The sequence below is a fragment of the Arcobacter acticola genome, assembly GCF_013177675.1.
In the GTDB taxonomy this organism is placed as follows: Bacteria; Campylobacterota; Campylobacteria; order Campylobacterales; family Arcobacteraceae; genus Aliarcobacter; species Aliarcobacter acticola.
Window position 1 is genome coordinate 1614428 of sequence record NZ_CP042652.1, and the last position, 57671, is coordinate 1672098.

Below are 57671 nucleotides of genomic sequence, written 5' to 3' on the forward strand. Positions count from 1 at the left end.
TATTTAACACCATTATCAAGTAAGTTTTTAAGAGCAAGTGCAAATAAATCTAAATCTACTTTTATTAAAATATTTGAAATATTTTCAATTTCTATTTTCTTTTGTGGATTCTCTAACATCATCATATCAATTGATTTTTCTAAGATTTTATCTATTGAAATAGGAAATTTATTTATTTTATAGTTTTTAGAAACGATTTGTTCTATATTTGAAAAATCATTTATTAAAAAATTCAATTTATCAAATATACTTATCATTCTATCTTTTTGTTTATTATCATCTATTAATTCACTTACAATTCTTCCTTTTGCAATAGGCGTTTTCAGCTCGTGCATTACAGTTCTTAAAAAAAGTTGTCTTGAATTTAGTAACAAAGCTATTTTTTTAACAGCCGTATCAAACTCATTTGCTACATCTGCTATTTCATCTTTTTTATCACTCTTACAATCAATTTCTAAATTTCCATTGGAAAAACTTTGAATCTGATCTTTTAAATTTTTCAAAGGTCTAAGTGATTGAATAATCCATAAAAAACTTAATGTAAATATAATAAAAACTATTACTAAAATCCAAAATCCTAGATATTCAAAAGAATAAATTCTTGAGTCCTTAAATAATATTTTAAAATTTGGAGCAAGTATAAGTAAGTAGAAATTATCTTGATTTTTAACAATATTAAATCCAGGTCCAGCTCCTATATTAACAGCATTATCAATTATTTTTTTAGGGTTCATCTCTAATTCAAAATTTAGTTTATTTAAATAAGATTCTATTTCTTCTGGAGGTAATCTATTATCATGAATATATCTTGTAATTTCAATATAATTATCAATTACTTGTTTATTTAAAAAGTTCTTTTGATAAGAAAAATAAGAAAAAAAAAGTGCTAAAAACAAGGCTATTGATATTGTAAATACAAAAATTATTTTAGTGAATAATGAGTTGAAATTCATTGTGATATTTTATATCCTAAACCTCTAACAGAGTGAATATACTTTGGTTTCTTTGAATCATCCTCTAACTTAGCACGAAGTCGTCCTATAATAACATCTAAGCTTTTACTATAACTATCTGTTAAACTTTCGCACTCATTTACTATTTGATCCCTTGAAACAATTGTATTTTTGTTTTTTAATAAACAAATCATAACTTCATATTCAGCATGGGTTAAATTTAATTCATTTTTTTTAAAATAAATAGTTAATGAAGATTTATCATATTCAAATACGCTTTCTTCGTCTATTTTATTGGTTTTTTTTGATCTTCTTAAAAGACTTTGAATAACTGCATACATTTCTTTTGGATCATAAGGTTTTGGAAGATAATAATCAGCACCAATTTGAAGTCCCATAATTTTATCAGTTACATCACTTCTAGCACTTGAAATTATAATTGGAATATCATAACTTTTTGAAATCTTTTCACAAACTTCAAGTCCATCAATTCCTGGTAGAGTTAAATCTAAAATAAGTAAATCGTAATTTGAAATTCCAGCAGTCAATCCTAAATAAGGATCTTCATAATTAGTAATTTTAATATTATATTTATCCAGAAATTCACCCAAAAAGAGTGAAAATTCTGGATCATCTTCTATCATTAAGATATTTATCATAGGAGTGTTATAGATTAACCATAAAATGAAACTGATTTATAGTTACTATTATCACTTAATATTTCACTTAATGATGCTTTTAATAGTGCATTTGTTTCTGATTGAGAATATGTACTATCTTCACTTGAGTATTTATCTAATAAATTCATAACTTCTTCTTTACTACTATCATTTAAACTTAAAATTCTACTTGTATAATCCATAATATCTGAAGTTGAACTTGAAGTTGATGTTTCATCTTCTTCATCAGTACTTAATAAAGAATCTAACAATGAAGAAATAGAACTAACTTCTTCTTCACTTGGCGGTGGCGGTGGCATTCCGCTTTGAGCATCTGATCTACCTAAATCACCAACTTCTTTTGCATCAAAACCTAAATCTGACATGGCACTTTCTAACTCAGAAGATGGTTCAATCCTTGCTTCTTCGAAAGATGCAATAATACTTTGAGCATCAATAGCACTTAAATTACTTGAATCATAACTATTTAAAATAGAAGATATAGTTTCTAACTGAGCAGCAGTTAATGAACTTGAAGAACTAGTGCTACTTGTACTTTTTGCCAAATCAGCCATTATAGTTGAATTTGAAGAGATACTATTAATCATAAATAAATCCTTTTTCTTAATTTATCATTATCTTATATAAACAATTTAAATATAATTTAAATGTTAAGTAAATGAAAGTAAATCATAAATAATATTTCTTTTATTCTACTATATTAATGACCACAGTTGATTTCTCTGATTCTATCCAACTTATCAAATACAATCTCAATATTTTTTTCTACATTTTGAGTTATTGCAAATATTTGTTCATTATCAGAACTTTGCGCATATAAATCTATTGTATCTTGAATCATAGAATGAACTTTTTGGTGTGCATCTTTTAATATAATCCAATCATTTGATTTTGCAAAATCTTTATGTTCATTTTCATCAATCCATTTTCCTAAATTACACTCATGATGATTTGTCACTTTAAATGTATGATTTGCTTTACATTTAGAAAAATTTACATCTTTGAAGTTAATATGATCTGATTTTAATTTATTTATATCAATCATCAAACTTGGATCACAAACTCTTTTTTCTGCATCTTTATCAAAACTTGTTTGACTAACAGTTTTTTGTAATTGAGTAACTAAAGATGATGTACTTATAGCCATTTCACTAATTGTTGAAGCTAATGAAGCATTTTGTTGGGTGGCTCTATCTAAAGAATTAACAGTATCACTTATTTGTGACATTGCCATTTGTTGTTCTCTTGATGCACTTGCAACATCGTCAATTAAGCTAGCAGTTACAACGATATTTTCACTTAATTCATTAAAACCTTCAATCATTTTTGAAGTAATATCTTTTCCAGCTTTTGCTTTATTTGTAGCATTATGAACTAACTCTTTAATCTCTTTAGCAGCTTCAGAACTTCTTGAAGCAAGGTTTCTCACTTCTGCTGCTACAACTGCAAATCCACGTCCAGCTTCACCTGCTGTTGCTGCTTCTACCGCTGCATTTAAAGAAAGAATATTTGTTTGGAATGCAATTTGATCAATCACTGTGATTGCTTCATTAATAGCAATTACTTGACTATTAATTTCATCCATTGAAAGTGATGTTTCTTCTGCTAAGTTTTTACCAACTTCACTTGATTTAGTTAAAGTTTGAGCATATTTTGCCATTTTTAAGGCATTTTCACTACTTCTTGATACTGTTGCTGTTATTTCTTCAATAGCTGCTGCTGTTTCTTCAAGTGAAGCTGCTTGTGAATTAGATGAGTTACTTAATTCTTTTGATGCATTTTCTAACTCATTTGCGCTACTAAATAACTCTACATTTGATTTATCAATTAAACAAACTACTTCATTAATTGAAGATTGAGTTACTTTTACACCACTTAATAATGAAGCAAGTAATCCAGTTAAATTATCAATATGTGGAATTTTATAATCATATTTAGCATTTGATAAAGCTACTAAAGATTCACTTAATATTGAAAGATTATTTTCCATTCTTCCTATCATATTATTCACTTCAATAACTAAAGAGGCTACTCCTTTAGAGTGAGCTTTACCTTTTACTCTATCATTTAATAATCCGGCATTTACTTTTTCAATAATTTGTCTTGATTCATCAATTACTATTTGATCTTGAATAATACCTTTTTCAATAGAATCTAAGTAGTTATTAAAGCTATTTACAACATCCCCTATTTCATCATTTGAAGTTACTTTTATTTTTGTATTATCTGAAGAATCATTATTAGTAATAGTATCTATAGAATTTTTTAATTCAAGAATTGGAGTTAAAATATTTCTTTTCATATTAATTAATGAAAGAATCATACTAATAACTAAAGCAGCAATTAAAATAATCAAAGCAACCCAAATAATAGAAGATGTATGTTCAATAGTAATTTGAACTGCTTGTATAGGTTGAGCACTAAGTGCAATTCCTAGTTTTTTATTATTGAAGTCAAGTACATCAATATATGTATAAAAATACTTATCTGAGATATAGTAATCTTTTGCAAATAATTCTTTAAAATCTAAACTCTTCGTATCTTCTAAGAAATCTTTATTTATAAATTTTTGAGAAATAGTATAATTATTTAGTTTTAAAGTTTCATCAATTGCTTCAACGGCAACTGAATTATCCATTAATAATAAAAAAGCATCCCCATGTTTATCAAATTCTTTTGCAACTGAATTTACACCTTGCATAAATTCTAATGAACCTAGATGATTATTTTGATTATCAAAAATAGGTACTACTGATCTTATGCTAAGTCCAGCTTTACCTACTTCAAATGTATTTACAGCTTCTTTTGTACTATTTACTTTTACAACACTATCTCTAAATGCACTTAAATCATCGCCAAACTTATCTGTTTTCCAAGATCTTAAAAAAGAGTGTGAATTTTTTGTATGAATATGAACTTCAACATTACTAAATGGTGTTGATTTTTTCATATTTTCAGACAAAGTTGCCAAAGCATTTATAGCTAACTGTCTATTATTTGAAGATAGTGCTTCTTTTATTGAAGAATCATTTGAAATTGAAACTGCATTTGAAATACCAACATCTAGTTTTGCATTAATATTCAAAGTAGAAATTCGTTTTAATTCAGTCTTAACATCTGAATAAACCTCTTGCGTAAGTTTATTTTTGTAGTTATTTAAAATAAAATAACCGATTATCAACATAACAACTGCTACTAAGACTGTAACCGTTGTAAATTTCCTTGAGATACTCATACTTTTCATTATTTCCCCCAATAATTTAAATATATCACTTATTATATCTACTTATTAATAAAAGATTATTATTTTTGATATTTGATTTATATATCTTATAAATCTTCTTTATTAAATATTATTTTAAAACATGCACCATAGTAAGTAGAATTATTACATTCAAATTTTTTATTAAAAACACTTATCTTGGCATGATATTTATCTCTTAAAATTTTATTTACTATAGATAAACCTAATCCCGTACCAAGAGATTGTTGTTTCGTTGTAAAGTAAGGCTCAAATATTCTATCCATAATCTCATCAGCTATTCCTCCTGCACTATCTTTTATAGTTATCTGTAAAGTATCTTTTATTAGTTTTGTTGTAATAACTATAAATCTATTTTCTTCTTCGATATTTGTTATTAAAGCATCTTTCGCATTATTCAAAAGATTTATAAAAGATTGTACTAATTCATTTTTAATAGCATGTATAGTTATATCTCCTTCATAATTAACAATTAAATTAATATAATTGTTTTTTAAAGAAGCTTCTGTGAGATTTATAGCAAAATCAAGTGCATCTGTAATACTTGTAAGCTCTTCAGTTTTATCATTTTTAATAAAATTTCTAAAATCATCTATAGTTTTTGATAAATATTGTGCACTATTATTAATACTGTTCATACTATCAACTAATACTTTATCAGTCAATACTCCAAACTCTTTTTGAAATAAAACTCCTGTGGATGCTGTTGAGATTATACTTAAAGGTTGTCTCCATTGATGTGCAATATTTCCTATCATCTCACCCATAGAAACCAATTTAGATTGCTCTTCAATAAATTTAACATCTGATATATTTTTTGTAACAATTAAAAGTCTTTTTTTATCTGGTAATAAACTAACAGACATATTTACATAAATTATATTATTATTTTTAGTTAAACATCTTTTTTCAAAATTAGTAATAAATCCTTTTTCTAGTAATCTTTCTAAACCTTCTATTGATTTTTCTTTATCTTCTGGAATAGTTAATTCTATACAAGATTTTTCTAATAATTCTTCTTTTGTAAACCCTAACATTTCACAATAAGACTCATTACAATTTAAGAAATTTGATTCTAAATCTATAATTGCAATTCCATCTTTTGAAAAGTTAAAAATGGTTTCAAATTCTTCTTTTTGTTCTAATATTTTATCTTGGTATTTTTTAATCTCAGATATATCCCTTGAAATACCAAGCACACCATATATGCTTCCATCATTTAACATTACTTTTGTTTTAATTGTGTGAGAATATTCTGTATGACCATCTTTTGCAAAAGTCAATTCTTCATAATTTGAAAGGGGTACATCACTATGCATAGCTTTTATATCATGTTTTCTAAAAAAATCTGCAAGTTTTTCATCTACAAAATCTTTATCAAATTTCCCAATTATTTCACTTTGTTTTGCACCATATAAATCTTCAAACCTTTTATTACATGTCAAATATTTACCATCAGCATCTTTTATCCATAAAGCATCTAGCAATGAGCTAACAATAGTAGATAGTTTTGTTTTTTCTAGTTCTAATTGCTCATATTGTAATTTCATTTTTTCTTCAACAATAAATTTATTAGTTATATCCATAGCATAACCAATGGTTCCAAGAAGTTTTTTTTCTTTATTATAAACAGGTGCTTTAAAAGTCTCAAACCATTTTATTTGATCTTTATCTAAAATCTTTTCTTTTACAAGTTTTGCTTTCCCACTTTTTAAAACCAATTTATCATCATGTACATATTTTTTTGCTAATTTTTCATCTGACCAAACATCAAAATCATTTTTACCAATGGTTAAAGAAGGCTCATTTATAGTTGTTGCATTGGCAAAAGATTGATTTACAGCTAAAAAATTACTATTTTTATCTTTTAACCAAACTAACATAGGAAGATTATCTATTAGTGTTTGATAATAAATAAGATCTTTTTCTTTTTCAATTAAAATCTCTTTTTCTAAAGTACAATCAGAAATATATCCAATAAAATGACTTACTTCACCTTTATTATAAATAATCCTTATGTCCATTTTAATCCATTTGTAAATACCCTTATTGTTCCTTATTCGATAAGGTTCAGGCGTAAATTCAAGTTTTTTTTCAGATACATTATTTTTTATTTCAGAAATAATTTTTTTTAAATCGTCAGGGTGAATTAAATCAGAATAAATAGTTTTTCTATTTATAAAGTTTTCTTGACTAAATCCTAAAATTTTTGAGATATTTTTTGAGATTGCATGGATAGTATAGTTTTCATCATTTTTCCAAATAACAGCAGACACAGTTAATGTGTTAAAAAATTCATTTTCAATTAATTCTAAGCTTGCGGTTAATAATTTAATATTTGTCATAATAAAACCCTAGAACACTTTTATATTCTTATTTTATCTTTTTACAAATAATTTTACAAATGAAATAATTAATTTTCTTTAATTATTTCATTTTTTCTTTTGAATAATTTTTAATTTATCCCATAGGATAAAGAATATCTTTTTGAATCTCTTCTATTTTTTTCATTAATTCATCGTCAATTTTAAATTTAAATGCTGCTAATGATTCATCTAATTGCTCAACTTTTCTAGCTCCAATTATTGTAGAAGCCACAAAATCAAAATGTTTTGAATAAGCAACAGCTAGAGTTACTGGTGAAATTCCATACTCTTTGGCTAATTCAAGATATTTTATAGTTGCTGCTTTTGTTTTATCATTTACAAATCTTGTAGCTTGTGCTTGAACTCTTGGATTTTCATGTTTCATATAAGCGCTAAATCTTGCATCATCTGGATAAAAAGCATTATTGTATTTTCCAGATAAAACACCTCCACCTATTGGAGAATATGGTAAAAGTGAAATTTTTTCATTTTTACATACTGTAGATAATTCATCTAAAAATCTTGGATTTAAAAGTGAAAAGTTATTTTGAATTGATTCAAATCTTGTGATGTTTCTGTTTTTTGAAGTTTCATTTGCTTTTGTAAGACCATAAGCTGTGTCGTTTGATGTTCCTATATATCTTACTTTCCCTTCACGAACTAGCTCATCAAAAGCTTTAAGTGACTCTTCAATAGGCACTATAGTATCAGGCCAATGCATTTGATAAAGGTCAATATAATCAGTATCAAGTCTTTTTAAACTTCCTTCAACTGCTCTTTTTATATGAAAAGAATCAATTGCAGTAAGACCATGCCTTGTTGGTGGAACAAACCAACCTGATGCTGCTCCACTTACTTTAGTTGCAAGTATTATAGAATCTCTTGCTTTTGTTTTTAACCATTCACCAACTATTATTTCAGTAGTTCCTTCATATGATTTTTTGGGAGGAACAGGATAAAGCTCAGCTGTATCATAAAAATTTATTCCATTTTCATAAGCTTTATCGAGTATTTTAAATGCTTCTTGTCTTGATGAGCTTGAACCAAAAGTCATAGTTCCCATACAAATAGATGAAACTCTTAATCCACTTTTTCCTATATATCTAAAATCCATAATATTTCCTTCAAATTTTTAATAAAAAATATTATAACGATTTAAAAAAAACAGATGGATTAAATTTTACTCCATTATACAAATTTCTTTTTTATTCATATGAATAATTGTTTGTCTAGCAACTAAAACTATAATTACACTTGTAATAACCATTAAAATATAAGATAATATTGCATAAAAACCTTTATGTGTTAATTCATACATTAAAACAGTTGCAAGTGTAATAGCAGCCATTGGGAAAGTAAATGCCCACCAAGATATAAAAAACTTAATGTTTATAAAATTTTTATACATCACAAATACTAAAATAGTAAAAAATAGCCCTAAATTAAATAAAATCTGTGCAAAAAAATCCAAGTTTCCAGTTAATTTAACATAAGAAATAAATCCAATAGCAGGAGGTGCTATAAGTATAAAAAGTGTTGGCATAAATTTTGGTGCAAATTGATTGTGAAAAATAATTCTATTTAAAATAATAGAAAATAAAATAATCCAAAAGAAAATACCAATTGAAAAATAAAAATATAAAACCGAATCATCAATAAAACCTTTTCCAGCAATAGGAACAATTAAGTTTCCGACAATTGGTATGAACCAAGCAGGATTTGAGTGTTGCATTTCAAGGTTATTATTTATCCAAAATTTAATAGTATAAAAAGTGAAAAAAATATGAAAAACCGCACCAACAATAAAAAATATTTGAGCTAAAGGGTCAATTGTATTTCTATAAATCATTGATAAAATAAGTATTGATATAGAAGAAGCTGCAAAAAAATTAATTCTAATTGGATGAGAAAACTCTTTTTTTACTTCATTTTTGTGTTTCATAATCTTTAATAAATAAAAATACAAAATTATAAAAAATATAATTGTAGTACAAATCATCATAACTAAGTAAATAATAGAAGGAAGAAATAAAGCTTCACTTACTTTTTTATATACTAAAGTTAAACCTGCTAATCCCATAACAATGGCAAACATCATTATGGGAAAGAACTGTAATCTATCTGAGGGGATTGATTTTATCATCTCTTCTTGTTGCATTATTAAATCCTATTAAGAATAATTTATTATAATTAGAAAAAAAATTCAAAGGCAAGTTTTGGCAAAAATCAAAAAATCAACAATAGACTTAAGTAAAGAAAATCTAACTTTTGAAGAGAGAAATCAAACTATAAAACTACTAAATTTTAAAACTGATACTATGAGTTTGGACATTGCAATCTTTGAAAAAGATAAATTTATCAAAAATAGTACTATGGTCTTTGCTCATTTACCAAAAAAACTAAAAGCTAAGCTAAATCCAACTTGCAAATAAGGTTTTTTCTAAATATTTTTATAATTATAACTTATAAAAATTAAAATTTGTTTATATTTTAATAAGTAAAAGTTATAATTTCTCAATAATTTACAATATATATAAATAACTCATAAAAATGTCAATAAATTGTAAATAAAACACTTGTAAAAAAGTTTACACTTAAAAAGTATAATTGACAATTATAATTATTTTAAAAATTTATAAACTTCAATTTAGAGGAATTAAAATGAAACTATATGCTCCTTGGGAAAAAGCTTTCAAAAAAGTATCAACTCCATTTGAAGAGTTTTTACATGCACAAACTACAACAGGTTTAATATTAATTGTGATGACAATTATTGCATTGATATTAGCAAATACATCTTTATATGAGACATATTCACACTTTTTTCATATGAATATTGATTTTAATGTTGGTTCATGGGCTCTTTCACATTCACTACATCATTGGATAAATGATGGTCTTATGGCAATATTTTTCTTTCTTATTGGACTTGAAATAAAAAGAGAAATAACAGCAGGTGAACTTTCTAATTTAAAAGTTGCAATATTACCTATTTTAGCAGCAATTGGTGGAATGGTATTTCCAGCACTTATTTATACAAGTTTAAATTATGAAACAGTTGGAAGTGCTGGTTGGGGAATCCCAATGGCAACAGATATTGCCTTTGCAATTAGTGCTTTAGTGTTATTAGGGAAAAGAGTACCAACCGCCTTAGTTACATTTTTAGTTGCCCTTGCTATTGTAGATGATTTAGGTGCAGTGATTGTAATCGCACTATTTTATACAGATACAATTAATATGATGGCTTTAAGTTTAGCTGGATTAATGTTTGTACTTATGCTTGCATTTAACAGGTTTGGTATTCATATGCTTTTACCTTATTTTATTGTTGGCTTATTAATGTGGTTTTTTATGCTTGAATCTGGCGTTCATGCTACAATTGCTGGAGTTTTAGCAGCACTTGCAATTCCTTCAACTCCAAAAAGAGTTCCATCGACTTTAACAAAAGAAGCTAAAGTTCTACTAGATGAGTACGATAAATATCCAGTTGATGAGAACTATCAAATAAATGAAGAACAAAAAAGAATATTAACTAATATTAGAAATAAAATAAATGAGGTAGAAACTCCAGCAGCAAGACTAGAACACAATTTACATCTACCTGTTGCACTTATTATCATCCCAATTTTTGCATTGGCAAATGCAGGTATAAAAATAGATTTTAGTTCTATTAGTACAACAATTGTAGAACCTGTATCATTAGGAATTATATTAGGTTTAATCTTTGGAAAAGTGATTGGTATTTTTGGAGTTTCTTATGTGGCTGTGAAATTAAAAATTGCTCAACTACCAAAAGACAGCACTTTAAGTCAAGTATTTGGAGTAGCATTTTTAGGTGGAATTGGATTTACTATGTCTATATTTGTAGCTGATCTTGCATTTATAAATAATCCCGAATTAATTTTACAAGCAAAAATTGGAATCCTAAGTGCTTCTTTATTTTCAGCTTTATTTGGGTATCTTTGGCTAAGAACAATAAGTAAAAAATAAAGGTATTTAATGAATAAAAATGTTCTTTTAATTGAAGATAATCTTGAGTTACAAAATTTAATTAGTAGTTTTTTAAAATCTTATGATTATGATTGTGTTGTTTTTTCTAAGCCTTTAGAAGCACTAAAAGATTTTGAAGAAAATCACCATCTATACTCTATTGTAATTTTGGATTTAGGACTTCCAGGGATGGATGGTTTTGATTTATTCAAAAAATTAAAAGAGATAAAAAATATACCAATCATCATCTCAACAGCAAGAGATGATATAGGAAATAAAATTCATGGTTTTGAACTAGGTGCTGATGATTACTTAGCAAAACCTTATGAGCCAAGGGAATTAGTTCTTAGAATTGATGCTACACTAAAAAGATATATAAATGATGACAAAATCAAAATAAATGATTTAACTATTGATTTAGATAAAAAAAGAGTTTCTTTAGAAAATCAAGAAATTGAATTTACAAAAATAGAATCGGAAATCTTTTTTATGTTTATAGAAAATATGAATAAAGTAGTCTCAAGAGAAGATATAGTTAATCAAACTTCCCTAAAAAAGGATACAAAAAATAGAACTATTGATATGCATGTAAGTAATATTCGGTTTAAAATAAATGATGATTCTAAAGAGGCTAAATATATAAAATCTGTTTGGGGAATAGGATATAAATTTACAAATGACAATTAAACAAAGACTTTATATATCTTTTTCTTTAATCCTATTTATATTAATGTTTATAATAGGTGTGTTTTTTTATACCCTATTTAATTTAAATGAAGTTCATAATTCTCAAAAACACAGATATGACCAAATAAGAAGAGTTGAAAAATTAAAAGAGTACAACAACTCTTTTTCCTGGATTGCACTTGATATTATCACTGATTATGAAAAAATGAATATTGTAAAAAAAAGATTGGAAAAAGCAAATGAGCTTTTTCTAAATCTAAAGTCTCAAAAAACTGACACTATAAATAATTCAGAATCAATAAAAGAAAAAGAGAATTTAGAGTTAATATTTCTAGAATTTGAAAATATAGAAAAATTAATCAAACAAGAACTTTATGAGCTTGTTTTAAAAAAAGAAGAAAAAAACTTCAATTTATTTAATAAAAAGTATGAGCAAATAAGTACTCTTATTCAAAAACTTTTGATTGAAGAGATAGATTATTTACAAGATGAGTTAAATAAAACAGAAAAAAACACAGAAGATTTCATCGAAACTATAAAACTAGAATTAGTAATTTTACTTCTTGTTGCAATTATCATCTCATTTATAATTTCAGGAAAAATCATTAAAGAGATTAAAGACAAACTATATAAACTAAATGTAGGTGTGCTACAACTTTTTAAAGATGATGAGAATAGTATTAAAGTAGATATTGGAGAAAATAACGAGCTAAGTGAAATAACAAACAATCTAAACTCATATCTTGAAAAACAACATGAAATTATTCATTCAAGAGAAGAGCTTTTAAGAAATATTAGCCACGAACTAAAAACTCCCATTGCAAAAGGTAAGTTTTTACTTGAAAATCTAAAAAGTAAAAATGCAAGTAGTGAAATTTCAAGTATAAATCGAGTATTTTCGGATATTGAAGAGCTAACAAGTAAACTATTACAAAGGGAAAAACTAAATTTTGCTACATTAAAATCTTCTGAATTTAAAGTAAGTAGTTTGATTTTGGAAGCCTTATCAAAACTATCTATTGATGATGAATCAAAAATAAAACTAGAGATAAAAAATGATTTTTATATTCTTGCAGATAAATATTATTTAACAATTGCTTTAAAAAATTTAATTGATAATGCCTTGAAATATGCCGAAGATTTTCCCATTGAAATTGAAGCAAAAAACAATAGATTAAATGTAAAAAATATTGCTCAGAAATTGTCAAATGACCTTATTTATTATATAAAACCATTTACTAGAGACACAAATCAACAATCAGGTCATGGATTAGGATTAAATATTGTAAATAAAATTATTCAAAAGCATAATTTTAAATTGGAATATGATTATAAAAACTCTCAAAATATCTTTTCAATAATTTTTAAAAACATCTAAAAACGTCAAGAAAGTGTAAATAATTTGCACATTTTAAAATTGACACTAATTCTATATAATTATTTATATCGATAGTTGAAATCAATTAAAAGGAATTATAATGGAAGTAGTTAGAAATTTAGTAATCTTAGTGGCAGTTTCTTTTACTGTTATTGGTTTTATAAGCGCAAGTTTTTAATTCCAAATTTTCTTTCTCACTATGAAAAATAGTGAGTAGAATAACTTAAAAATTTAGTAATATTCTTTGTGTAATACCTTCTTTATCGAAAATCTAATATAATACGGAAATTTTAAAAATATAAATAAGGTAAATAATGGGAAGAGCAAATACTTCAAGTGTAGATACAACAAAAGGCGAAAAACTAGCAAAAAGAATGACTCAACAAACTAACACAGTAAAAGCATCTTTTTCTCCTGAAGAAGCAGCAAAACAACAACAAATAATAAATGCTAGAAAAGCTGCAAATGTTGAAGCAAAAAAAGAAAAAAGAAAAAAGAACGCAAAACTAGCTAAAGCTGCAAAGAAAAAGAATAAAAAGTAATAAATGAATTGGTTAGCACACGTTTTCTTATCTGAGCAAAAAATAGATTTCCAAATTGGAAATTTTCTTGCTGATCCACTTAAAGGTAAAACTTGGGAAGATGCAAGTATAGATATGAAAAATGGAATGGCTACACATAAAATAATTGATTCATATACAGATTCACATGAAATAGTCAGTTGCAGTAAAAGAAGGTTAAGAGAAAAAGGTTTATTAAAACCAGTTATTATTGATTTAACTTATGATTATTTTTTGACAAAAAACTGGGATGAATTTTGTAAAACTTCAATAAATGAATTTTCAAAAGTTTTTTATCATCAAGCAAACAAAAGAACACCCTATTTCCCAAATCATGTAAATATTCCTATTTATAATATGATTGATAGGGATTTACTAAACAAATATCACAACTTAAATCAATTAAAAGCTTCTTTTGAAAGAATGGATACAAGACTCTCACCAAGATTAAAACAGAGAGAAACAGCCGTAAGTTACTTTGATAATGTGGTTGAAAATATAGATTTATTGGAAGATGATTTTTTGAATTTCTTTCCTCAACTTTGTCAAACTGTAAAAAAAGACTTAGATCATAACAAATTAAAACATTGGAATTTATAATAAAAAAGCTATATATAATAAGACATGCGAAATCCGATTGGAGTGATGACACTTTAAAAGATTTTGATAGACCTTTAAATAAAAGAGGTTTAAAAAATGCACCATTTATGGGAAGTTTATTAAAAAATAAGAATATTAATCCAGATTTGATTTTAAGCTCACCTGCTCTTCGAGCTATAACAACTGCCGAGATCATTGCAAATAGAGTTGAATACAAAAATAACATAGAAACAAATAAAAGTATCTATGAAACTCCTTATTCTACTTTAGAAAAAATTATCTATGAAATAGATGATAAAAATAATTCAGTTTTTTTCATAGGACATAATCCTGGACTTTCTGCCTTAATAAATCATTTATGCCAAACTAATTTAGATATTCCAACATGTGCAGTTGTGGAAATCTCTTTTGATACTGATTCTTGGGAAAAAATATCAAAAAAGAATACTGCTTTGATTTCATATGAATATCCTAAGAAATACACATAAAAATTAATTTACTTCTATTTGTACTCTTTTCAAATCAGGATAAAAAAATACACTAAAAGGCAGAATAAAAATCAAGAAAAGCCATAATTGTTTATTTTCTCTTTTTTTAAATGTATTTCTTATAATTGAGATAAAAGAATAAGCCCAAATTAAAAACTAATTTAGAACAATCAAACCTACAATTAATACCATTAAAAATATTAAATTCATTAAAAATAAATAGCAGCCAGCGCCTAATAGTAATAAATTTAAAATAATTTGGATAAATAATATTTTTGGCTTATATTTTATCTTTTCATTTTCTTTTAAATTAAGTATTCAAAAAACATATATTCTGAATTTATCATATTATCATATGCAATATGAGCTTCTCGTTTTCTTAAAGTACTTTTTAGATAACCTTTAATTTTATTCATCTTTATTCTAGTATGATGTATTTTATAATTATTTGTATCTAATTGCATTTTTACCTCATAATAAATTTTACTATATTTTATTTCTTCTTCTTACTAATAAATAAACAAAAAATGGTGCTCCAATAAATGCAGTTACAACTCCAATAGGAAGGGATGAATCAGTATTTAAATTTCTAGATATTAAATCAGAAAATACTAGAAATATTCCCCCAAAGAAAAATACTGGGAAAAACAATTTATCAGCGCTTTGCTTATAAATAAGTTTAATAATATGAGGAATTACAAGGCCAATAAAACCTATGGGTCCCACAAAACTAATACAAACTCCAACACTTAAAGATACTACAACTAAAAGTAAAAGATTTATTTTATGAACATTTAAACCTTTTAAAAATGCTGTATCATTAGAGAGTAAAAGAAGCTTTATTTTTTGTTTATTTAAATAAATTATTGCATAAAATATCGCACTAACAAGCATAATAATAAGCACAGAATTAAAGCCAACTGTATCTAAACTTCCTAAAGTAAATCGGACAATCGAATAGTTTTCTTGTAAATTACTCATATAAAAAACTAACATCAAAGCAGAACTGTAAAAATATGATAAAGCGATACCAACTAGAAGAATTGAATTAGTAGAAACAGCAATTGAATTTTTATTTATCTGTTTTGAAATAAAATATAAAATCAAAATAGTAACAATAGAGCCAAATACAGATGAAATTGTCATATACATAAATGGAAAAAATACTATAGAAATAGCTGTAAAAAGTGTTGTTCCACTAGCAATTCCCAAAGTATAAGGAGTGATTAATTCATTTTTAAAAATAATTTGAAAAATCAAACCACCTAAAGCTAATATCCCACCAACAAAAAAAGCCAAGACAACCCTTGAAACTCTTAAATCCCAAAATATAGTAAAGCTAGTGCTTGAACTATCAAAAATATCTTCTAAAGATAAGGCTATCTCTCCTAAAAAAGGTGAGCTTACTAGAATGATAAAACTAATTAAATATAAAAAGAACTTCATAGATTTACCACCAAATGATTATCTAACTTTCTAATAGTATCTTTGTAAAACCTTTTTAAATTTTTATTATCAAAAAACTCATCATGTGAACCAAAGAACTCTATGATTCCATCTTTTAAAAATAAAACTTTATATTTTAAAGCATAGGCTAAATCAAGATTATGTGTAATAACTATTTTTTGATTTAATAAATCGCCATTAAAAATATCAAAAACTTCTTTTAAGCGACTAATATCAAGATTTGCAGTTAACTCATCAAAAATAGTAATCTCAGCATCATGTATCATACTTGAAGCTAAAAGTAAAAGCTGTTTTTCTCCTGAACTAAATGATTTACAAAACTTATTCTCTAATTTTCTCAAATTCAAAAGTTTTATTACATTATCTATTTTTTCATTATCAACAGATGAGATAAAAGATAATTCTAAAAACTCTCTTAAAGTTATATATTCATCAAAAATAGAAAGCTTTGGTGGTATGTAATTTACTAAAAAAGCTCTTTTTAAATAATCCATTTTATTAATATTTTCATTAAATATTTTAACTTTATCATTTTCTATTAAATTTGATAATACCTTTGCAAGGGTTGATTTTCCAGCACCATTTTCACCTAAGATAATCAAATTTTCATTATCTTCCAATCTAAATGAAATCTCATGCAAGATTGAACTATTATAATTATTTATTTCTAACATTTTCTAATATCTTTTTAAAATCATTTATGAAAAACTCAACTCTTTGACTTGGAATTCCAGCATATAGTTTGTCAACAGTATAAATATTGTCAGTTTTTGAAGCATTTACAGGCAAGTCTTTCCAAGCTTTTATAATCTCTTCTTGCTCTTTTATATCACCTTCTAAAAAAGGAGTTAATAAAACTATAACATCAGGATTCATTCCTATTATTTTTTCAGTATTTACAACAGGTTGTGCAGGATTTGTAGAATAATATGCATTTTCGTTTCCACTTGCTTTTATAATATCTTCAAAATATAGATAATTTCCTGTAATATAAATTTGGTTTGATAAACTTTTTTTAGGACTAATTACTATTAAAATCTTTTTATCTTTTGTTATTGAATCTAAAGATAATAAGGCATTATCTATATTTGAAATAAGCTGTTTAGCTTTTTCTTCTTTTTTAAAAAATATTCCTAAGTCATTTATGGTATTTTTAATTGATGAGATTGTATTTGTTTTATAAATCAAAGTTTTAATATTTAAAGAATTAAGATTAGAATTTAGTTTATTATCATAATCTTGACCTATTACAACAGTAGGTTTTACTTCAAGTATTTTTTCAAGTGAGATATTGTTATATCCACCTATTTTTTCTATATCTTTTGACTCTTCTGGGAAATCACAAAATCTAGTATTTGCAACTACACTTTTGCCCTCACCTAAAGCAAATACAATCTCATTTATTGAAGGGGAAAGAGTTACTACTCTTTCCCCTGCAAATAAATTTACACCTAAAATTAGTATAAATAAGAATCTTTTCATCTTAGAAAGTAGCCTTTAAGCCAACATAAGCACTTCTTTCAGCAGTTGCATAACCATCAACTGTTTGATAGTATTTATCAAATAAATTATTTACTTTTAAATATGTAGAAAAAGTTTTATTAATTTCATAGTTTACGACTGTATTCCAAAGTGTGTAGTTTCCCGTTTCTGCAGATACATCATATGTTCCAAAATCATATTGAACTCTATCTCCTACATATTCTCCATTTACATTAAAATGAAACTTACTAATTCCATAATAATCAAGTCCAAATTTCAAACTATCTTTCGCTCTTCTTTGTAATCCTTTATCATTATCATCTTTTGCAGAAGTGTATGTATAACTCAAATTAGCCAATAAATCATCATTAATTTTCGGTTTATAAGCTAATTCCATTCCTTGTAAAGTTACATCACCATCCATATTATAATAACTATATGATGAACTATTATATTCAATCATATCTTTTATAGTATTATAAAAATACGTTAAAGATATGTCTTTATATGCTAATGTAATATCATTGCTCTTAGTTGATTCAGGTTGTAAATCAGAATATCCAGCATAAGAATCATAAAGTTTATAAAAAGTTGGGACATTATATGAAGTACCGTAATTTGTTGATAATGATAAGTCTTCTAGGAAATAATGTTTTATTCCAATTTTTCCAGTTGTTTTATTATTAAATAAATCATAATTATCGTATCTTAAAGATTGAGTAAAAATAGTGTCATTAAATTTTGTACTATTTGTAATAAACAATCCTTTATTATTTAATTCTTTATTAACATCATTTTTATGGTTTGTAATTTTATAATCTGTACCAATTTGAACAAAAGAATTATTATTAAAATATGGAATTGTTGCATTTGTACCATACTCTTGTAATGTCCCATCAAACTCTTTTGTATATCCAGTTGGATCATCTCTATTAATTTTTGAATAATTTGTATAAAATTTTAAATCTGAATATTCATTTTTATTTAGATAATTTAAAGAACTATATGTATTCTTAGTTTTTAATTCGTCACCTGTACTATTTGCTGATTTAATTAAATTTTTTGAATAATCAGAATTATAGACAGTATTATCATATTCACTTTTTGTATTAATTATATTATGATTTAATTCTAATCTATTATTTTCATTAATATTAAATCCAGATTTTAAATTTACAGTTGTATTATCATAAGCATCATCTTCATAATTATCAATATCCGTCCCACTTGGTGCTTGCGTTGTAAAACCATTTGTATCTAATCTTGTTATATTTAATTTTATATCAAAATCTTTATTTTTATGAGAAACTCCAGCATTTACTTTTTTTGTATTATATGAACCGTATTCCGTAGAAACATTAGTATGAGTACCTTCTTTTGCTGAAGATGTGATTATATTTATAACACCTGCATTTGCATCAGCACCCCAAATACCACTTTGAGCACCTTTTACAACTTCTATTTGTTCAATATCATCTATCATTAAATGTTCAAATGCTGCTCCACTTATTCCTGTAAAATCGTTATAATTAATACCATCTATTAATACTAATATTCTTTGAGAATCAAAACCTCTCATAAAAACAGAAGTACTTTTTCCTAATCCACCAGTAGAAGTAACATTAATACCAGCAAGTGTATTTAAAGCTTCACTTACAATTGTAAAATGTCTCTCTTGGATCTCTTCTTTTGTAATAACTTCAACATTAGAAGTAACATCTTTGATTGATTGAGTTGATTTTGTAGCACTTATAACTTCGATAGTTTCTAAGTTTTGAGCTGAAAAAAGGTTTGTTGTTGCTAGAAGAACGCTTGCAACTAAGCTTATAGATAATTTTTTTTGCATTTTTTATTTTCCTATTATTTTATGTTTATATGTTATTTGTTGAATATAGTTTTACTGATTTTAATTGCTTTTTTAGCAGTAACTTTGTGATTTTTGGTATTTCATCTAATAAAATAGCATGTATCATGCAGTTAAAAGATTGCAGTTTTCTATTAACTGTTGCTATTAGAATTCCAAAAAAACTAAAGTATTTTTTAGTATTGTGTATCATTATTATTTCCTCCTTTTCAAAATTTTCTTTTTATTAAAATTAAATATGACAGCTTAGTATAGATTTTGTGGGATCTACTAAATATTCATAACCTAAATATGCTATATAAAATCCAAAAGCAATAACTAAATATGAAGCTAGCTTTATGAATAAATCTCTAAGATTTGATTGTTTAAATAATCCTACAAAAAAACCAAGAGAAAAAAGAGCAGGAACGGTGCTCAGTCCAAAAATAAACATTACAAAAGCACCCCAAAAGGCACTTCCAGTACTTGCAGCTGTAATTGCGAATACATATACAAAACCACAAGGAAGAAGACCGTTTAGCATTCCTAAAAGATAAAAACTAAAAAGTGAATCTGAACCTAAAAGTGATTTAAAAGTATTTTGATAAAGTGGTGATTTTGAACATGAATGCTCCAAAATAGTTAAAAATTTAATTTTACCCATAAGTGAAAGTCCAACTAAAACCATCATTGCACCCGTAATTAACAAGAATATTCCACTTGTCATATTATCAAATGTTACAACTCCACCAACAAGCCCAAATAAAGCTCCTAAAATACTATAAGTTGTAATTCTTCCAAAAGAATAAAGTAAATGTGCTGTTGCTTGAACTTGTTTTGACCAAGTACTTCTAATTTTTGTACTTGAATAGGCTATAACAATTCCACCACACATTCCCACACAGTGACCAAAAGAGCCTAGAAAAGCAATTGTTATAATTGATATTATGCTTATCGTTTCCATTATTTACCTAATAACTCTTTTCTTATATATGGGTTTCTTAAGTCTTCATTTCTTAGTACTTTAATCGCCATTTCATCAAAAGTTATAAAACCATCTTGTTTATTTTCATAAGCACCAAATCCATACTTCATAGGTGTTATATCAGTTCTTGAATACCAAGCAAGTCTACCATCAATATATTTTTTCGTATCTTTACTCATAACCCAAATTTTTGCATTATCTTTAAAGCTTTTATCTTTTATCCAGTTTGCCATTCCACCATGATCATGGAAAAACCATGTTTTACCATCGGAAGCTACAACTTGAGAAGCATAATCCATACTATCGATTATCATTCCACAATCACTATCTTGGTATTTACCTAAGATTATTTCAAGTGGGGTTTGTTGAAGATTTCCTTCTTTTAGTACAACCATTTGTTTTTTATTTGACATTGATAAAAATATTATAATTATTATTGCAATTATTACTATTAGTGTTAATATTGGTAAGATTTTTTTCATTTGAACTCCAAAATAGAATTAGTATTATATTCACTTGTATATAAATATTAGTTTATCTCCTATTGTAGAGCAATAAAAAAGGCCTTACAGAGGGAGAACTGTAAAGCCTGTATTCAAATATATTTCATAAATATAGGATACCCAATAAATGTATTTAGTAGGTAGGAGGATTTAATATAAATATCCTATAAATGAATTCTAGCAACTTGTTTGTTAAATAATTGTTAAATCAAGACAATTTTTATCCTATTTGTTACTTTTCTTTACTTTTTTATTTAACTAAGGCCATTCTTGAATATAATCCAGCTGTTGTTGTATATCCAACTTCTGTAAATTTTATATTTTTTTCTTTATCATAAATAAAAGTTGTTGGAAAAGCTTTAATATTAAATTTACTTGAAAAGTCTCCATTTTCGTCATTTACAACTCTAAATGTCAAGTTATTTTCTTGTAAATATTTTTTTATCTCTTCTTTAGTTCCTGATTGAAGTGCGATTGTAATAACTTCATAATCTTTTGAAATCTTTTCAATATTAGCGGCTTCAAATTTACAAGTAGGACACCATGTAGCCCAAAAATGAATAATCAAAGGTTTATCTTCTAAAACTTTATAAACACTTCCATCAAGTAAAGTAAAAGTATTTATATCTAATTTATCTTTATTTAAATCAAGTGAACGATAATAACTTAATGCATTCATAAATATTGCCAAAAGAACTAAGGATATCAATCCTTCTTTAGCATATTTTTTTATTTTTTCTTTCATTTTTTTCCTTAGAATAACTAACAATAACAGTATATTCAATATTATTGCAAAAAATCATTTAGTAAGTGTAAAGTACATAAAAAAAGACAAAGTAGCAAAAAACTATTAAGCACTTTTATGGTAATCTCTCCATTAAAAAAAGTAACAATTTTGAAGGATATAAATGCGTTTAATAATGTTTGATATGGACGGAACGCTCATAGATAGTGGATTTGCAATTACAAATACAATAAATTATGTAAGAGTTAATTTGGGATTTGAAGAATTAGAAAAAAGTTATATTTTAGAAAAAGTAAATGACCCAAATATTAATTCTTCAGAATTTTTTTATGGAACAAAAGAGTTTACAGCTGAACAAACGAGACTTTTTGAAGAGTATTATAATAAACATTGTTTAAGTGATTTAGTTGTTTATGATGGTATTTCAAAACTAATTGATGATTTAAAAAATGATTTTACACTTGCCGTTGCAACAAATGCAAATTCACAATATGCTCATAAAATGCTAAATCATGTGGGACTTGGACATCATTTTAAAACTATTTTAGGATATGACAGTGTTTCAAAACCAAAACCACATCCTGAAATGGTAAATAAAATTTTAGATATTCACAAAATTTCAAATATAAATGCTCAATTAATAGGTGATTCACATAAAGATATAATGGCTGCGACAAAAGCAGGTGTTGATTCTGTTTTAGTAAATTGGGGATTTTCAAATCATGAAAAAGATGCTATAGAAACAGTATCAGAACTTGAAAAAAGAATACAAGCTAAATTTAAATAGCTTTAAAAATATAGGTTAAAAAATGTTTGAAGCAATAAAAAACTTATTTAAAAAACAAGAAACTTTCCCTTGTATTATTTGGGATGGTAAGATTATGAAATATTTAGATTTAACACAAAAACAAATAGATGAGATGAATAATAACTCAGAAAAATATCCTGGTTGGAGAGTTACAAAAAAAGAGGATTGTTAAAATCCTACTTTTTTTCGTAACTTACAAACTTGTAAGTACCTTCTGCTAAATCTTCCACATCAAAACTATCAAATTTTACTCTATGAAGTGTAAGTACCCTATTTCCAACAGCTCCAAACATTCTTTTTACTTGATGATATTTTCCTTCACAAATTTCTAATCTTACTTGTGTTGGAGTTATAACTTCTAATTTTGCTGGAAGTAATGGTTTTGTTTCACCATTTAACATAAGTTCTCCACTTGCAAATATTTGCTCTTCATCACCTTTTAGTGGAACTGCTAATGTTGCTTCATAGATTTTTAAAACATCACTTTTAGGGCTTGAAAGTTTATGATTTAAAGCTCCGTCATCTGTTAGAAGAATAGCTCCCGTTGTATCAACATCAAGTCTTCCAATAGTAGATATTTTTGGTTTTCTTCTATTCCATCTATTTGGAATTAATGCATAAATTAAACTTCCTGCATCATTATGTGAGCATATAAAACCTGCTGGTTTATTTAATAATACTGTGATAGTTTCAGGATCTATTGGCTCTTTATTTATTGTAATATCATCATGATATGCTTTAGTTGATGGGTCAAAAACCCTCTTATCATTTATACAAAGTTCATAAATTCTAAGAAACTTCCTAGCTTCACTTCTTGTACAATATCCTAAACTAGAAAGATGTGCATCGATTCTTTTGTAACTATTTGCCATATATTATTATCTCTTCTTTTTAAATTGGCTTGGATATTAACATTTTTTTCAATAAAATACAACTATGAAATTAATTGATAAAAAATATGCAGTCTATTTACTAGATGATGAAAACTTTGATTTTCCAACTCTTAATATGATGAAAGATGATTTAGTGGCTATTGGTGGGGATTTTCATCCACAAAGAGTTTTAAATGCCTACGAAAATGGTATCTTTCCTTGGTATGTTGATGAGTACAATTATATACATTGGTTTAGCCCTCAAAAAAGAATGGTTTTAAAACCACAAGATATGAAAGTATCAAAAAGTCTTAAAAAATCTATAGCAAATAAAGGCTTTGTAATAAAATCAAATGAAAACTTTGAAGCTGTGATAAGAGCCTGTTCTGAGATAAAAAGAAAACATGAAGCAAGTACTTGGATAAGTGAAGACTTTATTAAAGCTTATACAAATCTACATGAACTTGATATTGCTTTTTCAATAGAGTGCTACTTAGATGATGAATTAGTAGGTGGACTTTATGGGCTTTTAATAGGTGATATTTTTTGTGGTGAAAGTATGTTTGCAAAGGTTACAGATGCATCAAAAGTAGCATTTTATCACCTTTGCCAACAAGCAGAAAAAAATGACATTAAACTTATAGATTGTCAAGTTTATAATGACCATTTAGCAAGTTTGGGTGCAAGTGAAATAAGTAGAGAAGAGTATTTTAAGATTTTAGAAGAATCTAGGGACTAAGTAGACTTTCTACTTTTTATCCCAAGCTTTTTGCTCTTCTTTTGATAAAAAAGTCCAAGCTATAACTCTACTTATTTTTTGACCATGTGCCATATCTATAGTTTTATATTCCATAACTTCTATATCTTCAAGTGCATCATAAATAAAATCTAAGTTTTCTTTTCTCGATACTAAGGTTGTAAACCATAAACAGTTTTTTGAGAACTCAAAACTCTCTTTTATCATTTTCTTTATGAAAGCAACTTCGCCACCTTCACACCAAAGTTCGTTGTTTTTACCACCAAAGTTTAGATTGTTTTTTGAACTAACTTCTTTTGTTAGATTTTGAACTTTTCTATTGTTTCCTGCAAGTGTATCTTCTAAAGATTTATGAAAAGGAGGATTGCACAAAGTAAAGTGAAACTTATCAGTGCTATTTATGATTCCTTTAAAAATATTCTTTGAATTTTCTTGCAGTTTTACAGTGATATTTCCTTTTAAATATTCATTTGAGTTTATAATATTTTGGGCTGATTCAATAGACGTTTTATCTATATCACTACCTGTAAAACTCCAATCATAAACACTAACACCAATAATAGGATAAATACCGTTCGCACCTATTCCAATATCCAAACCTTTGATATGTTTTCCTTTTGGAATTTTATTACCATTAGTTTTAGCTAACAAATCAGCAATATGATGGATATAATCAGCTCGCCCTGGAATTGGAGGACATAAATAACCTTGAGGAATACTCCAATTTTTCACACTATAAAAATGTGAAAGCAAAGCTTTATTTAGTGCGATTACTGCATCAGGATTTGCAAAATCTATTGAAAGATCACCATATTTATTTGGTTTTACAAACTCATTTAATGAATTTTCACTTTTAATCAAAGCCACAAAATCATATCTATTGTTGTGATAGTTTCTAGGATGAAGTGTCTTTTTTTCTTGTATCTTTTTTGTATTTGACATATTATTTTCTTTTTTATAGATTTGTAAAAGTAAGTATTGTTTTTGCAATAATTCTTGTGTCTTTTTTTTCATAAACTAAATGTGCAAAATCTGGATTTATAGATACAAAGTACTCTTTATTATCAATAATCTTTGCTTTTTTTATCCACATTCTATCATCTTTATATACTAAAAAGATTTTATTATTCTCAAACTCTTTTTTAGATAAATCAGCCACAACTAAAGCTTTGTCATTTATGAGTGTTTCCATAGATTTCCCATCTACTTGTATCACAAAAAGCGACTCTTTTGTATATGGTTCTTTTAGTAAATCTTTTGAAAATGAAAGTTCTTTTTTTTCTATTTTTCCATCTGTTTCTTGATGATATTCAAGTTTTATGGTGTTTTTTACTTCTATATTATTTCCTTTGGAGATGAAAAATAATAACCTTGTGAATAATCAATTCCTAAATTTTTGATTTCATCATAAATTTCTTTTGAATCAACATGCTCTGCAACAACCTTTATATCAGCATCTTTTGCAAATGATACAATAGTTTTTACTAAAGAATGAATAACTTTATCTTCTAATATTCTTTTGATTATCTTTCCATCAATTTTAATATAATCTGTTTTAATTTGAGTTAAATGTATGAAATCTGTATATGCAGTTCCAAAATCATCAATAAAAATTTTATATCCAAGGGATTTTAACAAATTTAGATTAATCTTTACTTCTTTATTGGAAATTAATTCAGAACTTTGAACTATTTCAATAGCCAATCTATTAGAGATGTCTTGTTTTTTTGCATAATTTTCTAAGATTTTTATTATTGATTTATCTAGTAAATCTTTTTTCCTTAAATTAATTGTTAATTTAATATCCTCTTTTTCAAGTAACTTTTTATAGCAATTATTTAAAATACTTTTTGTGATATTTCTTAATAGAAAAGTTCCTTCAATAATAGGTAGAATACTATTTGGAGTAACTATTTTACCTTCTTTATCAATTATTCTTAAAAGTGCTTCATAATAATGGGTTTTACCCGTATTATTATCTATTATTCCTTGATAAAAACAAATTATTCTATCTTCATCTAAAGCCTCATTTATATCATTTATAGAGATATTTGTATGATCTTTATCAAATTGTAAATCATCATAAATTTGGATGTTATTTCTTCCTTTATTTTTAGCATTGTACAAGGATATGTCAGCTAATTTAAATGCTTCTGAAAAATTATCTGATTTATAAGGATAAAGATTTATTCCAATTGAAGCTGTAATATTTATATAGTTTTCAGCTTTATAATAAAACTTATGTTCTTGAATATTTAATAAAATTCTTTCAATTACATTTAAAGCACTAACCGAGTCTTCACTTTTTACTTTTGTCAAAATAATAAACTCTTCACCACCATAACGAATAACTATATCTTCTTTGGTTCTAGTTGATGAAGATATTATAGCTGCAAGCTCTTTTAGTATCTTATCACCTGCTATATGTCCATAACTATCGTTTACAGTTTTAAAATGATCAATATCCAAAGTTGCTAATATATAATCTTTTAGATTAATGAAACTTCCAAACTCTTGAAGATAATTTCTATTATAAACACCTGTTAATTTGTCTATATAAGCTGTTTTTCTAATGGCAATATATTTATATGATTGAATAAGAAGAAGAACTAAAAAGATTAAAACTATTAAAATAATCAATATTAAAACAAGTTTTAATAAATCTAAAATTTCATTTATATTTTCTAGCTTTTCAATGGAAAAATCTACCACTAAGACAAGTTTTACTTCATCGTTTTTTAGAATAGGAGTTAAATAAGTTGTGGATAACTCTTCTAAATATTTATTTGTAAATATAATTGGTTTTTTTGTTTTAAAAACATCTAACCAAATAGGATTGTCAATATCAAATTTTTGATCGACTAAAGCTTTTTTTTCTTTTAGAGATGTTCCATCTACCAAAAATCTAAAAATTCCCCTTTCGTCTTTATATAACAAATATGCATATTTAATATTTGTAGTCAACAGTAAACTAAGATTATCTTCGATTTCTTTGTATAAAGAAAAATCCGCTTTTACAGCTTGCACATAATCATCAGAGGAAGTAGAATTTAGAAGTTTTTCAATAACAAGAGCATTATTATTTATAATAGATATTACATCAGAAGTTGTTATTTCCATCATTCTTAATGATATTTTTTCTTCTAGTTTCATTGTTCCATAAAGCAAAAGAACAAAGGTTATAAATATACCTAGAAATGAATAAATTAAAGAGCTTGGATTTCTTAGAAATGAAATACTTTTCATCAAAGATCTTCTACAAACTTCTCATAATTTGTACTTAAATTTATATTTTGATTTTCCAATCTATTTTTAATAAATGTAATATTTGGTCTACTTTTATTCCAAAAGAAAGCACCTGCGTATTTATTATCTTTTAAAAGTTTTTTATAATCATTGGTAATAAAAAGTTTATTTGTATTTGATGTACATGAAATATCAGATTTACTCTCATTTTTCTCAAAAATAAAATTTGCATCATTACAATTATTAACTAAAGTAAAAGAAGTAGAATAAATCTCTTTTTCTTCATTTGAAATATTTGGTATATATAATTTTATATCATCAGAAATCGAAGCTTTTGCCATATCTGATATTATTTTTGCTTCTAATTCTATATTTGTATTATATTTTTGAGCTAAAAACACATATGAACTTGAATAAACATTTGAAATAAGTATTAATAAAAATATTGTGAACTTCATATAAAAGCCTTAATTTTGGCGTTTAATTAAACTTTTTGTTTAAAAAAATTTATTAAATAATTCTATCTAACAAATGACTCTCAAATGACTCTTTTTTTAAAAAATTAAATTTTATTTAAATTTTTAAATTACTTAGCATAATTAACTTTGATTTTTTTACCTAAAACTTTTGGTTTTGTATCAAAAAAATTTATATCTAAATAGGCTTTTAACATGGCTAAAGTTTCTCTATCTTCCATTCTTTGATAAGATTGCGTTCCTTTTACTTCTTTTGCTGCAAAGCCTATTGCTCTTTGATTTTTTTCTTTTGCAATATAAAGTGCTCTATCTAAATGAAAATTCTGAGAAACAATAATATAATCATCTAAATCAAAAATCTCTTTAGCTCTAACAATTGAATCAAAAGTCCTAAAACCTCCAAAATCTCTAGTAATATAACGAGCAGGAACTCCAGCTTTTATCAAATCTTTGAACATAGTAGTAACTTCATCATAATACTTGCTTTTATCTCCTGATACAACTATGGCTTTTATTTTTTTAGCTTTCCATAATTGAGCTGCTGCTTTTATACGATAAGTGTAATAATAGTTTTCTTTTCCCTTTGATATATATTTTGAAGTGCCTAAAACTAAGGCAGCTTTTTTTGCAGGAATATCTTTTATGTTTGTATATATTTTGTAGTTATTGTCATTTGCAAAAGCTAGACTTGAAAATATGAGAATTGTTAGAAATAGTGTTTTTAGTTTGTTCATACCCCTATTTTATTGAATTTTCTCTTTGTTCCACATAATCTAAAATTAAAATATAGTATTATCTTTATAATAATGATTACCAATTAGCTTTTTTAGAAAATTTGTTCAGATATTTGATTAGTTCTAAGTTACATTTTAGAACATACATTCTATTATAGGACTAATTTTAAAAATAATTATAAAAAAAGTTAAAAAATATGAAAAGCATAATTAAAACTATACTAACAATAACAATGATATCTCAAATGAGTTTTCTAAGCATTAGTGCATTAGCAGCAGAGACAAAACCAACAGAAAAAATCAAAATAGATATAGTATCAGACGTTGTATGCCCATGGTGTGCAATTGGTTTTAAAAGACTTAGTGTCGCTATAAGTGAGCTAAAACTAGAAAATCAAGTTGAAATTTCATGGCATCCTTTTGAGCTTAATCCTGAAATGCCAAGAGAAGGACAAAACGCAGATAAGTATTTAATGAACAAATATAATTTAAGTGAAGAAAAGCTAAAACAAACTAGAAACAATATGACGCAACTTGGTAAAGAAACTGGATTTAAATTTGATTATTTTAAAGAAATGAAAAAAGTAAACACATTTAATTCTCATATATTATTAGCTTATGCAAAAGAGTTCGATAAACAAACTGAACTAAAGGTACGATTACAAAATGCATATTTTGGTGAAAGAAAAGATGTAAGCAATAGAGAAGTTTTAGAGGAAGAAGTAAAAGCTGTTGGATTAAATACCCAAGAAGCAATGAAAAGACTAGATGATCCAAAAGCTATAAAAGCTGTTGAAGATGAAGAAAAGTTTTGGAGAGATCAAGGAGTATACGCAATTCCTACTGTGATATTTAACAATCAAATAGCACAAGTTGGAGCTAGTGAAACAAAAACATATAAAGAAATATTAACAGAACTAAGTAAGAAAAGATAATAGATTTATTCTATAAGATTCTTTATAAAATACCCAAGTAAGTTTTGATTTTCTGACTTTAAACTTGGGTTTTTTAAGCTTTTATTTAGGCAAAAACTATTTTATTTCTACCACTATTTTTAGCCATATATAGTGCTTCGTCAGCTCTATGAACTAAAGAATCTATTGTGTCATCATGTTTAGATAGAGTAATTCCTATACTAATTGTTTTCTTTCCTATAGTCTTAAATTTGTGTGATTCCATTTTTTGACGTAATTTTTCTGCATGTATTAAAATATTTTCTTTATCTACTTCTGGGCATATCATAACAAACTCTTCGCCTCCCCATCTAAAAAAACTATCAGTGGATCTAGAATTATTACTTATAAGTTCTGTAAATTCTACTAAAAAATCATCACCAACTTGATGACCATATGTATCATTTACCATTTTAAAATAATCTATATCTATAAGCATAAATGAGAAGTTATAACTAAATCTTTTGCTTCTTGCTAACTCATTGTTTAAAATTTCATCTAATTTTGTACGATTAAACAATCCAGTTAGATTATCAGTTATAGCTAGGTTTTCAAGCTTTTCATAATTTATAAAATTTCTTTTACTTAATCTATCCAATAAATAAGCCCCAACAAAACCAAAAGATATAGAACACAACATCCAAAAAGAATGCATAATAAAAAGTTCTTTAGGTAAAGGCATAATAAAAGAATAATAAACAAAAGTAAAAATAGATACAAAAAATATACTCACTGATGATTGCTTAATATTTAAACCTGAAATTGTAAAAGTCCAAAATATTATCATATAAATTTCAACCATAAATATTGGAAATAAAACTAAATCTTTAACTAAAAATAAATTCACAGCTGTGGCAAAAATTGGAGCTAGCATTAGCAAAGATATCATATGTTTATAGTATTTTGGGAAGAAAGTAAGAAAACTAATCAAAAATCCATATGGTGCAATAAGATATAAATGAATTGACGATGCAATATTCATAAGATTTGAAGGAAGAATGTACTGGTCTATTTGAGAATAAACAATATATAAAATTCCCGTAAGTATAGTTATTATTCTTATTTGAATTAAAGTAAAAGCTTCTATTGATTTGTTATATCTTTTTTTAATTTCTTTATTAATTAAAATATTTGAGAATAATAATCTTTTCATAAGAGGGAGACATTTTCCTTTTTTAGAATTTTTAATAATAAAAAAGGATTATATCATCACTAAGCTAATTTAATTATTTAGAGTTATTTATTTAGTTCTTCTTGGTATTTTCTCATACCTGCATTAATAATAGAGTATTGATCTTGAGTTATATTGTCATCTTTTGACCACTTAACTTCATCAATCTGTCCATTGTAAGCACTTCCAAATTCTTCAATCTTTTTTGAAAACTCTTCTAAGTCGTTACACACTTCTTTTTTATTGATAAGTGTATCAGTTAACTCTATAAACCAATCATGAGGAGACTCTCCCCTATTTTTTATTCTTGCTTCAAAAACTACGCTCATGAAATACCTTTAAATTTTTTTTCAACTAGATTATAACAAATTAAGATTAAATTATATTTTTTTAAAACCTTTGATTATTTAAAAAATTCATTGAAACTTTTAGCTGAATTGTTATTTTAATAATATAAAATTAGATATAAATAATAAGGAGAATATATGGATTATCAAAAGTTTAGTGAAATTTCACCTTGTGATTATGCAGGGACTTTAAAAAGAGAAAGCTTTATGGATGCAGGAATAAAAGAGCTTTGGCCAAGAATTCCTAGAATCTCAGGACCTGCATTTACAGTAAATATGGTTGCAGGTGAAAATCTAGCACTGCATAGAGCTATTTATGAAGCACCAGTTGGTTCTATAATCGTAGCACAATCAAACACGATGGACTATGCAGTAATCGGTGGAAATGTAGCAATGATAGCTTATAAAAGAGGAATTGTAGGTTTTGTAATCGATGGAGTTGTGCGTGATATTGCAGAGATTAGAGAAAATAAAATCCCAGTGTTTGGACGAGGTGTTTTAGCAATGCCAGGAACTAAAAAACAAGCCGTTGCTGTAAACACACCAATCACAGCAGGTGGAATCAGTGTAAATCCTGGTGATATAATAGTTGCCGATGAAGAAGGAATCGCAGTTATCCCAAAAGATAGAGCTGAAGAGATATATCAAGAGTGTAAAGAAAAAGTGAAAAAAGAAGCAGCTTTGAGTTTTGAAGAATGGGCAGATAGACATAAGAAAAATATAGACTCTTTTTATGAGTGATTTTTTATAAAATAAACTATTTTAAATATTAAGAAAAGATTAGATTTTGCTATCTTTTCTTAATATAAAAAGTGCAATTTTTCGCAAAATAAAAAGAATTTTGTATAAGAATTTTGAAAAAATATTTTCATAAGAAAAGAAAAAATGCAATTTTCCCAAAATAGTAGATTTATCAACTGCATTATTTAAAAATGATAAAGCTTTATCACCTTGAAAACAGTCGTTTTTATAAAGCACGATAAAACCATCATTTATGTTTAGTTTTCCACAAAGAAGAGATATTTCAGATAGATTTTCCCTTGCGTCTTTTAGAGTGATTTCAAAGTTCTCTTTTAGTTTTAAAAAGTTTGCGTATTTTGAGCAAAATGGACATTGTTTGTCGTAGTAGATGGTTAGTTTTTGTTTCAAGTTTTAGATTTCGCAATATTTTTAAGAGCTTCCGATAATTCATCTTTATCGCCATTTTTTAATACTTGGGCTAAATATTCATCTCTTATTTCTTTATTGTCTAAGTATTCGGAAATATCAAAATTTCTTAACTCTTCGTTTTTGAACTCTTCATAACCTTTGTCGAAATTTTCTGCGAAATCTTTACTTTGTAATTTTCTTTTTTCTATATATTTTTCTAAATCATCCATTTTATAATTTCCTTTGAACTAATTTGATAAAATTTAATCCTAATTCCTATGGGACGACCCAACTTAAAAAAGTTGGGGTTTAACTCTAACATTCAAATAAAAATTAAACTGTTTCAAAATTAAATTTATATTCTTTCTATAGCTTTTTTAGAATTTGATATTATTATATATTTTTATTTTTGTTATTAATTTTTTATTTATCCCATTCAGTATTACAATTTAATAATTCTATAATTACACTTTCTAAAATATTATTAATCCAATCAATTTCATATAAAAGATTATTTTTAATAAATTTAAAAGATAAATCATGTTTTTCTGCATGAAAGATTTTATTTCTTAAAAAATAAGCATACTTAATACAAATAAAAGCAACAATTTCTATATCTGATTGATTATTCATATTAATTTTAGAATCTAAAGAATTTACAATTTCATTATATATGCATGTATTTTGTTTAGTTTTACAATTATCATAAATTGTACTTAGTCCTAATTTGTTGAATTTACTTTCTACTTTATCTATAGAATTAATAGTTTTAATAAATTCTTCTCTGTATGGTAATGTTTCTTTCAAAATTTGTAAAAGCCTAGAATCCGTATATCTATATAAAAAAGCTATGAAAGATACTGTATGATTTTTTGTTGGATAATCATTTAAAATTAAATTCCTAAATTGTATCTTTTTTCTTAGGATTTTACGATCATAATTATTGACAATTTTTTTTGAATAATTAAATAAACTATCATTTGAAAGTAAAAAATCTCTCAAATTTATATGACAAGTGTTATCATTTTCACTTTTACCAATATATCTATAAATTGCATTAAAAGCTTTCCATAGTCTTTCAAACTTATGACTTGATTCTTGTGTATTTAATGCTTTTACTAAGTAAGATAAACTGTTAAATAAAGATATAGATTTATCATTTGTAAGAAAAATATCATTTATATTGTTAAGTATATAATTTTCATTAATATTAAAATATTTTTCTACAACTTGCTCAATTTGATAGTTTTCTTTTGGGATGGTTGTTGTTTCTAGAATTTTATCTTTTTTTCTGCTAACTGTAATACTTTTTATTTCAGAAAAATTTCTTTTTTTGATATAAAAATATAGTAAACTTTTTGTAATTTGGGTATGTATATTACTCCCCCAATAAACAGAGCTAATTTCATTAGCTAGCATATTTAACACTTTGATGTTGAAAAAAGTTAGCTATTTTTTGTGGATTTTTTTGTAAATTCTCCATATAATTTTGTGTGTTTTCTTTTAGTTCTTTTTGATTTTTTGGCAGACCATTTTTATGTACATTACTCTTATAATCTTGATTCAAATATTCATCAGGATTAAATTCTGGGGAGTATGGTGGAAGATAAAAGAGTTTGATTTTATCTTTATGCTTTTCTTCCCAAGCTTTTACTAATTTAGCATGATGTACTCTTAGGTTATCTACTATCATAAATACTTTTTTATCATTTGATTTTATTACTTTTTCTAAAAAATCTATAAAATTATCTGTAGCTATTGAATCATCATACAATGCAAACATTGATTTACCTGTATTTGTAATGGCTGATATCATATTCACTTTAAACTTTTTAGCTGTATGAGTAAGAATAGGTTTTATTTTACTTCCTATTGGAGCATATCCTTTTAAATTTGATGGCATTGATACACAAGCAGTCTCATCAGCCCACCAAATATCAGCATTATTTATTTTTGCTTCTTTTTTGATTTTTGGATATGTTTCTTCCAACCAAGCTTTAGTTGCACTATCTTTTCTTTCATAAGCTCTTTTTATTGGTTTTTTCGAAGTAAATTGCCATTTTGCAAGATAATCTCCAACTGTTGATATTGGCATATCAATATCTACTACTCTTAGAATTAACTGTTTTACAGCTTCTCTTGTCCACAAAGCAAACTTAAACTTTAATTGTTCTGGGGTTGTATCTATAAGCATTCGGATGATTTTTTCCTCTTGTTCATCGCTAAGTCTCTTACCAGACTTTTTAGGACGACCAGTTTTTTGAACTTTAAGTGCTTTTTGACCATCTTTTTTATATTTGCTATACCATCTTGATGTTGTAATTTTTGACAAACCTAATATTGCAGCTGTTTCAAGATTACTTATACCACTATCCCTTAATTTAATTGCTCTATCTCTGAGATACTGTAATGTATTTGAATCTACTTTTCTAGCATCATTTTTTTCTAATTTATTTATTTTTTCCATTTCAAATTATAGCTAAATTTAGCATATAATTAGTTTAGTTTATCGGTGGAGTAATAGTATTTGTATCATTAGTTAAAATATCAATTGGACTAATAATTGTATTTCGTTCAGCTTCAATATAAATTGATGAACTTGTAATACAACATTTATCAAGTTTAGTATTAGCACCTTTATATGATATAAAATCATTAAAATATTCTATAGAATCTTGAGAATTACTAAAATTAATTTCAATTAAATATATGTTTTTAGTTTTCTTTTTCGGACTAATATCAATTATTTGTTGAATCCAATTATCAAAACTATGTTTTTTTTCATAAAGATATACATCATAAGCTTCTGGGTACCTAGTTTTGAAAGCAATCTTAAAATCCATTAAAGTATAAGTATCATTTTTAAAAGAAGCATGTACTTTGATTAATTTATTATTTATATCTTTTATTAAATGCCCTTTTCTTTTTCTTGGTAATTTAACATTTTCTCCAAAATTTTGTAATTTTTCAAAAGCAAATCTTTGAACACTATAAACTTTATCACTAATCATTAATCTCCAAAGTTTATCAATTGATTGCTGACATTTATATTTTCCTAATTGTTCAATTGATTTGATTCTATTTTTATAATTAGATTTATCTCTACTTAATTTAATTATCTCTTGTATATTTTGTGGTGTTTCTTCAATGTAGTTTTTCATTTAATTTCCCATTTTAATTTTCCCAAAATTATGCAACATCTCCGTCACAGTTTTTAAATATTTTCCCTAAACTTCCACAACCCTCTCAAACATCTCTTTAATCTCCATTTCATGGCTTATCAAAAATATTTGTCTATATTGTTCTTTGATAGTATGAAAGGCTTCTATGATTTCCATTCTTCTTGCTTCATCTTGGCTTCCAAATACTTCGTCAAAAGCCAAAAACTCTATACTACTTGCGCCACTTAGTTCACTAAGCGTCTTTGATATGGCGATTCTTAAAACCAAGTTTGCTAGGTCGATTTCTCCACCACTAAACCTCTCTATTGGAAATTTTTTACCTTCATCGTAGATGTAAAAGTCAAAGTCATTTGATACTTCTATATGTTGGTATTTGCCTTTGGTGATTTGAGCATACATATTTGAGGCTATATCTGAGATTCTTGGAGCTACTTTTGAGTTTAGTTTTGTTTTAAATAAGCCTAGACTTATTTTGATTTTTTCATAGTCTTGTAAGTCATCTTTTTTTGTTTGTACTTTTTTGGCTTGGATATCGTTGTTATCTAGTGTTTCTTGGATAGTTTTTATTTGGCCTTGGATTGTTGCTATTTGTACTTTTAGTTCATTTAGGACATTTATCTTTTGTTCTTTTGAAGCTTGTACCTCATCAAACATTTTTTGCTTCTCTTTGTGTTTTACCTCATCATAGTTTATCTCTTTGTATGATAGTTCTTTTTCATTATATTCATTTGATAGTTTTTCTATGTTTTTGTTTGTATTTTCATACTCTTCTTTTAGACTATCTACTCTTTTTAGCATAGTCTCTAAGCTTAGGACATATTCGTATTTTGTCTTTAGCTCTTTTTGTTTTTCTATTAGGTTTTGATGTATAGTATTATCATAAGTATAGATTTCTAGTTTTGCTAGTTCTTCTTTGTTTTTCATACCTTGTGCTTCTACTTTTACAAAGTGCTCTTTTTCTATAAAAAGATCTCTTTTTTTACTTTCACATAGATTTAGGCTTTTTGATACTTCAAAGTATTCAGTGGCATTTTGTTTTTGTATTTGATCTTGTGCTGTTTTTAATATACCTATCTTTTCTAGTTCTTCTTTTGTTTTAGATATCTTTTGTTCTTGTGCTGTTTTAACTATAGCTTCAAGTGATGATATTACATTGTCATATTCATCTAGAAGTGGTCTTGTACATGTTGGGCAGTTTGAATCTCGACCTAAGTTTTTGATATTTTGTATTTTTTTATTTATATCTGCTATTAGCTTCTCTTCACCTGCTATTTCTTGAACTAACTCTTTTTCTTTTTGATTTAGTTTTATTAGCTCTTGTTTTATCTCTTCTTGTATACCTAAGAGTTCTTTCTCTTTTTTTATAAGTTCACCATGAAGACTACTTTCTTGTTCTAGTGTGTTTATAGTATCTTTTGATTTTTTATAATGCTCTCGTAAGTTCTTTTGTTCTTCTAGAAGTCTTTCTTTTCTTATATGGTATTCTTTTAACTGCTCTTGTTCTTTTATACTATCATGTAGCTTTGTATACTCACCCTTTACGTTTTCTAAACCTTTTAACTCTTTTTGCTTTTCATTTAGAAGTTCTATTTCCCTTGCTAGTTTTGTTTGATTTGATATATGTGCATTTATAGTGTTTTTTAATAACTCTAAATTTGAAAATAGATTTTGTTTTTTCTCTTTTGTTTGTATATATACTTCTAGCTCTTTTCTTATATCTAGTTCTTGAAGTTTTATACTATCTATATGTTTTGCTTTTTCTATACTTGTATTTGTATATATGTCTAATTGCTCTTTGTGTTTTACTATATGCTCTTTTTTATCTTTTATATCATCACTACTTAGCAATATCTCTATATATGCAGATATATCTCTTTTTAAATCTCGACTTTTTTCTATTAGCTCTTTTTCTATATAGTCAATCTTTTCAAGCCCTAGAAGCTTTCTAATCATCTTTTTTCTATCTTCTGGCTTTTTAGTGCTAAGACTTGTTAGTTCTTTTTGTGAAGCAAATAGAGTATGAGAAAAGGCATCTTTATTCATCTTTGTTAGTTTTACTATATATGCAGTTGTTTCTTTAGCACCTGTTATTAGTAATTCTTCATTTTTATATAACTTTGCATTTGCACTTAAAGTCTTTCCTCTAAACTCTCTACTTATCTTATATGGTGTATTTTCAAACTCAAAGTCTAAATCTACACTTACTACGTCTTTTATAGAAGCATTTGCATTTCTTACTATCTCTTTATCGCCTTTATTCTTTAACTCTCCATATAGAGCAAAAAGAATAGCTTCAAAGATAGTTGATTTACCACTTCCATTTTTTCCTATGATTCCTGTAAGTCCCTCTTCAAAAGAAATGCTATGAGATACATACTTCTTGAAGTTCTCTAGTTTTAGATTAGTTAATATCATCTTCAACCTCTTCATACTGTGCAAATAGTTCTTGTATCTTTGATTTTAATCTATCATACTCTTTATCATCACTGTGTTCTTTTATATGCTCTAAGAAATACTCTTCTAAAGAGATAGCTTCCATATCTGATAGGGTTTGATTATCATCACTTTTTTTAAACTCTCTTTTTATACTTACACTCATAGCATAAGGAAATAAATCTTTTATTTGTTTATTAGGTATATCAATAGAGCCCATTGCTGTAAGATTAGTAAGCTTTACTTCTACTATAGCATCATGAGTATCACTTATATCAAGATTAGCAATAGAGTCTTGTAAGTCATCACAGTTAATCTCTTTTATTCTAATAGGTCTTATGTTTATACTCTTATACTCTATATTCAACTTATCTTCTAAAGTAGCTACGATAAAACCTTTTGAATTTCTCTTATCATTTAGACTAGTTCGCTCTGTACTTCCACTATAGTAAACATTCTTATGTTTACCAACAGCTCCAAATCCATGCCAGTGACCAAGTGCTACATAATCCATCTTTTCAAATATATACTCTTTGTTAGATGGATATACCCATTCTCCAAACTCTTGCATCAAATACCAAGCCCCAACACTACAATGCATCATCATAATATTTCTTTTTGATTCTTCTATGTTCTCTTCACAAAGCTCTATTTGCCCAAGTGCAATAGTCTCATCATTCATATGTGGAAGAGTATGAAATACAACATCATCAAACTCTATTTTTTTGTACTTCTGATCATAAGAAACATATACATTTTTAAAGTTATCAAATATACGCAAGATTGGTGAGCTGAGGTTAGTTCGTGGAGTTGAGTGATTTCCAGCTATTAAAATACAAGGTATTCCTAAAGAGTCTATTTCTAAAAACTTTTCAAGGGCAAAGGTAATTGCTCTATTGCTTGGACTTGATCTGTGAAACAAGTCACCTGTGTGAATTATGAAATCAGGTTTGATTATTTTGATTTGTTCAACAACTTGAGAAAAAGCATCGTAAAAATCAGCTTCTCTTTGGTTTATATTTTCATTGTTTATTATATCTAGGTCATTAAAACCTAAGTGTGTATCACTAAAATGTAGAATCTTCAAATTAATATCTTTTTATTTTATTTTATTGGAATTATTATAGCAAACTATTATATTATTTTATACTCAATTGGTATTTGTATTTCTATACTTTGATTTGTTTTAGGAAAAGATTTTGCAGCTTCATTTATAGCTTCTATTGTGGCATTTTGTAAAAACTTATGTCCATCTAAAATAGTTATATTTTCAATATCACCATTTTCATTGATTTTAAACTTTACTAAAACGATTCCTTGAATTGATAGTTTTCTAGCACGAAATGGATATTTTATATTTTGATTTATTAGGTCTCTGATTTGTGCTAAATGCTTATCTAAATATACTTTTTTCTCATCTATTTTTGGAACATCATTTACTTGTCTTTTGTTAACAGTCTCACTTTGTATATGTTTTTGTACTATTTGTTCTTTAACAAAAACTTCTTTTTTAGGATTTTGAACTTCTTTTATCTCTTCTTTAATAGTCTGTTTTTTCTCTGCTCTTTCTTTCTTTTGTATTTTTTTAACTACCTTTTCTTTTATCTCTTTTTTGATTTTTTTTTCTAAAATTGGCTTTGGAGTTTCTTCTACTTTTTCTTCTTTGATTTCTTCTATAACTTCTTTTTTAATTTCTTGTTCTTTTAAGATTTCTTCTTTAGGAACTTCTTCAACTACTTCTTCAATTTTCTCTTGTATATTATTATCTACTATTTGTTCTTCTACAACTTCTTTTTCTATAGGTTTCATTTCAATATGATTTAATGATATTTTATGATTAACTATAGGCTCATCTAAAGTTATTTTATTGTTTTTAAAAAAATAGAATAATCCTATGTAAAATAGAACATATATTCCAAAAGCAATCAAAAAAGAGAAAAGATATCTACTCATTTTTTGGTCACGATTGAGATACTTGAGTATTCGTATTGTTTTAACATATCTAAGACAGATACAAAAATATCAAATTTAACATTCTTGTCACTATTGATATGAATTGGAGTATCTTTAGAAAATTGTAAAATATGCTCTTTTATATTGTCTAAACCCTCTATATCATTATTACAATAAAGCGTTCCGTCCTCTTTTATAATTATTATTATTTCTTTATTTACCTTTATATTATCAGCATTTGAAGCTCTTGGTAAAGATATTGGAATAATACCCTTTGATATAAAAGTTGAAGTCATTAAAACAATAGTTAAAAGTACAAGCAATACATCAATAAAGGGTATTACATTTATAGAATCATACTTCTTCAGTTTCATAATCACTCTCTAAAACTTCAGCATAACGTCCAAGAATATTGTAAAAAATCTGAGATGCAATAGCCACCACAAGCCCAACAGCAGTTGCTTTTAAAGCAAGTGCAAGTGAGCTCATGATTTTTGCAGCTTCAATATCACCATTACTCATAGTCATAAAAGTCAGCATAATAGCCATCACCGTTCCAAGAAGCCCAATATAAGGAGAATTTGAAGCAATTGTACCTATGATAGTAAGATGTCTAGTAAGGGCAATATCTAAAGCTTTTTTATTTTTATAAGCTTTTACATTCATCTTTTTATAAAAAATCACCCTTTCTATAAAAAACCAAAATGAGATAAAGCTCATAAATATAAGTAATGCTATAACCCCGTAATCAACTAGATTTTTTAATAGTTCTATACTCATTTGTTTTCCATTTCTATTTAGTTATTTGAGTTTTCACAAGCATTTACAATATTTGAAGCGTAAGAATAAAATAAAACACTTACAATAATAAAATAGTTTTGTTAATTTTTTATTAATTGAGAATGTATTAATGAGTTTAAATAAAAAAAGCCCAAGGATTAACCCTTGAGCTTTTAAAAATTGTTAGTATATATATTTATAATAAAAAGGTTTAAAAAGATTAAGCCATAATCTCTTCGATAGTAATATAATCTCCAACTCTTCCTGTCATTTGCTCTACATCTGTATTAACTGGAAGTGTTTTTTTACCTGGTACCCATCCTGCTGGACAAACTTCACCTGTTTTCTCTGCGTGTTGCCAAGCTCTTACTTGTCTTAAAAATTCGTGTACATTTCTTCCTACCATTGGAGCTTGTACTTCTTGAGCTACTACTGTTCCTTCTGGATTAATTAAGAATCTTCCTCTTAGAGCAATTCCTTCTTCTTCAATCATTACACCAAATGCTCTTGAAACTGCACCTGTTGTATCAGCTCCGATTGTTAATTGTAAACCTTTTAACAATGGTTCAGTTTCAACAAATCTTTTATGAGAAAATTTTGTATCAGTTGACACTGCTAAAATTTCAACACCAAGTTCTTGGAACTCATCATATTTTGCATTCATTGCTGCAATTTCAGTTGGACAAACAAAAGTAAAGTCAGCTGGGTAAAAACAAACTACTGACCATTTACCTTTATAGTCTTCACTACTAACTGATTGATAGTGACCTGTTTTTGCGTTATACGCATCCATTTTAAACTCTGGTGCTTTTCTTAAAACTAAACTTGAACTCATATTTTTTTCCTTTTTTATTTCATTATTATTTTCGTTATTAACTACTGTTTCTTTTTCTTCAATTGGTTTTGAACCTGTATCACAAGCCATATTAACTCCTATATTTTACAAAGGATAATATTTTTCCTTTGATAAAAGAATTCTACACTAGCTAAAATTAATTCTTGCTTAATTATAAAATATATTTATAAATTTATTATAAGTTAAACTTATAGTTTAAGTCTAATGAAACAAATTGAGATTTTACATCACTTCTATTTTCTGGTAATTCGTTTGAATTTGAATAGATATATCTACTTATAATGTCTATATCTTTAAACTTTTTTCCTAGACTTAGTATATAAGTTTTACTTTGTTCAAGTGCATGATGTTCTACCTTTAATCCATCTTCTTGAACTGCAAATAATCTATCACCATTCATAAATCCAAGACCAATAATAAAGCCATTATAGTTTGCATTTAGATTTAAAAAATAGCTTGTGTAATAATTATCTTTTAAAGTATAGTTTCCATATTCACTTCCATTTATATCTATATATTTAACTCCTGTTTGTCCCATAAAGTTAATATCGTTAAATTTAAATTTCTTAACAAATGTTAAATCATATTGATTTACATTAAAATCATCATAATCACTTAAATATGTATCTACTTTTATTTCATTAGAATTATCTATACTCTTACTAAGACCTAAGCCATATATTTTTCCGTTATCCGTTGGTGCTAAATTATCTTCTATATTTATAAAAGAAGTTTTAAATGATAAAACATCACTTATATTATAAAGATATTTCATACTTAGTTTTTCAACTTCAAGGGAAGTTAATTTTGCTTTAGTTATTTCTTTTTCTCTTTTTGTTAAACTATCTTCATAATTTACTGTAATTTGAGAATTTTCAAAATTATGTAAAAATCTATAATCTAATGTCTTACCTTGAGTTTTTGTTTTAGAATTTTCATAATCTTTATATGTATAGTTTGTAGATATTTCACTGTTTGCCAATAAACATGAACTTAAAAATGCACTTATTAAAAATATTCTTTTCATTTGATTCCTTAATTTTTTAAAATTCTAACGAAAAATACTTATATGCAACTTAGTTGCATATAAGTATAATTAATAATACTTTCATAAGAAATTAATATAATTTTTTGTAATATCACAAAAAATATTATTATCAAGGATTTATATATGATTTTAAGAGAAAAATTCTCACCCATGTGTTTTTTAGCCTCATTAGGAGCAGGAGGTTTGTCTGTTTCATTTTTTATGTATTTGATGTTTTTAGTTCCACACCCAAATACTCCAATGGCTACATATGATTTTATAATGCCAGCTTTAATAAAAGGTGATTGGTTATCGTTTGTTGTTGCTTTTTCTTTAGTTTTTATTATTGCTTTTGCATTTTTGCACTTTAAACTATTGATTTGGAATACTAAACAATACAATTTATATAAAAAAACAGCTAGTTATCAAGAGTTAATAAATTCAAACTCTCAAATTACACTTATGACTATTCCTTTAACATTTGCCATGACTATAAATGTATGTTTTGTTTTGGGTGCTGTTTTTGTTCCTGGTCTTTGGGGAATTGTTGAGTTTTTATTTCCATTTGCTTTAATTGGTTTTATGGTTGTGGGTTACTTTGCTTTAAAAATATTTTTTGAATATTTTTCTAGACTTTTGATCAAAGGTGATTTTGATTTTTCTAAAAACAATAATCTATCTCAAATGATTTCTATTTTTGCACTTTCTATGGTTGCAGTTGGATTTGCTGCACCTGGTGCTATGAGTCATAATTTAGTTATCAACTCAATTGGTATATTTGGAGCTTTATTCTTTGCATCACTTGCAATGTTATTAATGCTTATAAAACTTACAATGGGTTTTAAAAATATGTTTGAAAAAGGATTAGGTTTAGAAGCTGCTCCTTCTATTTGGATTTTAATTCCTATATTAACTCTGCTTGGAATTACTTTTATTAGAGTTTCTTTTGGATTAGAGCATAACTATGCAACACCGTTGGCTAAATCATCACTTTTTGTGTTCACATCAACTATTTTATCATTACAAATTATATTTGGAATTTTAGGATATATGGTTATGAAAAAAATGGGTTACTTTGAAAAATATATTCACTCAGAGGATAAATCATCTGTTTCATTTGCTCTTATTTGTCCAGGTGTTGCATTTTTTGTATTTGGTATGTTTTTTGTAAATTTTGGATTAGCATTTAACGGAATTGTTGCAAAATACTCTATTGCTTACTTTATAATTATGCTTCCATTTATATATGTTCAAATAAAAACTATAATTTACTTTTTCAAACTATATAAAAAATTTTCTTTCTAAAAAATAGAAGTTTAATACTTCTATTTTTTATTTTATTATAAGTTTTATTTATCTATACTACATAAGTTTTATTAATAATAGTAAAACAATAAATTATAAGGAAATATAATATGAAAAAAGGTTTACTAGTTTTATTATCATCATTATTGTTATCAACTGCATCAATCGCAAGTGAAAATACTGCGAAAGGTTTAAATGTAATTATTACATCAGAAGATGCTCAAACTCAAATGATGGGAATGGTTTTATCAATGATGACTTTAAAACAAAGCAAAGAAGTTAATATGACTTTATGTTCAAAAGCTGGAGATTTAGCAGTTAAAGGAATGGAGAGTCCAATATTAAAACCTCAAGACAAATCACCAAAAATGATGTTAGAAGCACTTATGAAACAAGGAGCTAAAGTTAAAGTATGTCCACTTTACTTACCAAATGCTTCAAAAGATGAATCAGTATTATTAGAAGGTATTACTGTTGCAAAACCTGCTGAAGTAGCAAGTAGTTTATTAGACAAAGATTACCAAAACTTAAGTTACTAAAAAATTTTATACAAAGTTAAAGAGTTTTTCTCTTTCTTTGTATTCTTTTCAATCCCTTTAAGAACTCAATAAACCTATTAACTCCTCTTTTCTTTCTATTTGTTTTTCAATAGTTTGGATTCCCTTTGCAAGAAGTGAATTTTTTACACCTTCCCCTATTCTTGTTGATAAAAATATATTTACATTAAACTGTAAAAATATTTGTGGTAAAACTATTGCAGGTTTTTGTTTTTTTAAGAACACATCACTTTCAAATAATTTAATCAAAGCTACTTCACTATTTTCTACTTTATAAATAGATATATATTGATCAGTTGATAATATAGATTTAAAGTTATCTTTACTCGCACTACAAACTGCAACTATGTAGCTTAAGTTATCATCTTGTATAGAAATCTTATTGCCATAAACCAAAGCTCTAGTTAGCTTTTGTCTTGCATTTTTTAGAATTCTTGTAAAAGTTGGTCTTGAAACATCCATACTAATAGCTGCTTCTTCTTGATATAAATTTAAAATATCCATCAAATAAATAGCTTCCATCTCTTCATCTAACAATAATGTAACCCCAGTAAAAGGTCTATTCTCAGGTATGAAATCTTTAAAAGCAGGTTTATATGTAAGATTTCTTTTTGTTTTTTCTCTTCCCATTTTTATCCTTGTTTGAAATAATATCAAAATTTTCTTTATTTTGTTTAATTTTTATTGACATATGTTCATTAAAGTGTTATCATTTTGAACATATGTCAACAAAAGGAGATTTTATGTTGAATATTAAAAATATTTACTCTTTTTATTTAAATGGTTTTAAAAATATGACAATTGGAAAAACATTATGGAAAATCATATTAATAAAATTATTAGTTATATTAGTTTTTCTTAACTATTTTATCCATGATAAATCTATCAAAACTGAATATAAGACATATGAAGAAAAAGTTGATTTTGTATATAAAAATCTAACAAAAGATAATTAAGGAAAAAATATGGAAGAGCATTTAGTTGATTGGTCAAGGGCACAGTTTGCATTAACTGCCATGTACCATTGGATATTCGTTCCATTAACTTTGGGACTTGGATTTATTGTTGCTATTATGGAGACAATTTATGTAAAAACAAATGATGAATTTTGGAAAAAAACTACAAAATTTTGGATGGGTTTATTTGCAATAAACTTTGCAATTGGAGTTGCTACTGGAATTATTATGGAGTTTGAATTTGGTACAAACTGGGCAAATTATTCTTGGTTTGTTGGAGATATTTTTGGAGCTCCACTTGCAGTGGAAGGAATCTTAGCCTTTTTTATGGAGAGTACTTTTTTTGCTGTTATGTTTTTTGGTTGGGAAAAAGTTAGTAAAGGTTTTCATTTATTATCAACTTGGTTAGTTGCAGTTGGATCTAATCTATCAGCTTTATGGATACTTGTAGCAAACGCTTGGATGCAATATCCAGTTGGAATGACATTTAATCCAGATTCTGTAAGAAATGAAATGAATAATTTTTGGGATGTACTATTTTCACCAGTTGCTATTAGTAAATTTTTACATACTATTGGAAGTGGTTATGTTTTAGCTTCACTTTTTGTAATAGGTGTTAGTGCTTGGTATTTATTGAAAAAAAGAGATATTTTATTTGCCAAAAAATCAATGATAATAGGAGCAACTTTTGGACTTATAACTTCAATATTCTTAATTTTAAGTGGAGATGAATCAGCTCATCAAGTTGCACTTAAACAACCTATGAAACTAGCAGCTATGGAAGGCTTATATGAAGGTGAAGAAAAAGTTGGGATTGTAGCAATTGGACTTTTAAATCCTAAAAAAACATTAACAAACGATGAGGATATTTTTTTATTTGATTTTACTATTCCTTATGCCTTATCATTTTTAAGTTTTCATGATATTGATGCCTATGTTCCTGGAATCAAAGATTTAATTTATGGAAATGAAGAAAGAGGAATTATAAGTACTCAAGAAAAAATGCAAAAAGGAAAAATTGCAGTTCAAGCTTTAGAAGATTATAAAGAGGCTAAGAAAACATCAAATGAACCATTATTAAATGAATCAAGAGTTTTACTTGATGAAAATATGAAATATTTTGGTTATGGACATATTAAAAATAAAGAAGATGTAATTCCTCCTATTTCTATTACATTTTATTCATTTCATATAATGGTAGCACTTGGAACTTGGTTTACAGTGCTTTTTGCGATGGTTTTATTTTTTCTTCTAAAGAAAGACATCATGAAATATCCATTAGTTTTAAAAGCGGCATTATTTAGTATTCCCTTAGGATATATTGCAAGTGAGGCAGGTTGGGTAGTTGCTGAAGTAGGACGTCAACCTTGGGCTATTCAAGACTTGATGCCAGTTGGAATTGCAGCAACAAAAATAGCAACAACAAATGTAATGATTAGTTTTTTTATCTTTGCCATACTTTTCACTGTTTTATTAATAGCTGAAATAAAAATTATGACTAAACAAATTGGTCTTGGTCCAGAAAATAAGGAGCACTAAAATGGGATTTGGAAACTTAGAACTTATCACACTTCAACAATATTGGTGGATAATAATATCTTTATTAGGTGGTCTTTTTGTATTTATTATGTTTGTACAAGGTGGTCAAACTTTAATGGATAAATTAAGTGATAATGAGACAGAAAAAACTATGTTAATAAATAGTATTGGAAGAAAATGGGAATTAGGTTTTACAACTTTAGTTCTATTTGGTGGAGCTTTATTTGCTGCTTTTCCATTATTTTATGCAACTAGTTTTGGTGGAGCTTATTGGGTGTGGTTAGCTATTTTATTTTGTTTTATTATTCAAGCTGTAAGTTATGAATTCAGAACAAAACCTAATAATTTTTTAGGACAAAAAACATATGAAATGTTTTTAAAAATAAATGGAAACATAGGAACTTTTTTATTAGGAGTTGCTATTAGTACATTTTTTAGTGGAAGTGAATTTATAGTTGATTCAAATAATTTTGTTGATTGGCAAAATCCACTAAGAGGTTTAGAAGCACTTCTAAATCCATACAATTATTTATTGGGATTTGCACTTGTATTTTTAGCAAAGATTAGTGGAGCTTTATATTTTATAAATAATATAGATTATGAAAAAATTAGAGAAAAAGCAGTTGAATCTATAAAAATAAATATGATTTTCTTTTTAACTTTTTTCTTAGGATTTATGGTTTGGATTCTTGTAAAAGATGGTTATGCAGTAAGTGAAAATGAAATTATCGTAATTGAAAGATTTAAATATTTACAAAATTTTATTGATATGCCAATTGTTTTAAGTATGTTCTTAATAGGTGTAATAATGGTTATTATTGCAGTTTTTGTAACAATAACATTTGGAAAAACTTGTTGTATTAAAACAGGTGGTGTGGGAATCGTGTTAACGGTAATGGCTGTTTTATTAAATGTGGGGTTAAATAATACAGCTTATTATCCTTCAACTACTGATTTACAAAGCAGTTTAACAATTATGAATAGTTCAGGAAGTCACTATACACTTATGGTTATGAGTTATGTTTCATTAATGGTTCCTTTTGTATTAGCCTATATTACATATGCTTGGTACAGTATGGATAAAGTAAAAATTACAAAAGAAGAAATTGAATCAAAAGATTCACATAATTATTAAAAAAGGTTAGAAAATGGAATATTTAAGTGAATTATTATGGTTAAGTTTATGGCCCGTGGTTATATATCTTGGATATAAAATCTCAATAATCAACGCAACAAAGGAGATAAAATGATTGCAATACCAGTAAAAACAAATAAAGAAAACACAGCAGTATCGACACTTTTTGGAAAAGCTAAATATTTTGCTTTTATTCAAAATAATAAAATTGAAATATTAAAAAATGAGCAAACAGGTGGGCGAGCAGTTGCTAATTGGTTAAAAAGTAAAAATGTTGACACACTTATTACTTCACATATGGGAGAAAAACCCTTTGAAACACTATTAAGTAATGATTTAAAAGTATATTTTGCAGGAGATGAAAGAATAGAAGTAAAAGATGTAATGGTAAAATATGCAGATGGAGAACTAGCTCTTTTAACTAGTGAAAATTTTCATACACTTATAAAAGAAGATGAAGAGCATCATTCACATAGTTGTTGTTCAAAAGGTAGTGGAAAAATGCATAATCACAAGCATAATCATATTATGGAAAATAAACTTCAAAAAGCTCCTTATAAAAGCTTTATAAGAAATATTCATTTTTAATATATAAAAAGGTAGAAACTAAAAGTTTTTACCTTTTTTCTATGGTTGCATGATTTTTATGGGTTTTTAAAACCACAACTTTTTCACCCTCTACAAACTCTTTTTCATCAATTTTTGAATCAATATCCCAATAAGTTGCTTTATAAAAAACTTTTGAATTTTTAATTTCCCCTATTCCTTTTTCATTTAAAAAATCATCTGAAATATCTTTTTTCGATTTCAAAAAAGATTCTAATACTTTTTTTCTCAGAAGTAATAATAAAATCAAAGATATTAATGAAGCCGTTGCTATTTGCCAAATTCCATCACCAAAAATATAAATATAAGAAATAAGAGCAGTTAAAACAAACCCTACTCCAAACCAAACAAGAACAAATGACACAATAACAGCTTCAAAAGCTATTAGAGCAACTCCGATTGCTAAAAGTATATAAGGGTCAATTACACTAAGAATTATTTGAGTTTGCATTACTTACACCTTTGAAAAATGCATCACCTAAAACAGAAGTTGCTCCAACCATTTGAGCTACATCATAAGGTAAAATCATTTTATCTGTTGAACCACTTTCAGCTAATGCTCTAAATGCAGCAATTCTATCTTTTGCAAGTAAGAATTCTGCTGCTTTTTCATTTTCCATCATAGAGATATTTATAAGTCTCATAGCTTCTTGTTGCCCTGCTGCCATCTGCTCTTGTTCATATCTTTTTGCATCTGCCATTCTCTCAATTGCTTCTGCTTTTAAAATCTCTTCTTGTTTAAAACCCTCAGCTTTTCTAATAACTGCTTCTTTATCAGCTCGGGCTTTTGTTTCAACTGCTCTTTTTGATCGCTCTGCTTCCATTTGCATATTCATAGCACGTTCAATTTCAGCAGGAACTGAAATATCAGAAATTTCAACTCTTGTTACTTTGATTCCCCAGTTAGCAGCAGCACTTCCTAGTTCATTTTGAAGTTTTGCATTTAATGTTTCTCTATTTGATAAAGTATCATCTAAATCCATTCCACCAATTTCAGATCTAAGTGTTGTCATTGCAAGATTTGCAATTGCATTTTTAAAATCAACCACATTATAAGTAGCTTCCATAGCATCATCAACTTTACAAAATACAATTCCATCAATAGAGATATTTACATTATCTTTTGTAATTACAGATTGCTTTTCAATATCAACCAACTGCTCTCTTGAAGTTAATATTGCTCGTACTTGATCAATAATTGGAATAATAAGATGAAACCCACCATGTAGCTCTTTATTAAATTTACCTAATCTTTCAATTACATATAAATCAGATTGAGGAACAATTTTAACACCTTTTATGATAATTATTAATACAAAAAATATTATCGCAACAGCGAATATAATACTTGTTTCCATGAAATTCCTTTTTGAATTTTTATGTTCTATGATATAACAATTTAGATTAAGATATTTTATTTTTGGGAAAAATAGAGTTTTAGAAGATTAGATTATGGGAGAAGTCCCATAATCTTTTAGTTAAATTCAGGTTTAGAAGTATCTATTGTAGATTCTGGAAGTTGAGGATATAAAACAGCTGGTTTTACACCTTTTAATGTTTTTAAGAATGTTACAATTGAAGCAGCTTCTGCATCTGAAATTGTAATTCCTAATTGAACAGAACCCATTTCTTTTACAGCTTCATCTAATGACCAAATTTGTCCATTATGGAAATATGGAGCTGTTTCAGTGATATTTCTTAAAGTTGGAGTTTTTACCATACCTTGTTCATTACCTTTGAAATCACCTACACTTCCAAATTTATATTTAGCAGCTAATTCAAATGGTTGCATTGTTCCACCAAGAGCAATTCCTGTATGACAAGAAGCACAACCTTTATCAATAAAAGTATTTAAACCATCTTTTTCTTCTTTATTTAAAGCTTTTTCATTACCATTTAAATAATCATCGAATTTAGAAGGCGTAACTAGAGTTTTTTCAAAAGTTGCAATTGTTGCAGTGATTTTTTCAAAATCAACTTTTACATCTTTTCCATAAGCAACTTGGAATTCATTTACATATTCAGGAATTGAGTTTATTCTTTGTTCTACCATTGATGGAGGTGCTGCCATTTCAGGACCTGCTTGAACTGGACCTTGAGCTTGATCAGCTAAGTGAGGACTTCTTCCATCCCAAAACTGTGCTTTAAAGAACACTGAGTTATAAACTGTTGGTGAATTTAAGTGATGAGGATTTGCAGTCCAACCGTGACCAATTGCTGCTGGAATTCCATCTGCTCCTCCAAGTCCTAGATTATGACAAGTATTACAAGAGATTAATCCACTTTTTGAAATTCTAGGATCAAAGTATAATTTTAAACCAAGTGCTACTTTCTCTTTTGTAATTGGATCATTTTTATCATCGATTAATTTCATTAATTCTGTTTTATCAGCAGGAATTGCTTTTAAACCACTAGCTACAGCTTTTTCAACTAATGCAGAACTTGAGAATAAAGAACCTGCACCTAATAAACAAACCGCGAAAGATGTTACTAATTTCATTTTGTCTCCTTTAAAATAATATTTAATTTTAGGAGAATAATTATTAAAAAAGAATTAATTTTTGCATATTTTTTTATAAATATTATAATTTTATCTTATAATATAAGACAAAAAATATCCTATTTATAGGGATTTTAAAGACATTTAATAACTATACACTTATAAGTTTAAATTATAATAGTTTTGTAAATACTATATTTTAGGATTTTTATTTAGAAGAAAGAAAATTATTTTTCTAATATTAAAGAAAAGTTTGTATAAAAGCTTTGAAAAAAGATTTTCATATTTAAATAGAAAGTGAAGCTTTCCAATAAATTTGAAAGTTTTTTTTTAGTTTTAAGAGTTTTACATAATTATCACAAAAAGGACATTGCTTAACATAATAAAGTGTAATTGTTTTTTTTAAATGATATTTTTCAAATTTAGATTAAATCTATTTCCATTTTCTAAAGTATCAATATTTATACCGATTTTATTTTTATCGCAAAATTCTTTTACCATAGAAAGACCTAAACCAAAGCCATCTTTTGAAGAGTCTTCTTGAAAATATCTATCAAATATAATAAAAAGGTTTTTTGTATCTATTTTTTCACCTTTGTTAAAAATAGATAATACTCCATCTTTATAAGTGATTTTTACTGTTGGATTTTCTTTTACATTATATTTAATTGCATTTGAGATTAGATTATCAATGGTTTTTTCAAAGCCATTTAGATCTGTAAAAAGTTTTATATTTGGAACACTTACAATAATTTGTGTATCATTTTTAATATCATCAAATTTTTCACAAGAAGTATTTATTATTTCATCTAAATAAAACTCTTGTTTATCGATTTTATCAATCTCTTTTTTGATATTATATTCCATGTTCTCATATAATTTTAGAAGATTGTTACTTGCTTGTTTTATTCTATCAAGTCTTTTTAAACTTTTCTCATCTTTAATTGTTTTTTCTAAAAGTTGAGTATTCATCTTTATTGTTGAAACTGGAATATTTAACTCATGAATTGTTTCTTTTATACTAATTTCTAATTTTTCATCACTTTTAAAAAGTGGCTTTAAAATTGAAATTGAAAAGCTTAAAAATATACTTAGCCCAACAATCAACAAAGGAATAATAATATAAATAAAGTTATCTTGATTTAGCCCAAATTTTGAAATAAAAAAGTAGTTTAGATAAAGAATAATTATAAGAGTAAAAGTAAAAATAATAGAGATAGAGATTAGAAAATCTTTTTTCTTAGAATTCAATTTTATATCCTATTCCTTTAATATTTAAAATTGAATCTTTGTCAAACAGTTTTTTGATTTGATTTATATAAACTCTAATTGACCCTTCACTATAATCTTCACTAGTTGCCCATAGTTTTGAAATAATCATATCTTTAGTAACAATTTCTCCTCTATTTTCAACGAAAAGTTCCATTAATTCTAACACTTTAACTGGAAGATTCATATCAACACCATTTTCAAGAACTCTTTTAGAGCTAGGATTAAAAGTTAAATTATTTGATAGTTGTATTATTTCAAATTGTTTTTTATTTCTTTTTAAAAGTGCTTTTATTCGTAAAATCAGTTCATCTAAATCAACTGGTTTCTTTAAATAATCATCACATCCTTTTAAAAATGCATCATGTAAAGTATCTTTATCTTTATATGATGTTAAAAAAATCGTAGGAGTATTGTCATCACTTTGTCTTAACTGCTTTAATAAGTCTAAGCCATTTATTTTAGGTACATTTATATCAAAAATATAAAGGTCATAGTTTTTTTTATAATTTAATTCTAAGCACTCTTCACCATCACTTGCAATATCAACATCAAAACCCTCATCACTAAGAAAGTCTTCAACTGTTGAAGCAAAAAGTTCATCATCTTCTAAAAGTAAAATTTTATACAAATATTATCCTTATGTAATTGCTTAGATTATATTTAAGTAGTATTAATAAATCGTTAAATTCCTAAATTGCTAAATTTTAAACCTAATTAATATTCATAGATTTAAAATATAATATTGCAGAAATTATAAGAAAACCTGTTCCCAACATTAAAAGTTGAGCAGATCTTTCTTTTCTTATAATAGAAGCACTAACTTCAAAAACTGCAATAGATTTTAAAGTTCCATTATCTATATATTTTAAAAATTTGTAACCTTTTTTTTCATACTTAGTTTTAACTCTTTCAAGCTCTTTTTCCCTTTGCTCTTTTGAAAAGCCGCCTACTACAATATTCTTTAATGCCATTATTTAAAATCTTTAAAATTTTGTCTTAAAGCTTCATAAGCAATAATTGAAACAGAGTTTGCAATATTTAAACTTCTAGCTTCATTTGTCATAGGAATAGTAATACAAGTACTTGGATTTTTATCTAAAATAGCCTGTGGAAGACCTGCATCTTCTCTTCCAAAATAAAAATAATCACCCGTTTTTAGTTCTGCATCAAAGTAATTTTGTTTTGTTTTTGTTGTTGCAAAAAAATGTCTATCATTAAATGGATTCTTTGCCCAAAAATCTTCAATATTATCATACTCTCTAACATCAAGTTCAAACCAATAATCAAGTCCAGCACGTCTTACTTCTTTTTCAGTAATTGCACCAAAACCATAAGGTTTGATAAGATGTAAAGTACAATTTAAAGCAAAGGCAAGTCTTCCAATAGTTCCCACATTTCCAGGCATTCTTGGCTCATGTAAAACTAGATTAAACATTATAAAATCACCGTTTTATTTCCATGAACAAAAACTCTATCATTTAATAATAATTCAAATGCATTTGATAATACTATTTTTTCTACGTTTCTTCCTGCATTTCTCATATCTTCCCAAGAATAACTATGATCAACTCTTACAACATCTTGAAAAACAATTGGACCTTCATCCAAATCATTTGTAACATAATGTGCAGTTGCTCCAATAATCTTAACACCTCTTTCATGTGCTTGTTTATATGGATTTGCTCCAATGAACGCAGGTAAAAATGAGTGGTGGATATTTAAAACTTTTTTAGGGAAAGTCTCTACAAACTTAGAAGTTAAAATTCTCATATATTTAGCAAGAACAATAAGCTCAGGCTCATATTCATTGATTTTAGCAATCATTTTGTCTTCATGCTCTTCTCTATTTAAGCCTTCAGCACTAATACAAGTAAATGGAATATTGAATTTTTCAACTAAATCTTGTAAATGATTATGATTTGCTATAACTGCTTTGATATTTGCATTTAATTCACCTGCTATGTATCTAATAAGTAAATCACCTAAAACATGAAACTCTTTTGTTGCTAAAATAACAACATCTTTTTTCTCTTTTTTATTTAATCTGATTTGAGCACTTGAAGGTAAAACTTCTTTTAATTCTTTAAGCAAGATATTGTGCGAAACTTTTCCAGAGATAATACTTCGCATAAAGAATTTTTTTGTATCAGGGTCAACGTATTCAGCATTTTGTTCTATATTTAAGTTGTTTGCAAAAAGAACTTTTGAGATATTGTATACTAAACCTTTTGCATCTTCAGTATCAATTAAAAGTATATACTCTTCCATTATTATCCTATTTTGGTATTATTCTTGTTTAAAATTTAAGCAAAATAATACCATTTTATTAATTAATAGATAATTGAAAGATAAGTTGAAACTACACCATTAAAGCAAGTTTTGCTTTATATGTTTCTAAATCAAACTCTTTAACTCTTGCAACGCCTGTTTCAACAGCTCCATTTGCAACAGCTGCTGATACTTCTACCATTAATCTTTTATCAAAAGGAGTTGGAATAATATACTCTCTTCCATAAGATAAATCACCATATAAAGCTTTTAAATCAGCAGTTAAAGGCTCTTTTGCAAGATTTGCAATAGCATGTGCTGCTGCCATTTTCATAGGCATATTTATTTTTCTTGCTTGTACATCTAAAGCACCTCTAAAAATAAAAGGGAAACCAAGTACATTATTTACTTGATTTGGGAAATCTGATCTTCCTGTTCCTACTATTGCTTTTGGTCTTACAGACTTTACATCTTCAGGAAATAATTCAGGTGTTGGATTTGCAAGAGTAAATACAATTGGTTCTTCACTCATAAGTGCAATATGTTCAACTGTAAAAGTTCCAGGTTTTGATAATCCTAAAACCATGTCAGCATTTGTAAAAGCATCTTCCATAGTAACAGCATCTGTTGAAGTTATAAAATCTCTTTTATATTTATTTAAATCTGTTCTATCTTTATGAATTACACCTTTAGAATCACACATTATTAAGTTTTTAACACCTAATTCTTTGTACATTGTAGAACAAGCAATTGCTGAAGCTCCAGCTCCCACAACCACAACTTTTAAATCTTCTATTTTTTTACCCATCATTGAAGCTGCATTTATTAATGCTGCTGATGTAATAATAGCAGTTCCATGTTGATCATCATGCATAATAGGAATATTTAACTCTTCAACTAATCTTCTTTCAATTTCAAAACACTCAGGAGCTTTGATATCTTCAAGATTAATTCCACCAAATGTAGGAGCAATTGCTTTTACAACTTCACAAAATTTATCAATATCAGTTTCATCAACTTCAATATCAAAAGAATCCACAGCTGCAAATTTTTTGAATAATACAGCTTTACCTTCCATAACAGGCTTAGAAGCAAGAGCTCCAATATTTCCAAGACCAAGAACTGCTGTACCATTTGAAATAACAGCAACTAAATTTCTTTTTGAAGTAAATTCATATGCTAATTCTGGATTTTTTTGAATCTCTTCACAAGGATAAGCAACACCCGGAGAATACGCTAATGCTAAGTCTCTTTGTGTCTCTAATTTTGTAGTTGTAGCAATCGCTACTTTTCCTGGATTTGGAACTCTATGATAGTCTAATGCTTCTTCTTTTGTTACTTTTGTACTCATTTTTTTCCTTTAAAATTTCTACTTTTAAAATAAATTTGAAAAATAGTAACCAAAAGAAACTTAAAAAAGATATATTTCTAGAAAGAAATCAAATTAATTTCTAATTAAGCAAGTTATGTAAAAATTGTGTAATAAAAATAAATTAATTATAAAGATTAATTATAATTTAATTGTCCATTATTACTAAAACTTATAATACCTGCGAAACGGCCTGTTTGTGGATTTTTTCTAAAAGAATAAAATGGCTCATCTGAGCATTTTGTACAGATTTCTGAAATTCGTATGTGTCTAATTCCAATTTCTTCAAGAAGCATTATATTAATTCCATGTAAATCAATATATCTTCCATCACAAAATTTTTCACCAAATGAAGTTTTTACAATTTGAGATAACTCATCACTTACTTCATAACAGCATTTGTGAATACTAGGTCCCATAATTACTTTCATATTGTCCACATTACAATTAAATTCGTTTATCATTTTATTTGCTGTTATTTGAGCAATCTTCAAAAATGTAGAGTTTCTTCCTGCATGAATAGCTGCGATTACACCTTTTATTTCATCAAAAATAAGTATAGGTATACAATCAGCTACCATAACCATAATAGGTAAATCTTTTTCACTTGTAATTATTGCATCACAATTGTCTATTAGTTTAGGCGAGTCCTTAGTAACTATTTGTACATTATTTCCATGAACTTGATTCATATAAACTAAATCTTCACCTTTATAGCCTAATAATGATGCAACTTCATCTCTATTTTTATCTACATTTTCTTTTATATCATTTACATGATAAGCCAAATTTCCATCATCTGTTGTACTAAAATAGTATTTAATATTATTCATAATTCTTCTTTTATTTGCTTTTGCTATAATTTACCAAAATATTAATGATTTATTGTTTAAGGATAAGAAAATATGAATAGATTTGATAATGTGGCAAAAGACTGGGAGAGTAAACCTTCCCGTGTACAAATAGCAAAATCAAGTGTTGATAATATAATAGAAATTGTTGATTTAAAACCTGATTTTAAAATACTTGATTATGGTTGTGGAACGGGACTTGTAGGTTTTGGTCTAAGTAATGAAACAAATACAGTAATAGGTATGGATTACTCTATTGGTATGGTTGAGAAATTTAATGAAAAAGCACAAGAGTTAGGATTTACAAATATAAGTGCCATTCAACACAATATAAATGAGCAAGATTTACCCCAAAATGAGTTTGATTTAATAGCTATTTCTATGACTTTACATCATATAAAAGATACAGAAATGTTTATACAAAAAGCAAAATCATCTTTAAAAAATGGTGGTTATTTGTGTATAAATGATTTAGTAAGTGAAGATGGAACATTTCACGAAGAACATAAGAATGATGGAGTTGAACACTTTGGCTATGATGAAAATGAACTTTGTAGTTTAATAAAAAATAATGGTTTTG

General features: G+C 26.4%; 66 protein-coding genes (2 of these 66 running past the window's edge). 19 read left to right on the forward strand and 47 right to left on the reverse strand.

The genetic code is table 11. The annotated features are described in order from the left end of the window. The 7 genes from AACT_RS08215 to AACT_RS08245 all read right to left on the reverse strand — a co-directional run. On the reverse strand, positions 1-953 hold the 5' portion of the coding sequence (locus AACT_RS08215) for an ArsS family sensor histidine kinase (RefSeq protein WP_216658185.1). Its footprint begins 241 nt before the window's first position; only the first 953 of its 1194 coding nucleotides appear in the window; its start codon is at positions 951-953; its stop codon lies off the left edge, out of view. Then, complete coding sequence (locus AACT_RS08220) at positions 950-1612, reverse strand: response regulator transcription factor (protein ID WP_172126336.1); 663 nt, start codon at positions 1610-1612, stop codon at positions 950-952. Before AACT_RS08220 ends, AACT_RS08215 begins: the two co-directional genes overlap by 4 nt. A gap of 14 nt (positions 1613-1626) precedes the next feature. Then, positions 1627-2220, reverse strand: coding sequence for a hypothetical protein (locus AACT_RS08225; RefSeq protein ID WP_228720462.1), 594 nt, complete (start codon positions 2218-2220; stop codon positions 1627-1629). A 113-nt stretch (positions 2221-2333) separates the two neighbouring features. Next, positions 2334-4877: a methyl-accepting chemotaxis protein gene (locus tag AACT_RS08230; protein WP_172126337.1), complete on the reverse strand. Its 2544-nt coding sequence runs from the start codon at positions 4875-4877 to the stop codon at positions 2334-2336. Between the two features lie 86 nt (positions 4878-4963). Next, positions 4964-7240 (reverse strand): PAS domain-containing sensor histidine kinase, encoded by a 2277-nt coding sequence (locus AACT_RS08235; RefSeq protein ID WP_172126338.1) that lies wholly within the window; start codon positions 7238-7240, stop codon positions 4964-4966. Between the two features lie 115 nt (positions 7241-7355). Continuing rightward, positions 7356-8375, reverse strand: coding sequence for an aldo/keto reductase (locus tag AACT_RS08240; protein WP_172126339.1), 1020 nt, complete (start codon positions 8373-8375; stop codon positions 7356-7358). 66 nt (positions 8376-8441) lie between these two features. Continuing rightward, a complete protein-coding gene (locus tag AACT_RS08245; protein WP_172126340.1) occupies positions 8442-9419 on the reverse strand; it encodes an SLAC1 anion channel family protein in 978 nt (325 codons plus the stop codon). A 58-nt stretch (positions 9420-9477) separates the two neighbouring features. Between AACT_RS08245 and AACT_RS08250 the strand changes: the two genes are divergently transcribed. The 7 genes from AACT_RS08250 (at position 9478) to AACT_RS08280 (ending at position 14964) form a co-directional block, all read left to right on the forward strand. Then, positions 9478-9693 carry a malate dehydrogenase gene (locus AACT_RS08250; protein ID WP_172126341.1) on the forward strand — a complete coding sequence of 72 codons (216 nt, stop codon included), beginning with the start codon at positions 9478-9480 and terminating at the stop codon, positions 9691-9693. A 229-nt stretch (positions 9694-9922) separates the two neighbouring features. Further along, positions 9923-11251: a Na+/H+ antiporter NhaA gene (gene nhaA / locus AACT_RS08255; protein WP_172126342.1), complete on the forward strand. Its 1329-nt coding sequence runs from the start codon at positions 9923-9925 to the stop codon at positions 11249-11251. 9 nt (positions 11252-11260) lie between these two features. Next, positions 11261-11938, forward strand: coding sequence for a response regulator transcription factor (locus AACT_RS08260; protein WP_172126343.1), 678 nt, complete (start codon positions 11261-11263; stop codon positions 11936-11938). Beyond that, positions 11928-13316, forward strand: a complete 1389-nt coding sequence (locus tag AACT_RS08265; protein WP_172126344.1) for an ATP-binding protein — start codon at positions 11928-11930, stop codon at positions 13314-13316. Before AACT_RS08260 ends, AACT_RS08265 begins: the two co-directional genes overlap by 11 nt. Positions 13317-13630: 314 nt before the next feature. After that, complete coding sequence (locus AACT_RS08270; protein ID WP_172126345.1) at positions 13631-13858, forward strand: hypothetical protein; 228 nt, start codon at positions 13631-13633, stop codon at positions 13856-13858. Between the two features lie 3 nt (positions 13859-13861). Further along, complete coding sequence (locus tag AACT_RS08275) at positions 13862-14476, forward strand: acyl carrier protein phosphodiesterase (RefSeq protein WP_172126346.1); 615 nt, start codon at positions 13862-13864, stop codon at positions 14474-14476. After that, positions 14464-14964, forward strand: a complete 501-nt coding sequence (locus AACT_RS08280) for a SixA phosphatase family protein (RefSeq protein ID WP_228720463.1) — start codon at positions 14464-14466, stop codon at positions 14962-14964. Before AACT_RS08275 ends, AACT_RS08280 begins: the two co-directional genes overlap by 13 nt. 305 nt (positions 14965-15269) lie before the next feature. Here the strand turns inward: AACT_RS08280 and AACT_RS08290 are convergent, their stop codons facing one another. The 9 genes from AACT_RS08290 to AACT_RS08330 form a co-directional block, all read right to left on the reverse strand. Then, the gene (locus AACT_RS08290; protein ID WP_172126347.1) at positions 15270-15428 is read right to left on the reverse strand and encodes a hypothetical protein; all 159 of its coding nucleotides are present in this window, start codon (positions 15426-15428) and stop codon (positions 15270-15272) included. A 22-nt stretch (positions 15429-15450) separates the two neighbouring features. Continuing rightward, positions 15451-16410, reverse strand: coding sequence for a FecCD family ABC transporter permease (locus AACT_RS08295; protein WP_172126348.1), 960 nt, complete (start codon positions 16408-16410; stop codon positions 15451-15453). Continuing rightward, positions 16407-17105, reverse strand: a complete 699-nt coding sequence (locus AACT_RS08300; RefSeq protein ID WP_172126349.1) for an ATP-binding cassette domain-containing protein — start codon at positions 17103-17105, stop codon at positions 16407-16409. Before AACT_RS08300 ends, AACT_RS08295 begins: the two co-directional genes overlap by 4 nt. Next, on the reverse strand, positions 17089-17913 hold the full coding sequence (locus tag AACT_RS08305; RefSeq protein WP_172126350.1) for an ABC transporter substrate-binding protein: 825 nt from the start codon (positions 17911-17913) through the stop codon (positions 17089-17091). The genes AACT_RS08300 and AACT_RS08305 overlap by 17 nt, the downstream gene beginning before the upstream one ends. Before the next feature lies 1 nt (position 17914). Continuing rightward, positions 17915-19759 carry a TonB-dependent receptor plug domain-containing protein gene (locus tag AACT_RS08310; RefSeq protein WP_172126351.1) on the reverse strand — a complete coding sequence of 615 codons (1845 nt, stop codon included), beginning with the start codon at positions 19757-19759 and terminating at the stop codon, positions 17915-17917. A 25-nt stretch (positions 19760-19784) separates the two neighbouring features. Further along, a complete protein-coding gene (locus AACT_RS08315) occupies positions 19785-19970 on the reverse strand; it encodes a hypothetical protein (protein ID WP_172126352.1) in 186 nt (61 codons plus the stop codon). Positions 19971-20009: 39 nt separating this feature from the next. Beyond that, positions 20010-20720, reverse strand: coding sequence for a sulfite exporter TauE/SafE family protein (locus AACT_RS08320; RefSeq protein WP_172126353.1), 711 nt, complete (start codon positions 20718-20720; stop codon positions 20010-20012). Then, a complete protein-coding gene (locus AACT_RS08325; protein WP_172126354.1) occupies positions 20720-21223 on the reverse strand; it encodes a hypothetical protein in 504 nt (167 codons plus the stop codon). The genes AACT_RS08320 and AACT_RS08325 overlap by 1 nt, the downstream gene beginning before the upstream one ends. Positions 21224-21494: 271 nt before the next feature. Further along, on the reverse strand, positions 21495-21989 hold the full coding sequence (locus AACT_RS08330) for a redoxin domain-containing protein (RefSeq protein ID WP_172126355.1): 495 nt from the start codon (positions 21987-21989) through the stop codon (positions 21495-21497). 163 nt (positions 21990-22152) lie between these two features. Here AACT_RS08330 and AACT_RS08335 point away from each other — a divergent pair, with 163 nt between their 5' ends. Together AACT_RS08335 and AACT_RS08340 are read left to right on the forward strand one after the other, a co-directional pair. Continuing rightward, positions 22153-22776: an HAD family hydrolase gene (locus tag AACT_RS08335; protein WP_172126356.1), complete on the forward strand. Its 624-nt coding sequence runs from the start codon at positions 22153-22155 to the stop codon at positions 22774-22776. A 22-nt stretch (positions 22777-22798) separates the two neighbouring features. After that, a complete protein-coding gene (locus AACT_RS08340; RefSeq protein WP_172126357.1) occupies positions 22799-22969 on the forward strand; it encodes a hypothetical protein in 171 nt (56 codons plus the stop codon). A gap of 4 nt (positions 22970-22973) precedes the next feature. On the opposite strand, the gene AACT_RS08345 is transcribed toward AACT_RS08340, so the two are convergent. Beyond that, positions 22974-23669 (reverse strand): pseudouridine synthase, encoded by a 696-nt coding sequence (locus AACT_RS08345; RefSeq protein WP_172126358.1) that lies wholly within the window; start codon positions 23667-23669, stop codon positions 22974-22976. A gap of 64 nt (positions 23670-23733) precedes the next feature. On the opposite strand from AACT_RS08345, the gene aat reads away from it, so the two are divergent. Beyond that, the gene (gene aat / locus AACT_RS08350; RefSeq protein ID WP_172126359.1) at positions 23734-24408 is read left to right on the forward strand and encodes a leucyl/phenylalanyl-tRNA--protein transferase; all 675 of its coding nucleotides are present in this window, start codon (positions 23734-23736) and stop codon (positions 24406-24408) included. Positions 24409-24417: 9 nt separating this feature from the next. On the opposite strand, the gene rlmF is transcribed toward aat, so the two are convergent. The 5 genes from rlmF to AACT_RS08375 form a co-directional block, all read right to left on the reverse strand. Then, positions 24418-25368 (reverse strand): 23S rRNA (adenine(1618)-N(6))-methyltransferase RlmF, encoded by a 951-nt coding sequence (rlmF, locus tag AACT_RS08355; protein WP_172126360.1) that lies wholly within the window; start codon positions 25366-25368, stop codon positions 24418-24420. A gap of 13 nt (positions 25369-25381) precedes the next feature. After that, a complete protein-coding gene (locus tag AACT_RS08360) occupies positions 25382-25783 on the reverse strand; it encodes a S24 family peptidase (RefSeq protein ID WP_346726263.1) in 402 nt (133 codons plus the stop codon). Further along, positions 25762-27672, reverse strand: a complete 1911-nt coding sequence (locus tag AACT_RS08365) for an EAL domain-containing protein (protein ID WP_172126361.1) — start codon at positions 27670-27672, stop codon at positions 25762-25764. The genes AACT_RS08360 and AACT_RS08365 overlap by 22 nt, the downstream gene beginning before the upstream one ends. Further along, complete coding sequence (locus AACT_RS08370; RefSeq protein ID WP_172126362.1) at positions 27672-28130, reverse strand: hypothetical protein; 459 nt, start codon at positions 28128-28130, stop codon at positions 27672-27674. Before AACT_RS08370 ends, AACT_RS08365 begins: the two co-directional genes overlap by 1 nt. A 128-nt stretch (positions 28131-28258) precedes the next feature. Continuing rightward, positions 28259-28882, reverse strand: coding sequence for a SanA/YdcF family protein (locus tag AACT_RS08375; protein WP_172126363.1), 624 nt, complete (start codon positions 28880-28882; stop codon positions 28259-28261). A 197-nt stretch (positions 28883-29079) separates the two neighbouring features. On the opposite strand from AACT_RS08375, the gene AACT_RS08380 reads away from it, so the two are divergent. Continuing rightward, complete coding sequence (locus AACT_RS08380) at positions 29080-29817, forward strand: DsbA family oxidoreductase (RefSeq protein WP_216658186.1); 738 nt, start codon at positions 29080-29082, stop codon at positions 29815-29817. An 85-nt stretch (positions 29818-29902) separates the two neighbouring features. Here the strand turns inward: AACT_RS08380 and AACT_RS08385 are convergent, their stop codons facing one another. Together AACT_RS08385 and AACT_RS08390 are read right to left on the reverse strand one after the other, a co-directional pair. Beyond that, the gene (locus AACT_RS08385; RefSeq protein ID WP_172126364.1) at positions 29903-30988 is read right to left on the reverse strand and encodes a GGDEF domain-containing protein; all 1086 of its coding nucleotides are present in this window, start codon (positions 30986-30988) and stop codon (positions 29903-29905) included. Between the two features lie 83 nt (positions 30989-31071). After that, entirely contained in the window at positions 31072-31335 is a 264-nt protein-coding gene (locus AACT_RS08390; RefSeq protein ID WP_172126365.1) for a hypothetical protein, read from the reverse strand. Between the two features lie 156 nt (positions 31336-31491). Here AACT_RS08390 and AACT_RS08395 point away from each other — a divergent pair, with 156 nt between their 5' ends. Next, positions 31492-32094: an RraA family protein gene (locus tag AACT_RS08395; RefSeq protein ID WP_172126366.1), complete on the forward strand. Its 603-nt coding sequence runs from the start codon at positions 31492-31494 to the stop codon at positions 32092-32094. A 39-nt stretch (positions 32095-32133) separates the two neighbouring features. On the opposite strand, the gene AACT_RS08400 is transcribed toward AACT_RS08395, so the two are convergent. The 12 genes from AACT_RS08400 to AACT_RS08455 all read right to left on the reverse strand — a co-directional run bounded on the left by AACT_RS08400 (position 32134) and on the right by AACT_RS08455 (position 42733). Next, the gene (locus tag AACT_RS08400; protein ID WP_172126367.1) at positions 32134-32502 is read right to left on the reverse strand and encodes a hypothetical protein; all 369 of its coding nucleotides are present in this window, start codon (positions 32500-32502) and stop codon (positions 32134-32136) included. After that, positions 32499-32732 (reverse strand): helix-turn-helix domain-containing transcriptional regulator, encoded by a 234-nt coding sequence (locus AACT_RS15470; protein WP_216658187.1) that lies wholly within the window; start codon positions 32730-32732, stop codon positions 32499-32501. The genes AACT_RS08400 and AACT_RS15470 overlap by 4 nt, the downstream gene beginning before the upstream one ends. Before the next feature lie 193 nt (positions 32733-32925). Next, on the reverse strand, positions 32926-33921 hold the full coding sequence (locus AACT_RS08410; protein ID WP_172126368.1) for a hypothetical protein: 996 nt from the start codon (positions 33919-33921) through the stop codon (positions 32926-32928). Continuing rightward, positions 33911-34969 (reverse strand): IS630 family transposase, encoded by a 1059-nt coding sequence (locus AACT_RS08415; RefSeq protein WP_172124971.1) that lies wholly within the window; start codon positions 34967-34969, stop codon positions 33911-33913. The genes AACT_RS08410 and AACT_RS08415 overlap by 11 nt, the downstream gene beginning before the upstream one ends. Before the next feature lie 34 nt (positions 34970-35003). Then, the gene (locus tag AACT_RS08420) at positions 35004-35663 is read right to left on the reverse strand and encodes a hypothetical protein (protein ID WP_216658188.1); all 660 of its coding nucleotides are present in this window, start codon (positions 35661-35663) and stop codon (positions 35004-35006) included. A gap of 66 nt (positions 35664-35729) precedes the next feature. After that, a complete protein-coding gene (locus AACT_RS08425; RefSeq protein WP_172126369.1) occupies positions 35730-38099 on the reverse strand; it encodes an AAA family ATPase in 2370 nt (789 codons plus the stop codon). Then, a complete protein-coding gene (locus tag AACT_RS08430; protein ID WP_172126370.1) occupies positions 38086-39204 on the reverse strand; it encodes a metallophosphoesterase family protein in 1119 nt (372 codons plus the stop codon). Before AACT_RS08430 ends, AACT_RS08425 begins: the two co-directional genes overlap by 14 nt. A gap of 47 nt (positions 39205-39251) precedes the next feature. Continuing rightward, the gene (locus AACT_RS08435; RefSeq protein WP_172126371.1) at positions 39252-40070 is read right to left on the reverse strand and encodes an energy transducer TonB; all 819 of its coding nucleotides are present in this window, start codon (positions 40068-40070) and stop codon (positions 39252-39254) included. Then, positions 40067-40444, reverse strand: coding sequence for a TonB system transport protein ExbD (exbD, locus tag AACT_RS08440; protein WP_172126372.1), 378 nt, complete (start codon positions 40442-40444; stop codon positions 40067-40069). Before exbD ends, AACT_RS08435 begins: the two co-directional genes overlap by 4 nt. After that, a complete protein-coding gene (gene exbB / locus AACT_RS08445) occupies positions 40425-40850 on the reverse strand; it encodes a TonB-system energizer ExbB (RefSeq protein ID WP_172126373.1) in 426 nt (141 codons plus the stop codon). Before exbB ends, exbD begins: the two co-directional genes overlap by 20 nt. A gap of 220 nt (positions 40851-41070) precedes the next feature. Then, positions 41071-41775, reverse strand: a complete 705-nt coding sequence (locus AACT_RS08450; protein WP_172126374.1) for a peroxiredoxin — start codon at positions 41773-41775, stop codon at positions 41071-41073. Between the two features lie 106 nt (positions 41776-41881). Continuing rightward, complete coding sequence (locus tag AACT_RS08455; RefSeq protein WP_172126375.1) at positions 41882-42733, reverse strand: hypothetical protein; 852 nt, start codon at positions 42731-42733, stop codon at positions 41882-41884. A 144-nt stretch (positions 42734-42877) separates the two neighbouring features. On the opposite strand from AACT_RS08455, the gene AACT_RS08460 reads away from it, so the two are divergent. Continuing rightward, entirely contained in the window at positions 42878-44038 is a 1161-nt protein-coding gene (locus AACT_RS08460; RefSeq protein ID WP_172126376.1) for a TsoY family (seleno)protein, read from the forward strand. A gap of 110 nt (positions 44039-44148) precedes the next feature. Beyond that, the gene (locus AACT_RS08465; RefSeq protein ID WP_172126377.1) at positions 44149-44577 is read left to right on the forward strand and encodes a DsrE family protein; all 429 of its coding nucleotides are present in this window, start codon (positions 44149-44151) and stop codon (positions 44575-44577) included. A gap of 57 nt (positions 44578-44634) precedes the next feature. Here the strand turns inward: AACT_RS08465 and AACT_RS08470 are convergent, their stop codons facing one another. Beyond that, a complete protein-coding gene (locus tag AACT_RS08470) occupies positions 44635-45225 on the reverse strand; it encodes a DUF134 domain-containing protein (RefSeq protein ID WP_172126378.1) in 591 nt (196 codons plus the stop codon). 113 nt (positions 45226-45338) lie between these two features. On the opposite strand from AACT_RS08470, the gene AACT_RS08475 reads away from it, so the two are divergent. The 4 genes from AACT_RS08475 to AACT_RS08490 all read left to right on the forward strand — a co-directional run bounded on the left by AACT_RS08475 (position 45339) and on the right by AACT_RS08490 (position 48813). Further along, positions 45339-45551 (forward strand): DUF4492 domain-containing protein, encoded by a 213-nt coding sequence (locus AACT_RS08475; RefSeq protein WP_172126379.1) that lies wholly within the window; start codon positions 45339-45341, stop codon positions 45549-45551. 9 nt (positions 45552-45560) lie between these two features. Beyond that, entirely contained in the window at positions 45561-47090 is a 1530-nt protein-coding gene (locus AACT_RS08480) for a cytochrome ubiquinol oxidase subunit I (RefSeq protein WP_172126380.1), read from the forward strand. Position 47091: 1 nt separating this feature from the next. Next, positions 47092-48225: a cytochrome d ubiquinol oxidase subunit II gene (gene cydB, locus AACT_RS08485; RefSeq protein ID WP_172126381.1), complete on the forward strand. Its 1134-nt coding sequence runs from the start codon at positions 47092-47094 to the stop codon at positions 48223-48225. 111 nt (positions 48226-48336) lie between these two features. Further along, complete coding sequence (locus AACT_RS08490; RefSeq protein WP_172126382.1) at positions 48337-48813, forward strand: NifB/NifX family molybdenum-iron cluster-binding protein; 477 nt, start codon at positions 48337-48339, stop codon at positions 48811-48813. A gap of 28 nt (positions 48814-48841) precedes the next feature. On the opposite strand, the gene AACT_RS08495 is transcribed toward AACT_RS08490, so the two are convergent. The 10 genes from AACT_RS08495 to pgeF all read right to left on the reverse strand — a co-directional run bounded on the left by AACT_RS08495 (position 48842) and on the right by pgeF (position 57073). Then, complete coding sequence (locus AACT_RS08495; protein ID WP_172126383.1) at positions 48842-49282, reverse strand: NfeD family protein; 441 nt, start codon at positions 49280-49282, stop codon at positions 48842-48844. After that, positions 49260-50189, reverse strand: coding sequence for an SPFH domain-containing protein (locus AACT_RS08500; RefSeq protein WP_172126384.1), 930 nt, complete (start codon positions 50187-50189; stop codon positions 49260-49262). Before AACT_RS08500 ends, AACT_RS08495 begins: the two co-directional genes overlap by 23 nt. Before the next feature lie 116 nt (positions 50190-50305). Continuing rightward, a complete protein-coding gene (locus AACT_RS08505) occupies positions 50306-51331 on the reverse strand; it encodes a cytochrome-c peroxidase (protein WP_172126385.1) in 1026 nt (341 codons plus the stop codon). A 402-nt stretch (positions 51332-51733) separates the two neighbouring features. Next, the gene (locus AACT_RS08510) at positions 51734-52582 is read right to left on the reverse strand and encodes a sensor histidine kinase (RefSeq protein ID WP_172126386.1); all 849 of its coding nucleotides are present in this window, start codon (positions 52580-52582) and stop codon (positions 51734-51736) included. Next, the gene (locus AACT_RS08515; protein ID WP_172126387.1) at positions 52572-53231 is read right to left on the reverse strand and encodes a response regulator transcription factor; all 660 of its coding nucleotides are present in this window, start codon (positions 53229-53231) and stop codon (positions 52572-52574) included. The genes AACT_RS08510 and AACT_RS08515 overlap by 11 nt, the downstream gene beginning before the upstream one ends. Positions 53232-53313: 82 nt before the next feature. Then, complete coding sequence (locus AACT_RS08520; protein WP_172126388.1) at positions 53314-53574, reverse strand: hypothetical protein; 261 nt, start codon at positions 53572-53574, stop codon at positions 53314-53316. Next, a complete protein-coding gene (locus AACT_RS08525) occupies positions 53574-54038 on the reverse strand; it encodes a tRNA (cytidine(34)-2'-O)-methyltransferase (protein ID WP_172126389.1) in 465 nt (154 codons plus the stop codon). Before AACT_RS08525 ends, AACT_RS08520 begins: the two co-directional genes overlap by 1 nt. Next, entirely contained in the window at positions 54038-54871 is an 834-nt protein-coding gene (gene purU, locus AACT_RS08530) for a formyltetrahydrofolate deformylase (RefSeq protein WP_172126390.1), read from the reverse strand. The genes AACT_RS08525 and purU overlap by 1 nt, the downstream gene beginning before the upstream one ends. Positions 54872-54962: 91 nt before the next feature. After that, positions 54963-56222 carry a malic enzyme-like NAD(P)-binding protein gene (locus tag AACT_RS08535; RefSeq protein WP_172126391.1) on the reverse strand — a complete coding sequence of 420 codons (1260 nt, stop codon included), beginning with the start codon at positions 56220-56222 and terminating at the stop codon, positions 54963-54965. A gap of 155 nt (positions 56223-56377) precedes the next feature. Continuing rightward, positions 56378-57073, reverse strand: a complete 696-nt coding sequence (pgeF, locus tag AACT_RS08540) for a peptidoglycan editing factor PgeF (RefSeq protein WP_172126392.1) — start codon at positions 57071-57073, stop codon at positions 56378-56380. Positions 57074-57145: 72 nt separating this feature from the next. Here pgeF and AACT_RS08545 point away from each other — a divergent pair, with 72 nt between their 5' ends. Then, on the forward strand, positions 57146-57671 hold the 5' portion of the coding sequence (locus AACT_RS08545; protein ID WP_172126393.1) for a class I SAM-dependent methyltransferase. 86 nt of this gene lie beyond the right edge of the window; the window shows 526 of its 612 coding nt (coding positions 1-526); it begins with the start codon at positions 57146-57148; its stop codon lies beyond the right edge, outside the window.

What these genes read in the sequence shown, in the direction of transcription:
- AACT_RS08220 (WP_172126336.1), bottom strand. Translation starts at nt 1,612, where the DNA reads ATGATAAATATCTTAATGATAGAAGATGATCCAGAATTTTCACTCTTT.
- AACT_RS08225 (WP_228720462.1), bottom strand. Translation starts at nt 2,220, where the DNA reads ATGATTAATAGTATCTCTTCAAATTCAACTATAATGGCTGATTTGGCA.
- AACT_RS08230 (WP_172126337.1), bottom strand. Translation starts at nt 4,877, where the DNA reads ATGAAAAGTATGAGTATCTCAAGGAAATTTACAACGGTTACAGTCTTA.
- AACT_RS08235 (WP_172126338.1), bottom strand. Translation starts at nt 7,240, where the DNA reads ATGACAAATATTAAATTATTAACCGCAAGCTTAGAATTAATTGAAAAT.
- AACT_RS08240 (WP_172126339.1), bottom strand. Translation starts at nt 8,375, where the DNA reads ATGGATTTTAGATATATAGGAAAAAGTGGATTAAGAGTTTCATCTATT.
- AACT_RS08245 (WP_172126340.1), bottom strand. Translation starts at nt 9,419, where the DNA reads ATGCAACAAGAAGAGATGATAAAATCAATCCCCTCAGATAGATTACAG.
- nhaA (WP_172126342.1), top strand. Translation starts at nt 9,923, where the DNA reads ATGAAACTATATGCTCCTTGGGAAAAAGCTTTCAAAAAAGTATCAACT.
- AACT_RS08260 (WP_172126343.1), top strand. Translation starts at nt 11,261, where the DNA reads ATGAATAAAAATGTTCTTTTAATTGAAGATAATCTTGAGTTACAAAAT.
- AACT_RS08265 (WP_172126344.1), top strand. Translation starts at nt 11,928, where the DNA reads ATGACAATTAAACAAAGACTTTATATATCTTTTTCTTTAATCCTATTT.
- AACT_RS08270 (WP_172126345.1), top strand. Translation starts at nt 13,631, where the DNA reads ATGGGAAGAGCAAATACTTCAAGTGTAGATACAACAAAAGGCGAAAAA.
- AACT_RS08275 (WP_172126346.1), top strand. Translation starts at nt 13,862, where the DNA reads ATGAATTGGTTAGCACACGTTTTCTTATCTGAGCAAAAAATAGATTTC.
- AACT_RS08290 (WP_172126347.1), bottom strand. Translation starts at nt 15,428, where the DNA reads ATGCAATTAGATACAAATAATTATAAAATACATCATACTAGAATAAAG.
- AACT_RS08295 (WP_172126348.1), bottom strand. Translation starts at nt 16,410, where the DNA reads ATGAAGTTCTTTTTATATTTAATTAGTTTTATCATTCTAGTAAGCTCA.
- AACT_RS08300 (WP_172126349.1), bottom strand. Translation starts at nt 17,105, where the DNA reads ATGTTAGAAATAAATAATTATAATAGTTCAATCTTGCATGAGATTTCA.
- AACT_RS08305 (WP_172126350.1), bottom strand. Translation starts at nt 17,913, where the DNA reads ATGAAAAGATTCTTATTTATACTAATTTTAGGTGTAAATTTATTTGCA.
- AACT_RS08310 (WP_172126351.1), bottom strand. Translation starts at nt 19,759, where the DNA reads ATGCAAAAAAAATTATCTATAAGCTTAGTTGCAAGCGTTCTTCTAGCA.
- AACT_RS08315 (WP_172126352.1), bottom strand. Translation starts at nt 19,970, where the DNA reads ATGATACACAATACTAAAAAATACTTTAGTTTTTTTGGAATTCTAATA.
- AACT_RS08320 (WP_172126353.1), bottom strand. Translation starts at nt 20,720, where the DNA reads ATGGAAACGATAAGCATAATATCAATTATAACAATTGCTTTTCTAGGC.
- AACT_RS08325 (WP_172126354.1), bottom strand. Translation starts at nt 21,223, where the DNA reads ATGAAAAAAATCTTACCAATATTAACACTAATAGTAATAATTGCAATA.
- AACT_RS08330 (WP_172126355.1), bottom strand. Translation starts at nt 21,989, where the DNA reads ATGAAAGAAAAAATAAAAAAATATGCTAAAGAAGGATTGATATCCTTA.
- AACT_RS08335 (WP_172126356.1), top strand. Translation starts at nt 22,153, where the DNA reads ATGCGTTTAATAATGTTTGATATGGACGGAACGCTCATAGATAGTGGA.
- AACT_RS08340 (WP_172126357.1), top strand. Translation starts at nt 22,799, where the DNA reads ATGTTTGAAGCAATAAAAAACTTATTTAAAAAACAAGAAACTTTCCCT.
- AACT_RS08345 (WP_172126358.1), bottom strand. Translation starts at nt 23,669, where the DNA reads ATGGCAAATAGTTACAAAAGAATCGATGCACATCTTTCTAGTTTAGGA.
- aat (WP_172126359.1), top strand. Translation starts at nt 23,734, where the DNA reads ATGAAATTAATTGATAAAAAATATGCAGTCTATTTACTAGATGATGAA.
- rlmF (WP_172126360.1), bottom strand. Translation starts at nt 25,368, where the DNA reads ATGTCAAATACAAAAAAGATACAAGAAAAAAAGACACTTCATCCTAGA.
- AACT_RS08365 (WP_172126361.1), bottom strand. Translation starts at nt 27,672, where the DNA reads ATGAAAAGTATTTCATTTCTAAGAAATCCAAGCTCTTTAATTTATTCA.
- AACT_RS08370 (WP_172126362.1), bottom strand. Translation starts at nt 28,130, where the DNA reads ATGAAGTTCACAATATTTTTATTAATACTTATTTCAAATGTTTATTCA.
- AACT_RS08375 (WP_172126363.1), bottom strand. Translation starts at nt 28,882, where the DNA reads ATGAACAAACTAAAAACACTATTTCTAACAATTCTCATATTTTCAAGT.
- AACT_RS08380 (WP_216658186.1), top strand. Translation starts at nt 29,080, where the DNA reads ATGAAAAGCATAATTAAAACTATACTAACAATAACAATGATATCTCAA.
- AACT_RS08385 (WP_172126364.1), bottom strand. Translation starts at nt 30,988, where the DNA reads ATGAAAAGATTATTATTCTCAAATATTTTAATTAATAAAGAAATTAAA.
- AACT_RS08390 (WP_172126365.1), bottom strand. Translation starts at nt 31,335, where the DNA reads ATGAGCGTAGTTTTTGAAGCAAGAATAAAAAATAGGGGAGAGTCTCCT.
- AACT_RS08395 (WP_172126366.1), top strand. Translation starts at nt 31,492, where the DNA reads ATGGATTATCAAAAGTTTAGTGAAATTTCACCTTGTGATTATGCAGGG.
- AACT_RS15470 (WP_216658187.1), bottom strand. Translation starts at nt 32,732, where the DNA reads ATGGATGATTTAGAAAAATATATAGAAAAAAGAAAATTACAAAGTAAA.
- AACT_RS08410 (WP_172126368.1), bottom strand. Translation starts at nt 33,921, where the DNA reads ATGCTAGCTAATGAAATTAGCTCTGTTTATTGGGGGAGTAATATACAT.
- AACT_RS08415 (WP_172124971.1), bottom strand. Translation starts at nt 34,969, where the DNA reads ATGGAAAAAATAAATAAATTAGAAAAAAATGATGCTAGAAAAGTAGAT.
- AACT_RS08420 (WP_216658188.1), bottom strand. Translation starts at nt 35,663, where the DNA reads ATGAAAAACTACATTGAAGAAACACCACAAAATATACAAGAGATAATT.
- AACT_RS08425 (WP_172126369.1), bottom strand. Translation starts at nt 38,099, where the DNA reads ATGATATTAACTAATCTAAAACTAGAGAACTTCAAGAAGTATGTATCT.
- AACT_RS08435 (WP_172126371.1), bottom strand. Translation starts at nt 40,070, where the DNA reads ATGAGTAGATATCTTTTCTCTTTTTTGATTGCTTTTGGAATATATGTT.
- exbD (WP_172126372.1), bottom strand. Translation starts at nt 40,444, where the DNA reads ATGAAACTGAAGAAGTATGATTCTATAAATGTAATACCCTTTATTGAT.
- exbB (WP_172126373.1), bottom strand. Translation starts at nt 40,850, where the DNA reads ATGAGTATAGAACTATTAAAAAATCTAGTTGATTACGGGGTTATAGCA.
- AACT_RS08450 (WP_172126374.1), bottom strand. Translation starts at nt 41,775, where the DNA reads ATGGCTTGTGATACAGGTTCAAAACCAATTGAAGAAAAAGAAACAGTA.
- AACT_RS08455 (WP_172126375.1), bottom strand. Translation starts at nt 42,733, where the DNA reads ATGAAAAGAATATTTTTAATAAGTGCATTTTTAAGTTCATGTTTATTG.
- AACT_RS08460 (WP_172126376.1), top strand. Translation starts at nt 42,878, where the DNA reads ATGATTTTAAGAGAAAAATTCTCACCCATGTGTTTTTTAGCCTCATTA.
- AACT_RS08465 (WP_172126377.1), top strand. Translation starts at nt 44,149, where the DNA reads ATGAAAAAAGGTTTACTAGTTTTATTATCATCATTATTGTTATCAACT.
- AACT_RS08470 (WP_172126378.1), bottom strand. Translation starts at nt 45,225, where the DNA reads ATGGGAAGAGAAAAAACAAAAAGAAATCTTACATATAAACCTGCTTTT.
- AACT_RS08475 (WP_172126379.1), top strand. Translation starts at nt 45,339, where the DNA reads ATGTTGAATATTAAAAATATTTACTCTTTTTATTTAAATGGTTTTAAA.
- AACT_RS08480 (WP_172126380.1), top strand. Translation starts at nt 45,561, where the DNA reads ATGGAAGAGCATTTAGTTGATTGGTCAAGGGCACAGTTTGCATTAACT.
- cydB (WP_172126381.1), top strand. Translation starts at nt 47,092, where the DNA reads ATGGGATTTGGAAACTTAGAACTTATCACACTTCAACAATATTGGTGG.
- AACT_RS08490 (WP_172126382.1), top strand. Translation starts at nt 48,337, where the DNA reads ATGATTGCAATACCAGTAAAAACAAATAAAGAAAACACAGCAGTATCG.
- AACT_RS08495 (WP_172126383.1), bottom strand. Translation starts at nt 49,282, where the DNA reads ATGCAAACTCAAATAATTCTTAGTGTAATTGACCCTTATATACTTTTA.
- AACT_RS08500 (WP_172126384.1), bottom strand. Translation starts at nt 50,189, where the DNA reads ATGGAAACAAGTATTATATTCGCTGTTGCGATAATATTTTTTGTATTA.
- AACT_RS08505 (WP_172126385.1), bottom strand. Translation starts at nt 51,331, where the DNA reads ATGAAATTAGTAACATCTTTCGCGGTTTGTTTATTAGGTGCAGGTTCT.
- AACT_RS08520 (WP_172126388.1), bottom strand. Translation starts at nt 53,574, where the DNA reads ATGGCATTAAAGAATATTGTAGTAGGCGGCTTTTCAAAAGAGCAAAGG.
- AACT_RS08525 (WP_172126389.1), bottom strand. Translation starts at nt 54,038, where the DNA reads ATGTTTAATCTAGTTTTACATGAGCCAAGAATGCCTGGAAATGTGGGA.
- purU (WP_172126390.1), bottom strand. Translation starts at nt 54,871, where the DNA reads ATGGAAGAGTATATACTTTTAATTGATACTGAAGATGCAAAAGGTTTA.
- AACT_RS08535 (WP_172126391.1), bottom strand. Translation starts at nt 56,222, where the DNA reads ATGAGTACAAAAGTAACAAAAGAAGAAGCATTAGACTATCATAGAGTT.
- pgeF (WP_172126392.1), bottom strand. Translation starts at nt 57,073, where the DNA reads ATGAATAATATTAAATACTATTTTAGTACAACAGATGATGGAAATTTG.